Raw genomic sequence first — 57,498 nt, 5'->3', positions numbered from 1 at the left:
GGCCGCCGGACAGCTCCCCCGGCCGCTGCGCGGCGTGCTCGGCCAGCCCCACCAGGCCCAGCAGCAGCGCGACCCGCTCCTCGCGCTCGCGGGCCGGGGTCCTGCGCAGCCGCATCGGCACCCCGACGTTCTCGGCCGCGGTCAGGATCGGGATCAGCCCGAAGGACTGGAAGACGAAGCCGATCCGGTCGCGGCGCAGCGCCAACAGCTCGTCGTCGCCGAGCCCGGCCAGGTCCGTGCCGTCGACGGTGATCCGCCCGCCGTCGGGGGTGTCCAGGCCGCCGACCAGGTTGAGGATCGTGGTCTTGCCGGACCCGGAACGGCCCTTGAGCGCGACCAGTTCACCGCGCGGCACCCGGAAGGACACCCCGCGCAGCGCCGCCACCGCGGTGTCGCCCGAGCCGTAGGTGCGGCGCAGGTCCTCGACGACGACCATGTCGCCGTCGGCCGCCGCCGGCTCCGCCACGGCGACGGCGGACCCCGTCGCGGCTGCTGCCGCCCGGTCGCGGTCGGTGGACTGCTCGCTCATCGGTGCTCCTCCCCCGGTGCCGGCCCGCCCCCTGGTCGCGCCGCGCCACGCTGTGCCGGCAGCCCCCGGCCGCCGCGTATCCCGTACCGTACGCTGCGGTCGGGCCGAATCCAGCCGGGCGGCCGATAACGATCCCGAAGGGTCCGCGGAAACGACGCACCCGGCTGCCGTACGCGACGGCGGCCGGGTGCGCGGGGCTGAGCGCGGCGGTTCAGTGCAGCTCGGTGATCTCCGGACCGCGCCGCATCGGGTCGATGCCGTCGCCGAACTTCGACGGCTCGCCCTGCTCGGCCGCGGCGCCGTCGGGCACCATCTGCGCGTCGTTGGGGAGTTTGAGCACGATCGGGTCGCGGGGCGCCATCGGGGCCTCGCCGCGCAGCACGACGGTGTCGCGGAAGACCGACTCCAGCACGCCCGCCGCGGCCGGCTGCACCGCGCCCTGGCCGGAGATGACACCGCGCAGGAACCAGCGCGGGCCGTCGCAGCCGACGAAGCGCACGAGCTGCACCCCGTTGGTGCCGTCGGGCAGCTGGACCGGCACCTGCGCGCGCAGCTCCCAGCCGAGCGGACCTTCGACCTCGTCGACGACGCCGCCCTGCTGGGTGATGCCCGAGGCGATCTCCTCGCGCACCTCGCCCCAGATGCCCTCGGACTTCGGGGCGGCGAACGCCTGGAGCTGGACGGCGCTGTCGCGCAGGACCACGGTCGCGGCGACGATGGACTCGCCGGCCACCTCGACCCGCAGTTCCATGCCCTCGACGCCGGGCACGAACAGGCCGCCGAGGTCGACCCGGCCCTCGCCGGGCTCCTGGACCTCGCTGATGTCCCAGGGGCCGTCGGGCCGCGGGGCGGGCGGGAGGTTGTACCCGGGCGACTCCTCGGAGTCGTCCGGCTCCGCGGCGTCCTCGGCCGAGTCCTCCGGGCCCTCGGCCTCGTCGAGCTCGTCGATGGCGTCTTCGCGCTCCTTGCGACGACGGAACACGGTCACTGTCCTTCCCGGTCGCTGCCGACCGATGCGTATCCGTTGCTGGACGTGCCCGCCGACGGTGTCTGCACCGCGGCGTGACCCCCCGTGGAGCCGAAGCCCCCCGCGGCCCTGGCAGATCCCGGCAGTTCCGCGACCTCGTGGAAGCGGACCCGTTCGACCTGCTGGACGACCAGTTGGGCGATCCGGTCGCCCGGCTGGAACCTGACGGTCTCGCGCGGGTCGAGATTGACCACGATCACCTTGATCTCCCCACGGTACCCGGCATCGACCGTTCCCGGGGCATTCACCATCGCGACCCCGCAGCGCGCGGCGAGGCCCGAGCGGGGGTGGACGAAGGCCGCGTAGCCGTCCGGCAGTGCGAGGGAGATGCCGGTGGGCAGCACCGCCCGCTCGCCGGGCGCGAGTTCGGCGGCCTCGGTGGTGATCAGGTCGGCGCCGGCGTCTCCGGGGTGCGCGTAGGCGGGGACTGGCACCGACGGGTCGAGCCGGCGCAGCAGCACGTCGACGGGCGGCTTGCTCATGGGTTCACCTCGAAGGCGCGGGCGACCTTGACCTGGTCGGGGTCGGACAGTGCGGCCTGGATCTCGTCGGGGCGGCCGTTGCTGGTGAAGTGGTCGATCTTGACCTCGACGAAGAGCGCGTCGGCGCGGACGGCGACCGGGCCGTCGGGCCCGCCGATCCGGCCGACGGCACTGCTGTAGATCTTGCGGCCGTCCACCGCGGTGCAGCGCGCGGACAGGTGCAGCGTCGCGCCGACCGGGACCGGCCGGACGAAGTCCGACTCCAGCCGCCCGGTCACCGCGATGACCCGGAGTATCCAGCTCAGCGAGCCGAGCGTCTCGTCCAGCGCGGTGGCGAGCACCCCGCCGTGCGCGAGGCCGGGCGCGCCCTGGTGGGCGGGCTGGACGGTGAACTCCGCGGTGACGCTGACGCCTTCGCCGGCCCTGGCCGCCAGGTGCAGCCCGTACGGCTGGCTTTCACCGCAGCCGAAGCAGTGCTCGTAGTGCGCGCCGAGCAGTTCGCCGGGCGCGGGCGCCTCGGGGTGGCGTACGGGCGCGACGGCGCCGGGGGGCGGCACCAGACTCGATCGGCCCGGGTTGGGGGGTGTTGTGGCTGCACTCACGCCGCAGACCTTATCGCGCGAAGGTGTGAGCGCCCCCGGTTCGCTGCGACCCCGCCTCGCCCGTACCCGGGCCCGCGTCCGCGGGCGGGCGTGGGACGCTTGTGCCATGTCCGTTTCGCAGCCTTACGACGAACGCCTCACCGTGCCGCGCTCCTGGTGGTTCATGGCCGTCGGCGCCGGGGTCGGCCTGGCGCTGGTGTTCTTCCCCTTCGGTGTGCTCGCGATGCTCGGCGGGTTGGTGGTGGGCGGCGCGCTGGCGATGATGACGGTCAGCTCGTACGGGTCCGCGCGCATCCGCGTGGTGGCCGGGTCGCTGGTCGCCGGCAAGGCCCGCATCCCGCTGGAGGCGCTGGGCGACGCGCTGGTGCTCGACCCGGCGGAGGCGGTGGCCTGGCGGTCGTACAAGGCGGACCCGCGGGCGTTCATGCTGCTGCGGTCGTACGTGCCGACGGCGGTGAAGGTCGAGGTGACCGATCCGGCGGACCCGACGCCGTACGTCTACTTGTCGACACGTTCGCCGAAGCGGCTCGCGGAGGCGCTGAACAGCCTCAGGACGGCCGGGCGGGCGGTCTAGGCGAGCGGGGCTCGCGGGCGGGCGCCGAGGGGCTCACAGGGCCCTGTGGCGCGCTCGCCGGGGGCGGTCTAGCCGCCGGTGCCGGTGGGCGCGGAGGCGTCCGTGAGCGGCGGCCACGGAAGCTGGTGCGCGCGCAGGTCCTTGCGGACCCGGTGGGCGAGTTTGCGGGTGTCGCGCCGGTTCATCACCGCGCCGACGGCGGCGCCGATCATGAACGGGGTCAGGGCGGGCATGTGCCGCAGGCTGCGGCGCATCAGCCGCTGGCGCATCTCGCGCTTCATGCCGCTGCCGAGGGCCACGTTGAGGGTCGAGGGCCGCAGCGCGTCGATACCGCGCTGCTCGGTCCACGACCACAGGTACGCGGTGGCCCGCTGGCGGACGGTGCCGGGCGCGCGCAGGCCGTAGACCTCGTGCAGCTCGGCGATGAGCTTGTACTCCACGGCGGCCACGCCCAGGGTCTCGGTGGCCAGTTCGGTCGGCATGGCGGGCGGCACCGGCAGCATGGCGGCAGCGCCCACACCGGCGCCCACCGTCATGGTGCCCTTCACCGCGGCCGCGATCAGCCGGTCGGCGATCTCGTCCGGGCCCAGCCCGGGGAACTGGGCGCGCAGGGTGGCCAGTTCGCGCACCGGGATGCGCGGAGCGGTCTCGATGAGCCGCTCGGCGACCGACGTCATCCCGGCCCTGGCCAGCCGGCCGCTCGCGCGTGCTCCACCGCCGACGCCCCGTGTGACCCCGCGGGCGGTCGCGGCCGCGAGCGAGGCCGCACGGCCCCGCTCGACGTTCCCTCTCTTCTCCTCCGGTGTGCCGGTCACGGCGCCGACCGGTCAGGCCGCGCAGTCGCGGCAGATGGGGTTGCCGTTCTTCTCCGCGGCGAGCTGGCTCCGGTGGTGCACCAGGAAGCAGCTCATGCAGGTGAACTCGTCGGCCTGCCGGGGCAGCACGCGGACCGACAGCTCCTCGTTGGAGAGGTCGGCGCCGGGCAGCTCCAGGGACTCGGCCTGGTCGAACTCGTCGACGTCGACCGCGGAGGTCGACTTCTCGTTCCGCCGGGCCTTCAGCTCCTCGATGCTGTCCTCATTGACGTCATCGTCGGTCTTGCGTGGGGTGTCGTAATCCGTAGCCATTTCGCTCTCCCCCTGTGGGTGTCTGTGGTGTCTCCAGCGCACGTAACGCGCGGGAGGCCGGACTTGTGCCCGACCCGAGGCGGAGATTTTGCCTCACATCAAGGCTCGTTACTCAATCGACACCCAATGACGCCCCCGAAGAGGTGATCACCGAGGTGGCCGATCATGGTCCGCGGCGGCCTGAAAGCCCTCCGCCAGGGATGCCTCTCCGTGTACTTCCCGTGATCATGACCTGCGGAAACATGGAATTTGCCGCCGTTTCTCCCAGATCTGTGCTCACCGAGCGTACACACTGTAAGAGATCCGTGTGCAATCGATCACAGGTGCGGCACGGCCGCGCCAGAAGTGTCGATTACTCGCAAAGCGAACAGCGTCCCGGCCGGCCCGGCGTGGCGCTGCCCGCCCGGGCGTGACGCGCTTCACAGCTCACATCGGGATCGCGACCCGCATGACCAGGCCGCCTCCCTCACGCGGCTCGGCGGCGATCACCCCGCCGTGGGCTCTGGCGACCGAGCGGACGATGGACAGCCCCAGCCCGACGCCCTTGTCGCTGCCGGTGCGCTCGGTGCGCAGCCGTCGGAAGGGCTCGAACATGTTGTCCACCTCGTACGCGGGCACCACCGGTCCGGTGTTCGCCACCACCAGCAGCGCCTGGCCGTGCTCCGCGCTGGTGGTCACATCGACCCAGCCGCCCTCGGGCACGTTGTAGCGCACGGCGTTCTGCACCAGGTTCAGCGCGATCCGCTCCAGCAGCACGCCGTTGCCCTGCACGACCGCGGGAGCCAGCGACTCGCGCAGCGCCACGCCCTTGTCCGCGGCCTCCCCGCGGCTTTGCTCCAGCGCTCTGGAGGCCGCCTCGGCCAGGTCGACGGGCTTGCGGTCCACGATCTCGTTCTCGCTGCGGGCCAGCAGCAGCAGTCCCTCGACCAGCTGCTCGCTGCGCTCGTTGGTGGCCAGCAGCGTCTTGCCCAGCTGCTGGAGGTCCGGCGAGGCGTTCGGGTCGGCGAGCTGCACCTCCAGCAGGGTGCGGTTGATCGCCAGCGGGGTGCGCAGCTCGTGCGAGGCGTTGGCGACGAAGCGGCGCTGGGCGGTGAAGGAGCGCTCCAGCCGGTCCAGCATGCCGTCGAAGGTGTCGGCCAGCTCCTTCAGCTCGTCGTCCGGGCCGTCCAGCTCGATGCGGCGCTTGAGGTCGGAGCCGACCACGCCGCGCGCGGTGCGGGTGATCCGGCCGAGCGGCGCCAGCACCCGGCCGGCCATCACGTAGCCGAAGGCGAAGGCGACCACGGCCAGGCCGATCAGGGCCAGCAGCGACCGCTTGAGCAGGGTGCCCAGCGCCTCGTCGCGCTGGTGCTGCATACAGGCGTTGATCGCGTTGATCACCTGGTCGTTGGTGGTCTGCGGGGTGACCTGCACGCAGCTGCCCGCGACCGAGCGGATCTGGATGCCGGCGATCTCGAACGGCAGCTCGGCGCCCTTGTGGATCGCCTGCGCCGCCAGCAGGTAGATGATCCACAGCAGCACGACGCCGGCGATCAGGAACATCCCCCCGTACAGCACGGTGAGGCGTATCCGGATCGTGGGCCGCAGCCAGGGCGGCCGGTTCTCGGCGGGCGCGGGGTCCCAGGTCGGGCGCGGCGGCGCGGACGGCCGGGTCGGCGTCGGCCCCACGGGGCCCGGGGAGGAGGGGTGGGCCATGGCGGATCAGATCCGGTAGCCGGAGCCGGGCACCGTGACGATCACCGGCGGCTCGCCGAGCTTGCGGCGCAGGGTCATCACGGTCACCCGCACCACGTTGGTGAACGGGTCGGTGTTCTCGTCCCACGCCTTCTCCAGCAGCTGCTCGGCGGAGACCACCGAGCCCTCGCTGCGCATCAGGACCTCCAGGACGGCGAACTCCTTGGGCGCGAGGTGGACCTCCCTGCCGTCGCGGAACGCCTCCCGGCGGTTGGGGTCCAGCCGGATGCCGGAGCGCTCCAGCACCGGCGGCAGGGCCGTCGTGGTCCGCCGCCCGAGCGCGCGCACCCGGGCGGTCAGCTCGGTGAAGGCGAACGGCTTGGGCAGGTAGTCGTCGGCGCCCAGCTCCAGGCCCTCGACCCGGTCGCTCACATCGCCCGCCGCGGTGAGCATGAGCACCCGGGTCGGCATGCCGAGGCCGACGATCTGGCGGCACACCTCGTCACCGTGCACCACCGGCAGGTCGCGGTCGAGCACCACCACGTCGTAGTCGTTGACGCCGATCCGCTCCAGGGCGGCACCGCCGTCGTAGACCACGTCGACGGCCATGGCTTCGCGCCGCAGGCCGGTGGCAACCGCATCGGCGAGCAGTTGCTCGTCCTCGACGACCAGTACGCGCAAGGCGCTGTCCTTCCGTGAGCTGTGGGAATCTTCATCCATCCTGCACCGGGCCCCCGTAAATCGGCGGTAAGGGGGAGGGCCCGAGGGCCCGAGGGGTGGGACGCCGCGGACCGGTGGACGGGACACCGCGAAGGGGTGGAAATTCGTTTCCGCGGGTGAGGTTTCCGGGTCCGGCGGGGTGGGGAGGACGGCTTTACACCCACCCACCACGCCTTGCCCCGCGCTTCCCGCGCGAGGGCGACGGGCTTGACACTCGCGTGTCAACGGAGACGACGAGGGGGCGCACCATGGACGCGTTCACGAATGGCATCCTCCAGCGCATACACAGCACGGAGTCCGATCTGCGCCGGGCCCGGGAGACGGGCGACGACTTCCTCGCCGAGGTCGAGCAGGGTGAGCTGGACGACCTGCGCCGCCTGGCCGCCGAGCACGGGGTGGACGTACGGCCCAAGGTCGCCTGAACCTCCGGCTCCCCAAGCCGCACGCCCCGGCCGCCAGGAAGGCGCCGGGGCGTTCGCATGCCCGGCCGGACCCGCCGCGCTCGGCGAACGGGGACGGCGAAGGGCCCGCTCAGGGGCGTACGAGGGGGTCTGTACGCCCGTGTGCGGGCCCGCCGCCCGGTCCGGGTCCGGATCTAGTCGTGCCAGGCGCCCAGCTCGTCCAGGCGGCGCTGGAGCGGCTCGAAGAGCCCGGGCGGGGCGGCCACGGCCAGTTCCCCGGACGGCGGCTCGCCCGGCCGCCCGCCGGTCAGCGCCCCGGCCTCCCGGGCGAAGAGGTCGCCGGCCGCCAGGTCCCAGGGGTTCAGGCCCCGCTCGTAGTACGCGTCCAGGCGGCCGCAGCCGACGTCCGCGAGGTCGATGGCCGCCGAACCGGCCCGGCGGATGTCGCGGACCTGCGGCAGCAGCCCCTTGATCACCTCGGCCATCGCGACCCGGCGCTCGCGCAGGTAGCTGAAGCCGGTGGCGACGAGCGCGTGCTCGAAGTCCGGCGCCGGGCGGCAGTGCGCCCGCACCCCGGCCACGTACGCGCCGCCGCCGCGCACCGCCTGGTAGGTCTCGCGGCGCATCGGCGCCTCCACGACGCCCACGACGGTCTGCCCGTCGCGCTCCGCGGCGATGCTCACCGACCAGGAGGGCAGGCCGTAGAGGTAGTTCACGGTGCCGTCGAGCGGGTCGATCACCCAGCGCACCCCGCTGGTGCCCGGGCTGCTCGCGCCCTCCTCGCCCAGGAAGCCGTCGTCGGGGCGCAGCCGCCCGATGTACGCGGTGATCAGCTTCTCGGCGGCGATGTCCATCTCGGTCACGACGTCGATCGGGCTGGACTTGGTGGCGGCCACGCCCAGGTCCGCGGGGCGGCCGTCCCGCAGCAGCGCGCCGGCCCTGCGGGCCGCCTCCAGCGCGATCGCCAGCAGTTCGGCGTCCTCACCGGTGGCGGCAGGACCGGCGGCGGGCGCGTCCTGCTCCGCCGCGCCGTTGGCAGATGTGCTCATTCCGGTCTCCTCAGTCGGTTCCTGCGGCGGCGGGCCGGCTCGGCCGGCCCCGATCGGCGGCCGGGCAGCAGCCCGCGGGGCACACGTCGTGGCTCGGGCCCAGCCGCCCGAGCGCGCAGCGGACCGGCGCCAGGCCCCGCTCGGTCGCCGCGCGCTCCAGCACCAGCTCGCGCACCGCGGCGGCGAAGCGCGGGTCGGCGCCCACGGTGGCGGCGCGGCTGACCGGCAGCCCGAGCTCGGCTGCCTTGGCCGCGGCCTCGGTGTCGAGGTCGTACTTGACTTCCATGTGGTCCGAGACGAAGCCGATCGGCACCATGACCACCGCGGGCGCGCCGTCGGCGTGCTCGCTCTCCAGGTGGTCGCAGATGTCCGGCTCCAGCCACGGGATGTGCGGGGCGCCGGAGCGCGACTGGTAGACCAGCTGCCAGTCGCGGTCGGCGCCGGTGGCCTGCCGGACGCGGTCGGCGACCAGCCGGGCCGTCTCCAGGTGCTGCGCGACGTACGCGCCGCCGTCGCCGTGGGCGGCGACCGGTCCGGAGGTGTCGGCCGCGGCGGTGGGGATGGAGTGCGTGGTGAAGGCCAGGCGCGCGCGGTCGCGGACGTCGGCGGGCAGCGCGGCGAGCGCGGCGAGGGTGTTGTCGACCATCGGCTCCACGAAGCCCGGGTGGTTGAAGTAGTGCCGCAGCTTGTCCACCCGCAGCGCCGGGCGGCCCTCCTCGGCGAGGACGGCCAGCGAGGCGGCGAGGTTCTCCCGGTACTGGCGGCAGCCGGAGTACGACGCGTAGGCGCTGGTGGCCAGCACCAGCACCCGGCGGTGCCCGGCGTCGGCGATCTCGCGCAGCGCGTCGGTCAGATAGGGCGCCCAGTTCCGGTTGCCCCAGTAGACGGGCAGGTCGACGCCCTGGTCGGAGAACTCCTTGCGGAGCGCGGCCAGCAGCTCGCGGTTCTGCTCGTTGATCGGGCTGACCCCGCCGAACAGGAAGTAGTGCTTGCCGACCTCCTTCAACCGCTCGCGCGGGATGCCGCGCCCCCGGGTGACGTTCTCCAGGAACGGCACCACGTCGTCCGGGCCCTCCGGCCCGCCGAAGGAGAGCAGCAGCAGGGCGTCGTAGGGGCCGGTGTCCGGTCCGTTCGGCGCCGCGGGTCGGTCCGGCGCGGCGTTCGGGTCACGCTGATCAGGCATGCCTCCGATCCTGCCACCTCGCCCCGCCCCGCCCGGCGCCCGGGCTCCGTGGAACTCCTCCGAACTCCTCAGACACTCCGCAGAAAAACGACTTGCCGCGCTCCGTAAGCTGTACTCGCCAGCTCTGTTCCTTACGCGGGACCCCCTACCGTCCTGCCTGTCCCGACGGCGACGACGCCGGGGAGCGCCACGTGACCAGCCCCTACCGCGCGATCTACCGGACCCCGGGCGCCATGGCGTTCAGTGTGGCCGGGCTGGTCGGCCGGATGCCCCTGTCGATGCTCGGCATCGGCATCGTGACGATGGTCTCCCAGGTGACCGGGCGGTACGGCCTGGCCGGCGCGCTGTCGGCCACCCTGGCGCTGTCCGGCGCCGTGACCGGGCCGCGCATCTCCCGGCTGGTCGACCGCCACGGGCAGCGGAGGGTGCTGCGCCCGGTCTGCGCGGTGACGGTGGTGTCGGTGGCCGGGCTGCTGGCCTGCACCTGGGCGGGCGCACCGGACTGGGCGTACTTCGTGTGCGTGCTGGGCGCCGGGACCACCCCGAGCACCGGCGCGATGGTGCGGGCCCGCTGGTCGGAGCTGCTGCGCGACACCCCGGAGCAGCTGCACACCGCGTACTCGGTCGAGGCGGTCGTCGACGAGATCGTCTTCATCGTCGGCCCGATCCTGTCGGTGGGCCTGAGCACCGGCTGGTTCGCCGAGGCCGGGCCGCTGCTGGCGGCGGTGTTCCTGGCCGCGGGGGTGCTGGCGCTGACCGCGCTGCGCGGCACCGAGCCGGTGCCGCACCCCGACGCGCACCGGGCGGGCGGCTCAGTGCTGGCCGCGCCGGGGCTCGCGGTGCTGGTCGGGGTCTTCGTCGGCACCGGCGCGATGTTCGGCGCGGTGGAGGTGGTCACCGTCGCGTTCGCCGACGAGCGCGGCCACAAGGCGCTGGCGAGCGTGGTGCTGGCCACCTACGCGCTCGGTTCGTGCGTCGCGGGGCTGGTGTTCGGGCTGAGCCGGCCGCGCGGGACCGTCGCCGGCCGGTTCCGGGCGGGCATCGCGCTGATGGCGGTGAGTATGATCCCGCCACTACTGGTCGGGAGTCTCCACTTCCTGGCCTTGGCGCTGTTCGTCTCCGGCCTGACCATCGCCCCCACGATGGTGAACGCGATGGGCCTGGTCGAACAGCTGGTACCCCGGGGGCGGTTGACCGAGGGCATCACGTGGACCAGCACGGGTCTCGCGGTCGGCGTCGCCGCGGGCGCCGCGCTCGCCGGTCGGGTGATCGACACGCACGGTGCCTCGGCCGCCTACTGGGTGAGCACCTCCGCCGCGGTCTTCGCGGCGGCGGTGGCGTTCCTCGGCTACCGCCGGCTGCGGCCGGCACCGGATCGGGAGGAGCACGACCACGATGGGCCGGACCGCAAGCGCACTGAGGACCAGCGACGGCAGGACGGCGCCCGCGAGGGCGAGGGAGTGGCGTAACTGGGCGGGCAACGTCCGCGCGCGCCCCGGGCGGGTCGCCGCGCCCGCCTCCGTCGACGAACTCGCCGCGGCCGTGCGGAAGGCCGCCGCCGACGGGCTGCGGGTGAAGGCGGTCGGCTCCGGCCACTCCTTCACCGCGGCCGCGGCCACCGACGGGCTGCTGGTGCGGCCCGAATGCCTGACCGCGATCCGGTCGATCGACGCCGCGGCCGGCACCGTGACGGTGGAGTCGGGGGTGCAGTTGCGGCAGCTCAACGCGGCGCTGGCCGGCGCCGGGCTGTCGCTGCGGAACATGGGCGACATCATGGCGCAGACGGTGGCCGGCGCCACCAGCACCGGCACCCACGGCACCGGCCGCGACTCCGGCTCGATCGCCGCGCAGCTGACCGCGCTGGAACTGGTCACCGCCGACGGGTCGGTGCTGCGCTGCTCGCCCGGCCAGCACCCGGAGGTCTTCACCGCCGCCCGGGTCGGGCTGGGCGCGCTCGGCGTGGTCAGCGCCCTCACCTTCGCCGTCGAGCCGCTGTTCCTCCTCACCGCCCGCGAGGAGCCAATGACCTTCGACCGGGTCACCGCGGACTTCGACCGGCTCGTCGCGGAGAACGAGCACTTCGAGTTCTACTGGTTCCCGCACACCGAGGGCTGCACCACCAAGCGCAACAACCGCACCGCCGGCCCGGCCGCCCCGGTGCCCGCGCTGCGCGGCTGGATCGACGACGAACTGCTGTCCAACGGCGTGTTCCAGGCCGCCTGCGCGCTGGGGCGGGTCGCCCCCGCGGCGATCCCCGGGATCGCGAGGCTCTCCAGCCGCGCGCTGTCCGCCCGGACGTACACCGACATCCCCTACAAGGTCTTCACCAGCCCGCGCCGGGTGCGGTTCGTGGAGATGGAGTACGCGGTGCCGCGCGAGGCCGCGGTGCCGGTGCTGCGGGAGTTGAAGGCCATGGTGGAGCGCTCGGACCTGCGGGTCAGCTTCCCGGTGGAGGTGCGGGTGGCGCCGGCCGACGACATCGCGCTGTCCACCGCGTCCGGCCGGGACAGCGCCTATGTCGCGGTGCACATGTACCGCGGCAGCCGCTACCAGGAGTACTTCACCGCGGTCGAGCGGATCATGGTCGCGGCCGGCGGGCGGCCGCACTGGGGCAAGCTGCACACCCGGGACGCGGCGTACCTGCGCGCGGCCTACCCGCGGTTCGACGAGTTCACCGCGCTGCGCGACCGGCTCGACCCGGAGGGGGTCTTCGACAACGACTACCTGCGCCGGGTGCTGGGGCCCCGTACGTGACGGGTGACGGCGACTTCGCGCCGTACGTCCCCTTTTGGGTGATGAACGACGCGCTCCGGTGTGAGACGGGTCACCCAACTCCCGCTCCCCGCACGACATTCGCTGGCGCGGCAGCCGCCCCGCGGTGGCCCGAATGGAGTACCGTGACGAATCCTGGCTGCCGGTGCCCGGCCGGCGCCCAGGACGCGTGGCGGGGAGTCGGGAGCACTCGTCCCGGGGTGCCATCATTGGTCACACACGGTGGCCAACTGACCACCGTCCCATGACGGCGTGTCACCATCTCGTCCCGACACGCCGGATAACTCGGCAAGGTTGTGGCACGCTGCACCCGGGCAGGCCACACTCGTTCAACGGGAGCAGCGACGCACGTGACGTCGGCAGGCACCACCCGGGAGGTAACCGTGCCCGAACTGCGGGTCGTGGCCGTCAGCAACGACGGCACCCGACTGGTGCTCAAAGCTGCCGACAGCACGGAGTACACCCTCCCGATCGACGAGCGGCTGCGCGCCGCCGTGCGCAACGACCGCGCGCGGCTCGGGCAGATCGAGATCGAGGTCGAGAGCCATCTGCGGCCGCGGGACATCCAGGCCCGGATACGAGCCGGCGCTTCGGCCGAGGAGGTCGCCCAGCTCGGCGGCATCCCGGTGGAGCGGGTGCGGCGGTTCGAGGGGCCGGTGCTGGCGGAGCGGGCCTTCATGGCCGAGCGCGCCAGGAAGACCCCGGTCCGCCGCCAGGGCGAGACCACCGGGCCGCAGTTGGGCGAGGCGGTCGCCGAACGCCTGCTGCTGCGCGGCGCGGAGAAGGACACCGTGCTGTGGGACTCCTGGCGCCGCGACGACGGCACCTGGGAGGTCCTGCTCGTCTACCAGGTCGCCGGCGAACCGCACTCGGCGTGCTGGACGTACGACCCGCCGCGCCGCCTGGTGCAGGCGGTCGACGACGAGGCACGGGCGCTGATCGGCGAGACCGCGCAGACCCAGGGCCAGGAGCCGAGCTTCCCGTTCGTGCCCCGGATCGCCCGGCTGCCCAGGGACCGCCCGCTGGACCGCCCCGGCCAGGAACGGCCCGAGCGGCCCGAGCGGATCGAACGCGACCGGCAGGACCGCGAGGCGCGCGCCGAGGAGCAGCCGGAGGAGCGCGACTCGCTGACCAGCCTGCTCGAAGCGGTGCCGAGCTTCCGCGGCGACATGGTGGTGCCGGCTCCCCCGGTGCCGCCGGACGCCGCTCCGGCGGTGGAGGTGCCGCAGGAGGAGTCGGAGGAGGCTGCTCCGGCGGCCAGCGCCGGCGCGGGGTCGGCGTATGCGGACGTGCTGATGCCGCGCACCGTGGCGGGCCACCGGGACCGCCTCAAGGGCACCACCGACCGCCAGGCCGAGGCGGACGGTGTCCGGCCGGGCCGGCGCGCCACGGTGCCGAGTTGGGACGAGATCGTCTTCGGCAGCCGCCGCAAGAAGCAGGAGTAGACCGGCTCCTTGCGGGGAATCGGGACACCAGACCGGGAGCCGACGGCCGTAAGGGGCAGCCACCATGGTGGCTGCCCCTTACGCGTACGGTCCCGGCGCGTATGCGCGGCTCAGCCCGGCTGGTCGCCCGTGGCCACCGGGCGGGACGGGTCGGCGCCCCACTCGCTCCAGGAGCCGACGTACAGCGCCGCGGGGACGCCCGCCACGGCCAGCGCGAGGATCTCGTGCGCGGCGGAGACGCCCGAGCCGCAGTAGACGCCCACCTCCGCGCCGGGGGTCGCGCCCAGGGTGCGGAAGCGCGCCGCGAGTTCGGCCGCGGTGCGGAAGCGGCCGTCCTCGGTGACGTTCTGCGTTGTGGGGGCGCTCACCGCGCCCGGGATGTGGCCGGCGACGGGGTCGATCGGCTCGCTCTCGCCGCGGTACCGCTCCCCCGCCCGGGCGTCCAGCAGCAGCCCGCGGCGGGCGAGTTCGGCGGCGCCGGCCGCGTCGAGCACCGGCAGCGCGCCGGGCCGCGGCACGAAGTCCCCGTCGCCCGGCGGCGGTTCCTCGGTGCTCAGCGGCAGCCCCGCCGCCTTCCACGCCGCCAGCCCGCCGTCCAGCACCCGCACCCGCTCGTGGCCCGCCCAGCGCAGCAGCCACCACGCGCGGGCCGGCCCCCAGCCGTTCCAGTCGTCGTAGAGCACCACGTCGGTGTCCGCGCCGACGCCCGCCGCGCGCATCGCCGCGCCGAACACCTCGACGTCCGGCAGCGGGTGGCGGCCGCGCGGGCCGGGCGCCGCGGCGAGGGCGGCGTCCAGGTCGACGTACCGGGCGCCGGGGATGTGGCCGGCCGCGTACTCGCCGTGCCCGGGCGGCCCGCCCATCCGGTAGCGGACGTCGAGCACGGCGGTGGCGGCGGGCGCCGCGGCCAGTTCTGCCGCGGTGATGATGGGTTCCATGCCCCCATTGTGGGCGGCGGCCGGGGCCCGCGCCGCGGTCCGGGCGCGGCAGCCCGGCGGTCCGGCGGTTCAGCCCGGGTGGTTGACCGGCAGCACGTCCGGCGAGAGCGTGCCTGCCGCGGCCGACGCGCTCGTCATCCGGCGCCGGTGGTGGCGGCGGCAGAGCACTTCGTAGCCGACCTCGGCGGCGCGGTCCACGTCGCCGATCACCACCTGGGCGCCCTCGACCACCATGACGCCGCCGATCGTGCGCGCGTTGTGGGTGGCGCGGGCTCCGCACCAGCACAGCGCCTCCACCTGGAGCGTCTCTATCCGGTCGGCCAGTTCCATCAGCCGCCGCGAACCGGGGAAGAGCCGGGTGCGGAAGTCGGTGGTGATGCCGAACGCGTAGACGTCCAGGTCGAGTTCGTCCACCACCCGGGCCAGCTGGTCGATCTGCTCCGGCGCCAGGAACTGCGCCTCGTCGACGACCGCGTAGTCCACCCGGCCGCCGCGGCTGATCACCCCGACCAGATGGCCGTACAGGTCCATGCCGTCGGCCACCTCCACCGCGTCGGTGACCAGGCCGAGCCGGGAGGAGAGCTTGCCCTGTCCGGCGCGGTCGTCCCGGGTGAAGATCACCGCCTGGAGGCCGCGGGCGGTGCGGTTGTGGACGATCTGCAACGCGAGGGTGCTCTTGCCGCAGTCCATCGTTCCGGAGAAGAAGACCAGCTCGGACATGGGAGGGACGACGGCCTTTCGGTGCGGCGGAGGGGGCGGACGGGACGCGGCGGCAAGGACGGTCAGGGCACGGGCGGGTGGTCAGAGCACGGGCGGGCAGGGCTCAGGCGGGCAGGACACGGACGGCGGCGCGGCGGACGCCCTCAGGAGCGTACTTCGAGCAGCGGCACCAGCTGCTCGACGGGGGCCATGGAGCCGTGCAGGCCCACCATCTTCGACTCCCCGGGTTCGCCGCGGTTCGCCACGATCGCGATGTCGTCGCGCGCCACGGCCACCACGTCCCCGATCCGGCCCAGCACCCGCGGCTCGCACTGCGGCCCGAACCAGCCCGCGGCCACCGCCTCCGCGCGGCCGGCCACCCACATCCGGTCGCCGAGCACCTCGCGCCACACCGCGAGCACATCGGCCTCGGCGCCGGGCACCGCGTACACGTGCCGGGCCCGGCCCTCGCCGCCCAGCACCGCGACCCCCGCGCGCAGCTCCCAGTCCTCGTCGAAGTCGATCCTGGACTCCTCGTCGAACGGGATGTCGATCATGCCGTGGTCGGCGGTGACGTACAGGGCGCTGCGCGGCGGCAGTTGCTCGGCCAGGCGCTGCGCCAGCCGGTCGACCATGGCCAACTGCCCGCGCCAGGCGTCGGAGTCGACGCCGTAGCGGTGGCCCATGCCGTCCAGTTCGCTGTAGTACGTGTAGACCAGCGCGCGGTCGGCGGCGGCGAGCCGGTCGGCGGCCAGGTCCATCCGCTCCTCGCCGGACAGCCGCCCGTGGAAGGTGCCGCCGGACAGCGCGACCTTCGTCAGCGGGGTCTGCGCGAAGGCCGGCGAGGAGACCTGGCAGGTGGCGATGCCGGCCGCGTCGGCGAGCCGGAAGACGGTCGGGTGCGGCTGCCAGGCGCCCGGCGCGGTCCACGGCTGCCAGCGCAGCTGGTTCATCAGCTCGCCGGTGGCGGGGTTGAGCGCGGTGTACCCGGCCAGGCCGTGTGCGCCCGGCGGCAGGCCGGTGCCGACGGAGGCGAGCGAGGTGGCGGTGGTGGACGGGAAGCCGGCGGTGAGCGGGCGGCCGCTGCCGCCGAGCGAGGTGCCCAGCAGCGAGGTGAGGTAGGGCGCCTCGTCGGGGTGGCGCAGGATCAGCTCCCAGCCGAGCCCGTCCACCAGGAACACGCAGACCCGGTCGGCCGGTTCGAGGACCAGTCCGGTGGCCGGCATGCCGGGGACGCCGAACCCGGCGACCGCGGCGGGGATCACGTCGCACAGCGCGGCGGTGCCGTAGGCGGGGACCGGGGCGGTGCGCGGGTCGAGCGGCTCGGGGTCGTGGGTGTCGGGCGGTGCTCCGGCCATCAGTCCGTGGCCGCTGTCGCCTCGGAGAGGGCCTGCGCGAAGGCGAGGGCCTGCCGCACGGTGTCGGGGCCGTCCCCGGCCTCGCTCACCCGCAGCGAGAGGTCGTCCACGGTGGAGGAACCGGTGTAGCCGTGGTCGGCCTCGCAGTTGGGGTCGCCGCAGGCGGCCGGCTCCAGGTCGATCCGGGAGACGGCGCCCCAGCCGATGGTGAGCACCACCTCGCGCGGCAGGGTGCCCGGCTGGCCGGGGGTGCCGGGCGTGTAGGACTCGGGGTTGGCCACCACCCGGCTGACCACCACCGAGGAGATCCGGCCGATCTTCACCGATTCGGTGGAGGTGGTCGCGTACGGGCTCGGCGAGGTGTCGTCGGCGGCCTGCTCGTCGGTGTGGCTGACGATGAAGCGGCTGCCGGTGAGCACCAGCACCGTCACGTGCCGCCGCACCTCATTGGCGTCGAAGGTGGTCTCCTGGTGGACCAGGTACGACGTGACCGGCTCGCGCCCCACGGCCGCCTCTACGGCCTCGGCCACCAGGGCCGGGTAGTAGCCGCTGCGCTCGATGGCCGTGCGCAGTCCCTGCGTCGTCGTACCGGTCTTCGCCATGCCGTCCATCCTATGCGCGCGCCAGGGCGTTCAGTACGTCGTCAGGGCGCGCGGGCCCAGGTCCGTACGGGCCGGCGGGGTTGCCAGCCGGACCCGCGCGCCGAGCACGCTCAGGCCGCGCGGGGCGACCACCACGGGCTCCAGGTCGACCGCGACCACTTCCGGCAGGTCGTCGGCGAGCATCGACACCCGCAGCAGCAGTTCCTCCAGGGCCGCGGTGTCCACCGGTTCGGCGCCGCGCCAGCCGAAGAGCATGGGCGCGGACTTGATGGAGCGCACCAGTTCCGCGGCGTCGCGGTCGGTGGCCGGAACCAGCCGGTGCGCCACGTCGCCCAGCAGTTCGGAGGGTGCCCCGGCCAGCCCGAAGGAGAGCACCGCCCCGGCCGCGGGGTCCACCCCGGCCCGTACCACCGTGTCGACCCCGCGCGGGGCCATCGCCTGGACCACCGGGCGCAGTTCGGCGGGGCCGCCCAGCCGCGTGGTCAGCTCACCGTAGGCCCGCCGCAGGTCGTCCTCGTCGGCGAGGTCGAGCCGTACGCCGCCGAGGTCGGCCCGGTGGCGCAGGTGGGGCGCGGTGGTCTTCAGCGCCACCGGGTAGCCGAGCGCGGCGGCGGCCTCGGCTGCGGCGTCCGGGTCGGGCGCGGGCCGGGCCAGCCGGACCTCGATGCCGTAGCGGCCGAGCAGGGCCGCGGTGTCGGCGTCGGTGAGGGTGACGCCCTCGTCGGGGGGCGTGCCCGGGGGCAGCAGCCGGCGGACGTCGGCGGCCGCGCCGTCCTCGTCGATGCCGTCCAGCTCCGGCACGCGGCCGGGGTCGGCCTCGCCGGCGCGCCAGGCGGCGTAGGCGGTGGCCTCGGCGAGCGAGCGGACGGCGCGGTCCGGGGCGCGGTAGGCGGGGATGCGGGCGGCGGGCGGGCCGCTGCCGTCGGCGGGGGCGCCGAGCCGGTCGGCCATGGCGTCCAGGGCGAGGTGGACCACGACGACGGGCTTGGCCGCGCCGGCGGCGGCGGCGCGCAGGGCGGCGGCCAGTTCCGGGTCGTCGCCGGCCTCGGGGTCGGATGCGGGGCCGGGTACGGGGTCAGGACCGGGTCCGGTGGCCGGGGCGGCGCCCGGATCGGGGGTGCCGGCCGGGGTGGCGCCCGCCTCGCGCGCGGGGCTCGGCGGGGTGGGGAGCGTGGCCGCGTCACTGGGGTCACTCGGGTCGGCGGTCAGCAGGTCGGTGCCGACCCGCGGGATCGCGGTGACCACCACCGCGTCGCTGCCGGGGTCGGCGAGGGCGGCGGTGAGCGCGGCGGCGAAGTCGTCCGGGCCGGCCGCGGTGGTGAGGTCGGCCGGGGCGGCGGGGCGCAGCCCGGCGGTGAGCGCCGAGTCGTAGGTGAGCAGGCCCAGTGACTCGGAGTTGCCGAGGATGGCGACGCGGTCGCCGGCCGGGAGCGGCTGGAGGGCCAGGAACAGCCCGGCGTCCAGGAGTTCGGTGACGGTGTCCACCCGCATCACCCCGGCCTGCCGGAACAGCGCGGACACCGTGGAGTCCGGGATGCGGGGGGACGGCACCTCGTGTCCTGCGGGCACCGCGCCGGAGTGCAGGGCGCCCTTCACCACGACCACGGGCTTGTCGGCGGCGGCGCGGCGGGCGAGCCGGGTGAACTTGCGCGGGTTGCCGAACGACTCCAGGTACATCAGCACCGCGCTGGTGTCCGGGTCGTCCTGCCAGTACTGGAGCATGTCGTTGCCGGAGACGTCGGCGCGGTTGCCCGCCGAGACGAAGGCGGACGGGCCCAGCCCGCGGCGGTGCAGCCCGGACAGCAGGGCGATGCCGATGGAGCCGGACTGGGTGAACAGCCCGAGCTTGCCGCGGCGCGGCATGTCGGGCGACAGCGAGGCGTTCAGCCGGGAGTCGGGCGCGGTGTTGATCACCCCGAACGCGTTCGGCCCGATCACCCGCATGCCGTGGGAGCGGGCCTGCCGGACCAGTTCGCGCTGCCGGGCCCGGCCCTCGGGGCCGGTCTCGGAGTAGCCCGCGCTGACCACGACCAGGCCCCGTACCCCGGCGGCGCCGCAGTCGGCGACGGCCTCGGGCACCCGCTGGGCGGGCACCGCCACCACCGCGAGGTCGACGCTCGCACCGCTGTCCGCGATCCGACGGACCGAGCGGTGCCCGGGCACCCCGCCGAGGTCGGTGCCGCCCTCGGGGAAGGCGTGGTTGACCGCGTAGAGCCGCCCGGTGAAGCCGCCGGCCGCGATGTTGCGCAGCAGCGTGCGGCCGATGCCGCCCGGGCGGCGTCCGGTGCCGACCACCGCGACGGACTCCGGCCGCAGCAGCCGCTGGACCGAGCGGGCCTCTGCGCGGTGCTCGCGGGCGCGCATCACGCGTACCGACTCGTCGGTGGGTTCCAGGTCGAGGTCGAGGTGGACCACGCCGTCGGCGAAGCTGCGCTGCTGGGTGTAGCCGGCGTCGGTGAAGACCTTGACCATCTTGCGGTTGGCGGGCAGGACTTCGGCGGTGAAGTGCAGGATGCCGCGCTCCCGGGCGACCGCGGCGATGTGTTCGAGCAGCGCGGAGGCGACGCCGCGGCCCTGGTGCGCGTCCTGGACGAGGAAGGCGACCTCGGCGCGGGTGGCGGCCGGGCCGGAGGCGGCGCGCCCCTGGTCGTCGGTGCGGTCGTAGCGGACGGTGGCGATGAACTCGCCCCCGACGGTGGCGGCCAGGCCGACCCGGTCGTTGTAGTCGTGGTGGGTGAAGCGGTGCACGTCCCGGTCGGACAGCCGCGGGTAGGGCGCGAAGAACCGGTAGTACTTCGACTCGTCGGAGACCTGTTCGTAGAAGTGGACCAGCCGTCCGGCGTCCTCCGGGCCGATCGGCCGGATGCGGGCGATGCTGCCGTCGCGCAGCACCACGTCGGCCTCCCAGTGGACGGGGTACGGCTGGTCGCTCATGTCCCCAGCGTATGCGCCGGAGCGCGTGGGGTGTCTGCTCGCGCCGCCGACGCGCAGGGGGCAGTCTGGGGGAGGCCGTTTCCCGCGCGGGCCGGCCGGCGCACGCAGCGCCGGGGGCCTGCCGGGGCGGCCGGGACCTGCTGGACCACCTGTGCGGACCGCACCGACCCGAAGGGCTTCACCATGGCTGAGCGGCACGTCAACGTCGGCTGGGCGGACGGCCTGCACGCCCGCCCCGCTTCCATCTTCGTGCGCGCGGCGACGGCCGCCGGGGTGCCGGTGACGATCGCCCGGGCCGGCGGCGAACCGGTCAACGCCCGCTCGATGCTGGCGGTGCTGGGCCTGGGGGTGCAGGGCGGCGAGGAGGTCGTGCTCGACTCGCCGGCCGAGGGCGCCGAGGCGGCGCTGGACCGGCTGGTGAAGCTCGTCGCCGAGGGCCTGGAGGAGCTGCCCGAGACGGTCTGAGCGCCCCGCTCCCCGGGCGGGCCGCGGCCGGGCCGCGGGCGCACGGAATTCCCCCGGCGCGGCGGAATTCACCGGCCCTCGCATATCCGGTCGGAAAGAGCGCCCGCAATCCGCACCCGGCCACCGCCCGAAAAACACCGGGGTGCCGACCGGCCCGGTTTTCCGGCACGACCGGGGAGAGCAATTCACGTTCTTGTATACGGCGCCATTGTTAAGCGCGGCGGCGCCCCACGTGTACGGCGTGTTTCGGGGTTCTCACCGCGGTGGCGCGCTCCACATGCAGCGCGGCCAGCCGGCGGGCCCGCTCGGCGTCGCCGCGGGCCACCGCGTCCACGATCGCCGCGTGCTCCTCCCACGCCTGCGCGGCGCGGTCGGCACTGCCCCCGCCGTACACCCAGGCGATCTTGTGCCGCAGCTGAGTGAGCAGCGCGGCCAGCGTGGGGCTGCCGGACGCCTGCGCCAGTGTCTCGTGGAACCAGCCGCCGAGGGCCGGCAGGTCCGACAGCTGGCCCTGCACCGCCCGCTCCTGGCCCAGTCTGACCAGGCCGCGCAGCACCTTCAGGTGCGCCTCGCCGCGCCGCTGCGCCGCTCTCGCCGCGCCCAGCGGCTCCAGCAGGCCACGCAGCTCCAGCAGGTCCGCGGCCTCCTGCTCGGTCGGCTCGGCCACCGACGCGCCGGCGTGCCGCCGGGTGCGGACGAAGCCCTCGGACTCCAGGGTGCGCAGCGCCTCGCGCACCGGCACCCGCGAAACCCCGTACCGCTGCGCGAGCAGTTCCTCGGTCAGGCGGCTGCCGGGCGGGAAGAATCCGCCCACGATGTCGTCGCGGATCGCCGTACACACCACCTGGGCCGAGATACGCCGATCGGTGCCCCCCGCGCCGTTCACATCCGTTTCCGCATCACACGAACTCCGCTCTCTCCCCGTAAGCGTTCTGCCGCGACTCTATTGCAGCAGGGGGCGGTTGGGAAAGCAGCCCCCGAATTACCGGAAAGTCCGGTTCGTTTTCGGACAGCGGGGGCGTGAAGGCGCAAAGGCGGTGACGCCGGAACCCCGGCGCGCCGGGGTGGGCGGGCCGGGGTTCCGGTGGGGCGTGCGTGCGGCGGCGGGCGCCGTTCACGACACGGCGGCCGAACGGCGGCCGAACGGCGATCGGACAGCAGTCGGACAGCGGTCAGGAGACGACGGTCACCGGGCCGATGCCCAGCTCCCGTACCAGCTCCGTGATCGCGGCCGCGTCGCCGACCAGGACCACCACGAGGCGGTCGAGCGGGAAGGCGTTGACGACCGCGGCCGTCGCCTCCACAGTGCCGGTCTCGGCCAGCCGGGCGTACAGCGCGGCCTGGAAGTCGTCGGGCAGCTCCTGCTCGACCTGGTCGGCGAAGGTGTCCGCCACCGCGGCGGCGGTCTCGTAGCGCAGCGGCGCCACCCCGACGAGGTTCTGCACGGCCACGTCGCGCTCGGCGTCGGTCAGCCCGCCCTCGCCCAGCTCGCGGATCACCCGCCAGGTGTCGGCCAGCGCCGGGCCGGTCACCTCGGTGGCGACCGAGCCGCTGATGGCCAGCATCGCGGCGCCCGTGCCGTCCGCGGAGGAGAGCAGCACCTGGGCGGAGGCGCGCACCCCGTAGGTGTAGCCCTTCTCCTCGCGCAGCACCCGGTCCAGCCGGGAGGTGAGGGTGCCGCCGAGGCAGTAGGTGCCGAGCACCTGCGCGGCCCACACCGGGTCCTGGCGGTCCGGTCCGGTCCGGCCGATGAGCATCTGGGTCTGCACCGAGCCGGGCCGGTCCACGATCACCACGCGGGCGGTGTCGTCGGCGGTGATCGCCGGGCGGGCCGGCGGATCGGCCTTGGTGCCGGTCCAGCGGCCCAGGGTGCTCTCCAGCAGCGCGGGCAGCGCGATCCCGGTCAGGTCGCCGACCACCACGACGGTGGCCGTGACCGGCCGCACGTGCGCGGTGTAGAAGGCGCGCACGGCGGCCGCGTCGATCCGCCGCACGGTCTCCTCGGTGCCCTGCCGGGGCCGGGAGTTGCGCGCCTCGGGCGGGAACAGCTCCTTGGACAGCGCCATCGCGGCCCGGCGGCCGGGGTTGGCCAGCTCGTGCGGGATCTCGTCGAGCCGGTTGGCGACCAGCCGCTTGACCTCGTCGTCCGCGAAGGCCGGGGCCCGCAGCGCCTCGGCGAGCAGGTCGAGCGCCTTGTCCAGCCGGGACGCGGGCACTTCGAGGGAGACCCGCACCCCCGGGTGGTCCGCGTGCGCGCCCAGCGTCGCGCCGCAGCGCTCCAGTTCGGCGGCGAACTCCTCCGCGGAGTGCTGGTCGGTACCCTCCGACAGCGCCCTGGCCATGATGGTGCCGACCCCGTCCAGGCCCTCGGGTTCGGCGGCCAGCGGGGCGGCGAGCAGCACCTCGACCGCGACGACCTGCTGGCCGGGGCGGTGGCTGGTGAGCACCGTCAGGCCGTTGGCCAGGGTGCTGCGCTCGGGGGCGGGAAAGGCCCACGGCCTGGGCTCGCCGGCCTGCGGCTGCGGGTGGAACGTCATGGTGGCGGCGGTGTCGCTCATGCCTCGGCACCCTCTCCCTGCTCGTCCTGGTCGTCCTGTTGCTCGGCGCTGCCCGCGGTGGGCTCGTAGACGAGGACGGCCCGGTTGTCGGGGCGCAGCCGCGCGGCGGCGACCGCCCTGACCTCATCGGCCGTCACGTCCAGCACCCGCTGCACCGCGGTGAGGGCGAGCTGCGGGTCGCCGAACAGCACGGCGAACCGGCACAGTTCGTCGGCGCGGCCGGCCACCGTGGCCAGCCGGTCCAGCCACTCGCGCTCCAGCTGGGCCTGCGCGCGCTCCATCTCCTCGGCGGTGGGCCCCTCTTCGGCGAAGCGGGCCAGCTCCTCGTCGACGGCCGCCTCGATGACGGGCAGTTCGACGCCGCTGGACGCCTTGACGTCCAGCCAGCCGAGCGAGGGCGCCCCGGCCAGCCGGAGCAGGCCGAACCCGGCGGTGACCGCGGAGCGGTCCCGGCGTACCAGCCGGTTGTGCAGGCGGGAGGACTCGCCGCCGCCCAGCACCGTCAACGCCAGGTCGGCGGCGTCACTCTCCCGGGTGCCGTCGTGCGGCAGCCGGTAGACGGCCATCAGGGCGCGCGAGGGGACGTCCTCCTCGACGACCTCGCGGACGCCCTCGCCGACCAGGTCGGGCAGCGAGCCGTCGCGCGGCGCGGGCTTGCCGTCGTGCGCCGGGATGGTGCCGAAGTACTTCTCGATCCAGGCGAGCGTCTGCTCCGGGTCGATGTCGCCGACCACCGACAGCACCGCGTTGCCGGGCGCGTAGTACGTGCGGAAGAAGGCGCGGGCGTCCTCCAGCGAGGCCGCGTCGAGGTCGGCCATCGAGCCGATCGGCGTGTGGTGGTAGGGGTGCCCGTCCGGGAAGGAGAGCGCGCTGAGGCGTTCGAAGGCGGTGCCGTAGGGCACGTTGTCGTACCGCTGGCGGCGCTCGTTCTTCACCACGTCCCGCTGGTTGTCCAGGCTCTCCTGGTCCAGCGCGGTCAGCAGGCTGCCCATGCGGTCTGCCTCCAGCCACAGGGCGAGTTCGAGCTGGTGGGCGGGCATCGTCTCGAAGTAGTTGGTGCGCTCGAAGCTGGTGGTGCCGTTGAGCGAACCGCCCGCGCCCTGGACGAGCTCGAAGTGCCCGTTCCCCTTGACGTTGGCCGAGCCCTGGAACATCAGGTGCTCGAAGAGGTGGGCGAGGCCGGTGCGGCCCTTGACCTCATGGCGCGAACCGACGTCGTACCAGAGGCATACCGCGGCGACCGGGGTGAGGTGGTCCTCGGAGAGCACCACGCGCAGGCCGTTCGCCAGGCGGTGCTCGGTGGCTGTCAGGCCGCTGGAGTGTGCCTCCGGGGTGGCCGTGTGACCCATGGGCAAGCTGTCCTTCCGGTCGCTGCTGCGTGACTGCGTAGAGTGCTGCCACTCTAGGCAAGCGTGCCCGCGCTGCGCGAAGTTCCCGCTCGGAACGTCCTCCGTGCCGGGTCGCGGTCCGCGCTGTCGGTGCCGCGGTCCACAATGGACCGCGCCGCACCGCGGCGTACGCCTGCCGCAGCACCCGAACGAAGTACCGCCCGCACCAGCACCACGCACCCTGTAGGCACCACGCAAGGCAAAGGAGCGCCGCCGAGATGGCCCGCCGCACGACGAAGAGCCCGGCTCCGGACGACGACTTCGAGGAGCGCATCCTCGACATCGACGTCGTGGACGAGATGAAGGGCTCCTACCTTGAGTACGCCTACTCGGTGATCTACGCCCGCGCGCTGCCCGACGCCCGTGACGGCATGAAGCCGGTGCACCGCCGCATCGTCTACCAGATGAACGAGATGGGCCTGCGCCCCGAGCGCGGCTTCGTCAAGTGCGCCCGCGTGGTCGGCGAGGTGATGGGCAAGCTGCACCCGCACGGCGACGCGTCGATCTACGACGCGATGGTGCGGATGGCGCAGCCCTTCTCCCAGCGGCTGCCGCTGGTCGACGGGCACGGCAACTTCGGTTCGCTCGACGACCTGCCCGCCGCGATGCGCTACACCGAGGCCCGCATGTCGGGCCCGGCCCAGCTCATGGTCGAGTCGATCGACGAGGACACCGTCGACTTCGCGCCCAACTACGACGGCCAGGAGCAGGAGCCCGAGGTCCTGCCGGCCGCCTACCCGAACCTGCTGGTCAACGGCTCGTCCGGGATCGCGGTCGGCATGGCCACGAACATGCCGCCGCACAACCTGGGCGAGGTCGTCGCCGCCGCCCGGCACCTGATCCGCCACCCGAACGCCGACCTCGACGCGCTGATGCGCCACGTCCCCGGGCCCGACCTGCCCACCGGCGGCCGGATCATCGGGCTGTCCGGTATCCGCGACGCGTACGAGAGCGGCCGCGGCACCTTCAAGATCCGCGCCACCGTGGCCGTCGAGGACGTCACCCCGCGCCGCAAGGGCCTGGTCGTCACCGAACTGCCCTTCACCGTCGGGCCCGAGAAGGTCATCGCCAAGATCAAGGACATGGTCGGCGCCAAGAAGCTCCAGGGCATCGCCGACGTCAAGGACCTCACCGACCGCGAGCACGGGCTGCGGCTGGTCATCGAGATCAAGAACGGCTTCAACCCCGAGGCCGTCCTCGAACAGCTCTACAAGCTGACGCCGATGGAGGACTCCTTCGGCATCAACAACGTGGCCCTGGTGGACGGCCAGCCGCTCACGCTGGGCCTCAAGGAGCTGCTGGAGGTCTACGTCGACCACCGCTTCACCGTGGTCCGGCGCCGCTGCGAGTTCCGCCGCACCAAGCGCCGCGACCGGCTGCACCTGGTGGACGGCCTGCTGGTGGCGCTCGTCGACATCGACGAGGTCATCTCCATCATCCGCTCCAGCGAGAACGCGGCGCAGGCCAAGGAACGGCTGATGGCGCGGTTCGGCCTGTCCGACATCCAGACGCAGTACATCCTCGACACCCCGCTGCGCCGGCTGACCCGCTTCGACCGGATCGAGCTGGAGGCCGAACGCGACCGGCTCAACGAGGAGATCGCCGAGCTGACCCGCATCCTGGAGTCGGACGCCGAGCTGCGCAAGCTGGTCTCGGCGGAGCTGGCCGCGGTCGCGAAGAAGTACGGCACCGAGCGGCGCACCGTGCTGCTGGAGTCGGCGGGCACGCCGGCCGCCGCGGTACCGCTGGAGGTCGCCGACGACCCGTGCCGGGTGCTGCTGTCCTCCACCGGCCTGCTGGCGCGCACCGCGGCCGGCGGACCGGACCAGGACACCTCGGCCAAGCGCGCCAAGCACGACGTGATCCTGTCCGCGGTGTCGACCACCGCGCGCTCCGACCTCGGCGTGGTGACCTCGACCGGCCGGCTGCTGCGGCTGACCGTCATCGACCTGCCGATGCTGCCGGACACCGCGGGCGCGCCCTCGCTGGCCGGCGGGGCGCCGCTGTCGGAGTTCGTGGCCTTGGACGACGGGGAACGGGCGCTGTGCCTGACCACGCTCGACGAGTCCTCCCCCGGGCTGGCGCTCGGCACCGCGCAGGGCGTGGTCAAGCGGGTCGTGCCGGACTATCCGGCGAACAAGGACGACCTGGAGGTCATCACCCTCAAGGAGGGCGACACCCTCGTGGGCGCGGTGGAACTGCGCACCGGTGAGGAGGACCTGGTCTTCATCACCGACGACGCCCAACTGCTGCGCTACCCGGCCGGGCAGGTCCGGCCGCAGGGCCGCCCGGCGGGCGGTATGGCGGGCATCAAACTCGCCGACGGCGCCCGGGCGATCTCCTTCACGGCGGTCGATCCGGCCGTGGAGGCGGTCGTGTTCACCGTGGCCCGTTCCGAGGGCACCCTCGACGGCGGGGGCGAGGGCACCGCGAAACTGACGCCCTTCGACCAGTACCCGCGCAAGGGGCGGGCCACCGGCGGAGTGCGCTGCCAGCGGTTCCTGCGCGGCGAGAACGGGTTGCTGCTGGCCTGGGCCGGTCCCGCGCCCGCCCGCGCGGCGACCTCCACGGGGGCGCCCGCCGAACTGCCCCCGAAGGACCCGCGCCGCGACGGCTCCGGGGTGCCCCTGGCGAAGCCGGTGGCGGCGGTCGCAGGCCCGGCGTGATCCGGACCCTGTGCCCGGGGCCGAGCCAACCCCGGGCACAGGGAGCCGCACGGGCGCGGCGGCGGCGCCCACTAGGCTCGGCCGGGTGAGTCTTTGCACCAGTGCCTCGATCGAACTGGCCGAACCGACGGCCGCCACCGCGGCAACCGCACGGACCTGGCTGCTGATCGAGCAGCCGGGGCCCTGGGGCGCCAAGGCACTCCGGGCCAGTCACCTCGACCCGGCACTGGGCCGCGAGCTGGAGCGGCTCGCCGACGGCACCGGGGTCCGGCTCGGCCTCATCCGCCGTCCCGGCCGGCACGCCGACACCCGCCGGCCGCGCCACCGGGTCGTCGCCGCGCACACCGCGCCCGGGCGCTCCTGGGTACGCAGCACCGAAGTGGCCGACCCCGCCGACCTGGCCGCCCTGGACTTCCAGGCGCTCGGCGCGGGCCTGCCCGCCGGCTTCGGCGCCCCCGCCGACGGTCCCGGGCACCCGCCGATCGCCCTCGTCTGCACCAACGGCACCCGCGACCGCTGCTGCGCCGTCCAGGGCCGCCCGCTCGCCGCCGAACTCGCCGCCGACAGCAGCCTCGACGTGTGGGAGACCACCCATCTCGGCGGCCACCGCTTCGCCCCGACCATGCTGGTCCTCCCGCACGGCTATGCCTATGGCCGCCTGGACGCCGCCACCGCCAAGGCCGCGCTGACCGCCGCGCACTCCGGCCGTATCGCCCTCGAAGGGTGCCGAGGCCGCTCCAGCTGGTCCCGGCCGGGGCAGGCCGCTGACCTGGCGGTGCGCGCGCTCATCGGCGAGGACGGCGCGGACGCGCTGGCGGTGCACTCCGCCGATCCGGTCCCCGCTGTCCGCCCGGACAACCCGGGCAACCCGGCAGCGGAGTCCGCCGCCTGGTCGGTGCACGTACGGCACACCGACGGACGGGAGTGGCGGGCGCTGGTCGCCCAGCACGCCGCCACTCCCCCGCGCCCCGAAAGCTGCGGGGCCGCCCTCGGCACGCCCGCCCGGATGGACGTCGAGTCCATCGAGCAGACCGCCCCGGGAACGCCGGCCCCGTAACCCCGTGGGCGCCCTACACCGCGCCCGCTCCCGTCAGCGACCGCACCTCGGTCTCCGCGAACGCGGCCTCGTCCGCCGGCTCCCGGGTCAGCACCGTGCCCAGCCAGCCGGCGAAGAACCCGAGCGGGATCGACACCAACCCGGGGTTCTCCAGCGGGAAGAGGTGGAAGTCCACCCCCGGGAAGAGCGAGTCGGCCCGTCCGGACGTCACCGGCGACAGCACCACCAAGGTCAGCGCCGGAAGCAGCCCACCGTAGATCGACCACACGGCGCCCTTGGTGGTGAACCGCCGCCAGAACAGCGAGTAGAGCAACGACGGCAGGTTCGCCGACGCCGCCACCGCGAACGCCAACCCCACCAGGAACGCGATGTTCTGATCCTGCGCCAGCAGGCTCAGCGCGATCGCCACCGCACCGATGCCGACCGCCGAGAACCGCGCCACCCGTACCTCGTCCTCCTCCATCCGGCCGCCCGGGTTCCCGGCGTCGCCCCGGGCCGCGGCATGGCGCGGCGCGCGCCGCACCGTCGCATACAGGTCGTGCGCCACCGAGGCGGAGGACGCGAGGGTGATCCCCGCCACCACCGCCAGGATCGTCGCGAACGCCACCGACCCGACCACCGCGAAGAGCACCGCGCCGCCGGTCGTGCCCGACCCACCGCCCAGGGCCTCCGCCAGCAGCGGCACCGCGGTGTTGCCCGCCTCGTTCGACGCCCGCACGGTGTCCGAACCGACCATCGCCGCCGCCCCGAAGCCCAGCACGATCGTCATCAGGTAGAACGCCCCGATCAGCCCGATCGCCCACACCACCGACCGCCGCGCCGAACGCGCCGTCGGCACCGTGTAGAACCGCGACAGAATGTGCGGCAGCCCGGCCGTGCCCAGCACCAGCGCCAGTCCCAGGCTGATGAAGTCCAGCCGCGACGTCCCGCTGATCCCGTACTTCAGCCCCGGCGCCAGGAACGCGTCGCCCTGCCCGCTCCCCGTCACCGCCGAGCGCAGCAACCCGTCCACGTTGCCGTGGTACTTGACCAGCACCATCACCGTCAGCGCCACCGTCCCGCCCATCAGCAGCACGGTCTTGACGATCTGGATCCATGTGGTCGCCCGCATCCCGCCGAACGACACGTAGACCACCATCAGCGCCCCGACCCCGATGACCGTCCAGGTCCTGGCCGCCCCGGTACCGCCGAGCAGCAGCCCGACCAGGCTGCCCGCCCCGACCATCTGCGCCACCAGGTACAGGATCGACACCGTCACCGACGCCGTCCCCGCCGCGATCCGCACCGGCCGGTGCCGCAGCCGCGCCGACAGCACATCGGCCAGCGTGTACCGGCCGACGTTCCGCACCAGTTCGGCGACGAGCATCAGCACGATCAGCCACGCCACGAAGAACCCGACCGAGTACAGCAGCCCGTCATAGCCGAACAGCGCGATCAGCCCGGAGATCCCGAGGAACGACGCCGCCGACATGTAGTCCCCGGCGATCGCGAACCCGTTCTCCGCCGGGGTGAACAGCCGCCCGCCGGCGAAGAACTCCTCCGACGAACTGCGCCGCCGCCCGGCCCACGCCGTGATCGCCAGCGTCACCGACACGAACACCGTGAACAGGACGATCGCCAGCCCCTGGTGGTCCCCGGTCGTATCGGCCAGGTACGCCACCTCGGCCCGCTGCCCCGCCAACTGCCCTGTCACCGCACCCGCTCCTGCCCGGTCCTGGTGGCCAGCGTCCACCGAAGGTCAAGCGCCGCCTGGTCCCGCCGCAGCCGCGCATGCCGCGCATACGCCCAGGTCAGCAGGAAGGTCGTCGCGAACTGCGCCAGCCCCGCAACCAGCGCCACGTTCAACTCGCCCACCACCCGGCGGGCCATCACACCCGGTGCGGTGGTTGCTGCCACCACGTAGACCAGGTACCAGGTGACGAACGCCGCCGCCGCCGGAAACGCGAACCCCCGGTAGCGGTCCCGCACCTGGCTGAACGCCGCGCTGTGCTGCACCTCGAGGTACACCGCCGCCCGCGCGTCCGCCTCGTCCGCCGAGCGCGCCCTCGGCAGCACCACAGGCGGTGTCACCTGCTCTCTGACCGCGCCCGACCCCGCATCCGTATCCGGCACCGGCGTCCACTGCCGTGCCACCGCGGCCTGTCGCCACGGGCTGTCCACCCCCAGCGTCCCCGGGTCTCCCCCGCCGTGCTCGTCCACCGAAATCTCCTCGATCCGCCGACCGGTCGGTCGTGCGGCCCATCATGGGCAGACCGGGAAGATCCAGAACCAACATGCCCAAACCTTCACACCATCAGGTGATCCCGTGCCGGTAGGCGTATCCCACGGCCTGAGCCCGATCGCGTGCCCCGGTCTTGGCAAACAGGTTGTTGATGTGCGTCTTCACGGTGGCCATGCTGACGTGCAACCGCTCGGCGATCTCCGCGTTGGACAGCCCCTCGGCAACCAGCGCCAACACCTCTGCCTCCCGTATCGTCAGCCCGTCAGGCAACTCCTCTCCCTCACGCCGCACCAGCCTCGCCGCCGCGGGCTCACCCTGTGCGAGCACATCCAGCACCCGGCGCTGCACCGACGACGACAATCCCGCCCGCCCTGCCGTCACATCGGCAATCACCCTCGCGATCTCCTCACCGCCCGCATCCTTCGTCAGATAGCCCCGTGCTCCGGCCCGCAGCGCCGGGAACAACGAGTCGTCGTCCGCGTACGTCGTCAGCACCACCACCTGCGTGCCCGGATACCCGACCCGAATCCTCCGGGTCGCCTCGACTCCGTCGCACCGCGGCATCCGCAGATCCATCAGCACCACGTCCGGATGCTGCTGCGCCACCAGCCGCACCGCCTCCTCCCCGTCGCCCGCCGCTCCCACCACCTCGATCCCGGGCAGCAGCCCCAGCAGCATCACGATCCCCTCACGCACCACCGTCTGGTCGTCCGCGACCACCACCCGCGTCATGCGGGCACCCGCAAGCGCACCACGAAGCCCTCCTCCACCGGTCCGGCATCCAGCGCGCCGCCCAGCAGTTCGGCGCGCTCCCTCATTCCACGAAGACCGTAGCCCGATCCGGAAACGCCCAGAGAGTTATCCACAGGCGATCTGCCGCCGAAGTCCCGGAACTCCAACTCCACCTCGTCCGGCCGGTACTCCAGCCGCAGCACGACGTCCGCACCCGGCGCGTGCTTCCGCACGTTCGTCATCGCCTCCTGGGCGACCCGCCGCACCGTCAGCCCCGCCTCGGCCGGCAGCCGCCGCGGCTGCCCGTCCACCTCCAACCGCGCTCCCTCCGACGCCACCAACTCCCGCAGGAACTCCTCCACCGGCGCCATCTCCCCGCGCAGCGCGGACAGTGCCTGCCGGGTCTCCGCCAGCCCCTCCCGGGCCATCCGCCGGGCCGCCACCACCCGCTCCAGCACCACCTCCCGGTCCTCGCCCCGCTCGATCAGCAGCCGGGTCGCCTCCAGATGGACGGTCTGCGCGGACAGGCTGTGTGCGAGCACGTCGTGGATCTCCCGGGCGATCCTGGCCCGTTCGGCGAGCGCGGCCGTCTCCGCCTCGGCTTTCCGCGCGGCCCGCTCCTGGGCCAGCAGCCGCTGGGTGTGCCCCCGTGCTTCCGCGTCCAGCCGCACGGTGTAGCCCACGAGTGCCACCCCGAGCGCGGTCAGCATCGTCACCAACCAGCTGTCCGCCCGGTCGAGCACCACGAACAGGGTGAGCGAGGCCGCTGCCACCGGTATCCCCGCTGCCAGGGGCAGCCGCTCCAGTGCCAGCACCGCGGACCCGCACCACAGCAGCACCGCGGGCAGCGGCGCGTCCACCGCCGTCGCGATGGCGCCCCCCGCGAGCAGCAGCGCGGCCATACCGAGCGCGGGCCACAGCCGGTGCCGCAGCGTGGTCCGGAAGTAGGCCCACACCACCCCGTACAGCACCAGCAAACCGAGGCACGCGCCCACGGCGGCCCACGGGCGCAGCCCGCCTTTGGCGACCACGGCCCACAGCGCCGCGGCCATCAGCGCGACCCTGATGCCCCGACCGACCTGCCGCCGCGCCTGCGGCCGCAGGTCGCGGGAGAGCGCCTCGCGTGACGGCCAGGCCGTCCAGGTGCTCATGAGACCGTGCACCGCAACGGTGTGCGGGGCCGGTCCCGCCCGAAGAGCGCCCGCCCGCTTATCGGGGACATCGCGGGGCCGGCGACGGACGCGACAGACGCGACGGCTGCGACAACCACCAACGCATGGACCGGACCGGACATGGCACGTGCCTCCGTAGACGATTCGACGATGTTGCTATGTCTCGAATCTACGGAAAATCGCTGGTCAATTGATCAAGCCAGGGGTGGAAAAACGCTCTCCACCCGGGGGTGGAGAGCGTTTCGGCCCGTTCGAGACGGGCGGAGACCGGCGAAGCCGGGTTGAGTCGGGTACAGCTGGTGGCCGGCCGCCGGTCAGACGTCGATCCGCGCGCGGTCCAGGGTGGAGGCGGAGCTGGAGATGAACTCCTTGCGCGGCGCCACCTCGTTGCCCATCAGGAGGTCGAACGCCTGCTCCGCGGCTTCGAGGTCGCTGATGTTGATCCGTCGCAGGGTGCGGTGGCGCGGGTCCATGGTCGTCTCGGCCAGTTGGTTGGCGTCCATCTCGCCGAGGCCCTTGTACCGCTGGATGCTGTCCTTGTAGCGGACGTTGCGCCGGTTGAGGTCCTGGAGGGTCTGGCGCAGCTCGGCGTCGGAGTAGGTGTACAGGTACTTGTCCTGGCCCTTCTTGGGCTGGACGAGCTCGATCCGGTGCAGCGGCGGGACCGCGGAGAAGACCCGGCCCTCCTCGACCATGGCGCGCATGTAGCGCTGGAAGAGGGTCAGCAGGAGGCAGCGGATGTGGGCGCCGTCGACATCGGCGTCGGCGAGGAAGATCACCTTGCCGTAGCGCGCCTGGTCGATGTCGAAGGTGCGCCCGGAGCCGGCCCCTATGACCTGGATGATCGCACCGCACTCGGCGTTCTTGAGCATGTCCGAGACGGAGGACTTCTGCACGTTGAGGATCTTGCCGCGGATCGGCAGCAGGGCCTGGAACTCGGAGTTGCGGGCCAGCTTGGCGGTGCCGAGCGCCGAGTCGCCCTCGACGATGAACAGTTCGCTGCGCTCCACGTTGTCGCTGCGGCAGTCGGCGAGCTTCGCGGGCAGCGAGGAGGTCTCCAGCGCGGTCTTCCTGCGCTGGGCCTCTTTGTGCTGCCGGGCGGCGATCCGGGTCCTGGCGGCCGCGACGGCCTTCTCCAGGACCGCCCGGGCCTGGCCCTTGGTGTCCCGCCGGGTGGAGGTCAGGAACTCCTTGAGCTCCTTGGCCACCACGGCGGCCACGATCCGGTTGGCGGCGGAGGTGCCCAGCACCTCCTTGGTCTGCCCCTCGAACTGCGGCTCGGCCAGCCGGACGGTGACCACCGCCGTCAGCCCCTCCATCGCGTCGTCCTTGACGATGTCGTCCTCGGCGACGCGCAGCAACTTGGTGGCGCGCAGCACCTCGTTGACCGTCTTGGCGACCGACCGCTCGAAGCCGGTCACATGGGTGCCGCCCTTGGGCGTGGCGATGATGTTGACGAAGGACTTGAGCGTCGTGTCGTATCCGGTGCCCCAGCGCAGCGCGATGTCGACGCCGAGTTCGCGGGTGACCTCGGTGGGGGTCATGTGGCCGCGGTCGTCGAGTACGGGGACGGTCTCCTTGAAGGTGCCGCTGCCGGTGAGCCGCTGCACGTCGCTGATCGGCTTGTCGGGGGCGAGGTACTCGCAGAACTCGCTGATCCCGCCGTCGAAGTGGAAGACGTCCTCGACCGGCTTGTCCTCCTCGATGCCGCGCTCGTCGCGCACCACGATGGTGAGGCCGGGGACGAGGAACGCGGTCTGCCGGGCACGCTGGTGGAGGGTGTCCAGGGAGAGCTTGGCGTCCTTGAGGAAGATCTGCCGGTCCGCCCAGTACCGCACGCGGGTGCCGGTGCGGGTGCGGGGGATCTTCTTGGTGCGGATTACGCCGCTGGCCGGCTCGAAGGGAGCGTCGGGGCCGGACTCGGTGAAGATCCCGGGCACACCGCGGCGGAAGCTGATGGTGTGCGTGTGGCCGCCGCGGTCCACCTCGACGTCAAGGCGCGAGGAGAGGGCGTTGACCACCGAGGCGCCGACGCCGTGCAGACCGCCGGAGGCGGCATAGGAGCCGCCGCCGAACTTGCCGCCGGCGTGCAGCTTCGTCATGACGACCTCGACGCCGGACAGGCCCGTCTTCGGCTCCACGTCCACCGGGATGCCGCGGGCGTTGTCGCGGACCTCGATGGACCCGTCGGCGCCGAGGACCACCTCGATCCGGTCGCCGTGGCCGGCCAGCGCCTCATCGACGGCGTTGTCGATGATCTCCCAGATGCAGTGCATCAGGCCGCGGCTGTCCGTGGACCCGATGTACATACCGGGCCGCTTGCGAACCGCTTCGAGGCCTTCGAGGACGAGGAGGTGCCGCGCGGTGTAGTTGGAACCGTCACGATCTGCGCCCGTCAGCATCGAGGCGGGCGGCACGGAGGTTTCGGCGGTCACGCGGGCAGCTCCTCGGTCAAGATATTCAGGCGTGTCGGTGAGAGGGTACCGATGCGGGGTGGGCGGGCACCGACGCGACCCGGTATCCGGATGATCCATCTTAGCCGTTTTCGATCGCGCGTTCGATAACCCGCACGAGTGATACACATGTCACGTTCCCAAAGAGGCATGAACCATTTAGGCTCCGGGCACGTCCTCTCCAACAACCCGGTTGCCAGCCGGGGGACGACCCGGACAACAGCTCCACACCCGACATCCGACGCAACTGACTCCTATTCGCCGCCAATCGGTAACACCCGGTCACACCGAGGACGGTTCCGAGAAAATGCCGTCAGCGGGAACGTTTTCGGCCTGGTTGGATGTTGACCCTGGTACGACAGCTCGTCGAGCTAGAGAAGAGGCGACGTGACTACTGTTCTGACCCCCGCGAGTCCGCTGACAGCGGGCGACCGCTGCGACCGCTGCGGCGCTCAGGCCTACCTGCGCGTCACACTCATCAGCGGTGGAGAGCTGCTCTTCTGCGCCCATCACGGCCGCAAGTTCGAGCCTGAACTGAAGAAGATCGCAGCCGAGATACAGGACGAGACCGGTCGGCTGACCGAGAACCCGGCGTCATCGGGAGACGACGAGCGCTGAGCCTTCGCACCAGCGACGAATCGGAGCCGCGGGCGGACAGACCCCTTGAGGGGGTGTCCGCCCGCGGGTTTTCACCGATCTCCAGGCCGCGTCGGCCGTTCTGTACCATCGCTCCCCCGCGCCGGCCGCCCCACCAGGCCGACGGTGCCCTGCACTGCGGCCCGTGACAGCAGCTCGCGCCTGCCGTGGATCACTCCACGTCACGACTCACATGTGCTGCGCGATCAGCGCTTCCATCGCGGAGACCCGCGTGTACACGCCCGGGTAGTTCGCCAGCGCGCAGCCGTTCCCCCACGACACCAGGCCGACCAGGCGGCCGGCGACCACCAGCGGTCCACCGCTGTCGCCCTGGCAGGCGTCCCGCCCGCCCTGCTTCTCCCCCGCGCACATCATCGACGCGGGCACATAGGTGCCGACGCTCCCACCGGGATACGCCTGTTCGCACGCCGAGTCGTCAAGGACCGAGATGTCGGCGGTACGCAGTGTGGTCGCGTAGTCGCCGCCTCCGGTGGTGTCGCCCCAGCCATAGACCTCGGCCTGGGTGCCGGGGCGGTAGGAATCCGTGTCGGAGGAATCCGCCATCGGGATGGCCGCCCCGCTCGGCAGTGGCTCGGCCAGGGTGATCACCGCGACGTCGTTGGCGTTGGTGGCCTGGTCGAAGTCCGGGTTCACCCACACCTTGGACAGCTGTAGCTCCTCGCCACTGTCGCTGGTCAGATCGGTGCGGTCCGCGATGACCCGGAGGTCCGGCAGTTGCTGCCAGTCGGACACGCCGAGCGCTTCCTCGCCGAAGCAGTGGGCGGCGGTCACCACGGTGCGTGGGCCGACCGCGACGCCGCCGCAGAACTGGCCGGAACGGTCACTGCCGAAGCGCGAACGGCTGGACAGCGCGACCACCCAGGGCTCCTGCTGGGTCGTGGTCGGAGTACCGCCCACGACGACTTCATGGGCCGCCGCCGACGTGGCGGGCAGTGCGAGGGGCACCGCCAGAGCCGGCAGCAGCGCGACTATCGACGCGATGACGGTACGAACACGGAAACGCATACGGCCTCCTGACGCTGTGACTCACTCTGCACACCCAGAGTCATGGACAGGTCGGGAGGCCGCATCCGCAGAGAACAGCCGCGGGGGCGGGCCGAAGGTCGGCTCGCCCCCGCGGCTGGGTGGTGATGTGGCGATCAGTCCAGGTAGTCGCGCAGCACCTGCGAGCGCGACGGGTGGCGCAGCTTGGACATCGTCTTCGACTCGATCTGGCGGATGCGCTCACGCGTCACCCCGTAGACCTTGCCGATCTCGTCCAGCGTCTTGGGCTGCCCGTCGGTGAGGCCGAAGCGCATGGAGACCACGCCCGCCTCGCGCTCCGACAGGGTGTCCAGGACGGAGTGGAGCTGCTCCTGGAGGAGGGTGAAGCTCACCGCGTCGGCCGGCACGACCGCCTCGGAGTCCTCGATCAGGTCACCGAACTCGCTGTCGCCGTCCTCGCCGAGCGGGGTGTGCAGCGAGATGGGCTCACGGCCGTACTTCTGGACCTCGATGACCTTCTCGGGGGTCATGTCGAGTTCCTTGGCCAGTTCCTCCGGGGTGGGCTCGCGGCCCAGGTCCTGGAGCATCTGGCGCTGGACGCGGGCCAGCTTGTTGATGACCTCGACCATGTGCACCGGGATGCGGATGGTGCGGGCCTGGTCGGCCATGGCGCGGGTGATCGCCTGCCGGATCCACCAGGTCGCGTACGTGGAGAACTTGAAGCCCTTGGTGTAGTCGAACTTCTCGACCGCCCGGATCAGACCGAGGTTGCCCTCCTGGATCAGGTCGAGGAAGAGCATGCCGCGGCCGGTGTAGCGCTTGGCCAGCGAGACCACGAGGCGGAGGTTGGCCTCCAGCAGGTGGTTCTTCGCCCAGCGGCCGTCCTCGGCGATGATCTCCAGCTCGCGCTTGAGCTTGGGCGCGAGCTTGTCGGCGGCCGCGAGCTTGTCCTCGGCGAAGAGGCCGGCCTCGATCCGCTTGGCGAGCTCGACCTCCTGCTCGGCGTTGAGCAGCGGGACCTTGCCGATCTGCTTCAGGTAGTCCTTGACCGGGTCGGCGGTGGCGCCGGCGACCGCGACCTGCTGGGCAGGCGCGTCGTCCTCGTCGTCGTCGGAGAGCACGAAGCTCTCGGACTCCGGCTTCTCGGCGTCCTCGTCGCCCTTGCCGGGCGCGACGTCCTCGAGTGCCTCGTCCGGCTCGACCGCCTCGTCACCGGACCCGGCGGACTTCTTCGCCGTCGCCTTCTTGGCCGGTGCCTTCTTGGCAGCCGTCTTCTTCGCCGCGGTCTTCTTCGCGGGCGCCTTCTTGGCTGGGTTCTCCGCCTCCACCGATGGCTCCACCGTGGTCTCGGCCTCGGTCACCGCCTCCGGGGCGGGGGCCTTGGGCGCTACGGTCTTCTTGACAGGGGCCGCCGTCTTGGTGGCGACCGTCTTGGTGGCAGTACGCTTCGCCGGACTCTTGGCTGCGACGCTCTTGCGGGTGCGCTTGGGCGCCTCTGCCGCGGTCACCATGAGCGTCACCCCCTCCTCGTCGAGGACCTGGTTGAGGCTGCGCAGAACGTTCTTCCACTGGGTTGCCGGAATCTGGTCCGCTTCGAACGCCCGACGCACATCGTCGCCGGCGATCTGGCCCTGGGCCTTACCCTGCTCGATGAGCGCCATCAGAGACTCGGATTCGGCGATCTCGGACGGGAGCGTACGGGATGTGCTGGCCGACACGAACAACCTCTCGGAACGATGGGAACGACTGAGTGGTACCGCACAGCGACTCGGCGTCAGTCCTGATGCCGAATATTCGGTTGAACATTGCGTGTGCGGCGGCCACCTCTTAAGTCATCGCACTGCCTCGCCAAGCGTTACGCCAAGCTTACGTGGCCCGAGTCACACCCCATAACACGCTTATACATACCAGAGTGGGACATCACATACACGTGGAGCCGCCGCCGACTCCCGGATCGGGGTCCGCGGCGGCGCCAGATGCAGGTCAGTTCTTCTCTCGCGGCGCCGGGACGACATGGTCGGCGGCGGGCGCCGGGACCGGCTCGGCCGAGGCGGCCAGCAGTTCGCGCATCGCCGCCTCGGCGGTGCCCCCGTCGCCCTCCGCGAGCGCCTCGACGATCCGCTGGTGCAGACCGACCGAGGTGTCCCCCGGACGCTCGCACCCGGTGGCGAGGCCGCCGGAGACGTGCAGGGCGGCCGACACGATGCCGGACAGGTGCTCCAGCATCCGGTTGCCGGCCACCTGGAGCACCAGGGTGTGGAACTCGGCGTCGGCACGGGAGAAGGTGAGAGCGTCACCCTGGGAGCTGGCGTGCGCCATGATCTCGGCCATGTCGGCGAGCCGCTGCTGCACGTCCTCCCGGCCGTGGCCGGCCGCGAGCCGGGCGGCGACCGGCTCGATGGTCGCGCGCAGTTCGAGCAGTTCGCGGCGCTGGTCGTCCCGATGGGGTCCGAAGGCGCGCCATTCGATGATGTCGGGGTCGAGCAGGTTCCAGTCGCTGACCGGACGGACCCGGGTGCCGACGTTCGGCCGGGCGCTGACCAGGCCCTTGGCCTCCAGCACGCGCAAGGACTCGCGCACCACGGTGCGGGAGACCTCGAAACGCTGGCCGATCTCCTCGGGGACCAGCGGGCGATCGGCGCCCAGGTCACCGGAGACGATCATCTGACCGAGCTGCTGGACGAGTTGGCCGTGCAGACCCCGGCCGCGGCTGCCTCCGGCACGGCGGCCGACCCGGCCCATGTCGGGCTCGACCCCTTCCCAGGCGTTGAGCCCGGGACGGTCTCCACCGGGGGCTTCGGGGTACGGATAGCGATCGAGCTCGCCCGAACCGGCAATGCCGGAGTCGGCAGAACGGGCCGCGGTCATCATGGAATGCGCAAGGGTACTCACGCATCCTTTGTCGGCGATGCCGAACCCGGCCTTGAGGGCTTTGCTGAAAAGCACACGAAAGGGTGAGCACTCATCACCTGATCATTGACGTCTTTTCTGGAGGAATCACCCCTCGTCCCCGGGAAGCGGCGCACTTCCTCCGGTGGGCACCGCAGTTGACCGCCGCCCTTGCCGCCGCCCGCGCAACGCGCTTGCCGCGAAGGCCGCAACAAGCACAACCAGCAGCAACACCAGCCCCAGGAAGAGGGGTTGCCCGGCGAAGCGCAGCGCCTTGGCCACGCCCCCGCCGCCGCCCTGCGACACTCCGCACACCACCGACCACAACGCCCCGCCGGCGTCGCCGAGTTCCTTCAGCTGCGGCCCACCGAGCAGTGCTCGTACGGCCGGTACGGCGAGCAGCGGCACCGCGAGCACCGCGGACACACCGAGCGCGGTGGTACGGAAGACCGCAGCGGCCAGCACACCGGCCCAGCAGCACCCGACCGCCAGCGCGGCGCTCCCGGCCAGCGCGGCGGGATGGGCCCAGGGGTCGGGCACGCGGCCGCGGGCGGTGAGCAGCCTCAGTACGCCGACGTCGACGGCCGTGGCCGCGGCGGTGAGCAGCAGGGCGGACACCGCCCCTACGACAAGTTTGGCGCCGAGCAGCCGGGAACTGCGCGGCTCGGGACCATGACCGGGCGCGAGAGCGGGATAGCGGAACTCCTGGCCGTAGCTGAGCGCACCGAGCAGTCCGGACCCGATCGCCGCGGCAGGCAGCGGCAGTTCGGGGGCCCAGCCCGACAGCACCCGCAGCACCGAGGTGTGCGCCACACCGGCCCGGGCGATCAGCACGCCGGCGAGCGCCGAGCACAGCAGTGCGCCGAACACGGTGGGCCAGGGCGTGCGCACCCCGAACGCGCGCCGGAGCTCGTAGCGGATCGGCCGGACCGGACCCGGGCGGCGCCCGACCCGCCGGGGCCTGCGGCGCTCGCCGCGCTGCCGCGGCAGGGCGGACTGCGGCACCGCGGGCTGCGGCGGCTCGGCCTCGGCCCGGGTCCGGTCGAGCCGGTCCGCCGAGGTGTCGGCCAACTCGTGCAGCAGGATGCCGTGCCGGTAGGCGGTCTCGCCCACCGCCGCGGAGGTCGTGCCGTACACGGCGATACGGCTGCCGCTCGCGCTGACCACTTCGGCGCCGTCGTCGCTGAGCAGTGCCGCCAGCCGCTGGGCGTACGGCGACCGGACCGCCACGTACGGCCGCATGCGGCTGCGCGCGAACTGCGCCGCCGCCTCGTCGGCGACGAGCCGGCCGCCGTCCAGCGCGAGTACGCGGTCCGCTGTGCGGGCCAGCGCGCCCGCGTCCCGGCCCGCGAGCAGCACGGCGCCGCCTTCGGCCGCGTGCCCGCGCACCAGTTGGTGGACCCAGGCGGCCTCGCGCGGCGGCAACTCGTGCGCGGGGTCGTCCAGGATCAGGGCCCTCGGGCGGGAGAGCAGCGCGACGGCGAAGCCGAGCCGGCGGTCCATGGCGAGCGAGTGCGTGTCGAGCCGTTCGTCCGCGACCGCGTCCAACCCGACCAGTTCCAGGACCTCGTCGGCGCGCGAGAGCGGCAGCCCGTAGGCGGAGCAGAGCATGCGCAGATGTCCGCGGGCGCTGCGGCGGGGGTGGCCGGGGACGTCCCCCAGCACCGCGCCGATCTCGTCGGTGGGGCGGGCCAGTTCGTGCAGGGGGCGGCCGTCGACGAGGGTGGCGCCACGGCCCTGCTGCACCCCGAGTAGGAGCCGGAGCGCGGTGGACTTGCCCGCACCGGCCGGTCCGAGCAGGCCGGTCACCTCGCCCTCCCGCACCTCGAAGGTCAGGTCGGCGACGGCGGGCGGGGTGTTGCGGCGGGACAAGCTGGTCAGTCCGATGGCCTGGATCACCCCAGCACCATAACGCCGAAATGACCAGCAAAATGGACAAAACCCCCGAAACTACACCTCTGGTCGGAGCATCGGCGGATTCAGCAGCGCGGCGCCACCAGCCCTGAACAGCTGCGCCGGGCGCCCACCCTGACGTGTCGTCGTGCCCCCGGTCGGCACCAGGAACCCGACCGTCCCCGTCACCTTCCGGTGGAAGTTGCGCGGGTCGAGCGCCACGCCCCAGACCGCCTCGTAGACCCGCCGCAGCTCGCCGACGGTGAACTCCGGCGGGCAGAACGCCGTGGCCAGCGAGGAGTACTCGATCTTCGACCGGGCCCGTTCCACCCCGTCGGCGAGGATGCGCCCATGGTCGAAAGCGAGCGGCGCCGCCTCTCCCAGGTCCTGGCCGTTGTCCGTCAGGAGCGTGTCGACCGGCGCCCAGCGGGCGCTGCGCGCGTCGCCACCGGCACGGGGCGCCGGCAGGTCCGGGGCCAGCACCAGATGCGCGACGCTGACCACCCGCATCCGCGGGTCGCGCTGCGGATCGCCGTACGTGGCGAGTTGCTCCAGGTGGGCACCGCTTTGAGCCCGCAGACCCGTCTCCTCGGCCAACTCGCGGGCCGCCGCCTGCGAGAGGTCCTCCTCGTCGCGGACGAAACCACCCGGCAGCGCCCATCGGCCCTGGAACGGAGCCTCTCCCCTGCGCACCGTGAGCGCGCACAGCGCGTGATGCCGAACCGTGAGCACCACCAGGTCGACGGTGACGGCAAAGGGCGGGAAGGCCGACGGGTCGTAGGGCGACATGACGCGATCCTAGTCGTCTCCCTGACGATAAACAGCCGGATCGGCGATCTTGACAGCCGGCCGGCGGAGATTCCCGTCCGCCGCCCGTCGCGCCTCCCCCGCTCCGCCCGCCGCCGCCTGCGCCCGACGGCTTCCCGGTGGCGTGCGGCGCGGTGTCCGCGCGCCGCGGGCCCGCCGGAAGCACACGCGCTGTGCGGCTGTTCACCGGCGGGTCCTGCTGCGGCGGCCCTTGGGCGCGCGGTGGGCGGGGCCGCGGCCGGCCGGACCGATCGGGCCGCGGTGCAGCGCGGCCCTTCCGAGCACCCGTTTGCGCCGCTCCTGGCGCATGCTGCGCCGCAGCAGCTCGGGGTCCAGGCCCTCGTTGACGGAGGTGTGCAGCAGCCGGGCGAAGGTGTAGTCCGGGTCGAGGTCCAGCGCCATCCGCAGGGCGACCCGGGCCTCGGTCTCGTCCCCGGTGGACCAGGCGACCCAGCCGGCGAGGGTGAGCGGAGTGGCCGCATGGTCCTGGTAGGGGCCGACACAGCGCCGGGCCAGCGCACGCCACAGCCGCACCGCCGCGTCGGCCTGCCCGGGCTCCGCCCACTCCGCGGCGCGGTCGCGGACGGCCTTGTCCTGGAGGCCGAGGATCATGACCGCCGCCTCGTCCTCATCGAGGAGAGCGTCGTCCTGCTCGTCGGCCCGGGCCGGTTCGTCGAGCCGCGGCGCGGCCCGGAACCTCTCCAGCGCCGCACGGGTCAGCCCGAGTGTGCGGCGGCGGGCTTCCTCGACGCGGTCGCCGGTCAGCATCCGCGGCAGCAGTTCGGCGCACGCGATGTCGAGCGCGACCTCCTGCTTGTGGTGGTCGTCGGCCGCCGACGGCCGCAGCCGCGCCTCGATGTCCCGCAGCGGGCCGGGCACCGGCAGCCCGACGGACGCGGCGGTGACGGCCATTTCGGTGCTGCCCGGCGGCGGGAGGGCGGTGCCCTCGGCGGGCGACGGCGTGCGGTCCGGCAGGCAGTAGGACCACCAGCGGCCGGCCGACACGCACAGCGCCTCGATCACCGGCACGTCCAGTTCCCCGCAGGCGACCCGCAGCCGCTGGGCGAGCGGGCGCAGCCGCTCCACCACGTCCGACGGCCGCTCGCCCTCGGCCGGGTCCTGGCAGAGGAAGACCACGGCCGCGTCGGGGCGCCCGGTCCGGCGGGTGCTGTTCCGCACCAGGCACTCGGCGAGGCGGCCGGCGCAGACCGGCCACTCCTCCGGGCTCTCGGGCAGGGCCACCCGCAGCCTCCCGCCGAAGCGGCCGTGCTCGCCGTGCAGGGCCACGAGGACCAGGCTGTCGGTCGGTTGGAAACCGAGCAGATAGGGCAGCGCGTCCGCCAGTTCTCCGGGGCCGCGCAGCGTGACCTTGACCTCCGTCGGGCGATCCGATGACTCTCCGTGCTGAAATTGGTCGCTCTGTGTCATGACTCGACGATGACGCATCGCCCGGCCTTCCCGCGGGCGACCACCCGTTCGGCTGTGGACAACTTCCGGGCAGGACGTCCGCACGGCGCCCGGACCGTGTCCTTCGGGCCCGGGGCGATCAGCCCGCCGCGGCGAGGACCAGCGGAAGGACCGGCCCGCTGCCCGCCTGCCGCAGCAGCCGCGCGCAGACCGCGAGGGTCCACCCGGAGTCGGTCGAGTCGTCCACCAGCAGGACGGAACCCGGCGACGACGCCAAGGCGCCCGCCAACTCCTCGGAGACCGTGAACGCTCCGGACAGTGCCTTCAGCCGCTGCGCGGAGTTGCTCCGGCGTGCGGCGTGCGCCCCGTTCCCGCCGGTGTACGTCAGGCTGCCCAGGAACGGCATGCGGCCGACCGACGCGATCCCCTGAGCCAGTGAACCGACCAGCTGGGGGCGGGTGAGGGACGGAACGGCGACGACGCCGACCGGCCGCGCCGGGGCGTCCGGCGCACCGGATGACCATCCCCCGGCGGAGCGGGCCCAGTCGGCCAGCACCGCCACGGCGGCACGCAGGACCTCGTCGGGCACCGCGCCGTCGGGCGCGTCCTCGGCCAGCAGCGGCCGCAGCCGGTTGCCCCACCCGATGTCCGACAGCCTGCCCAGGGCCCGCCCCGTCGAACACTGCTCCTGGGCCGGAATGCGGCCCTTGAGGTCGACGCCGAGCGCGGCCATCCCGGTGGGCCACATCCGCCGCGGCTCGACCTCCACTCCGGGCCGGTCCAGTTCCTTGGCCGCACCGGTCAACGCGCCCGCCGAGACGGCCGACTCGATCCACGCGCCCGCGCAGTTGTCGCAGCGGCCGCAGGGAACCGCGCCCTCGTCGTCGAGCTGCTGCCGCAGGAACTCCATCCGGCACTGGGTGGTGCCGACGTAGTCGCGCATGGCCTGCTGCTCGGCCGCGCGCTGCCGGGCCACCCAGGCGTAGCGCTCCGCGTCGTAGACCCACTCGGCCCCGGTGGACGCCCAGCCGCCCTTCACGCGCCGGACCGCGCCGTCGACGTCCAGCACCTTCAGCATCGTCTCCAGCCGGCCGCGCCGGAGGTCCACCGCCGCCTCCAGAGCAGGTACGGACAGCGGCCGGCCCGCGTCGGCGAGGGTCGCGAGGGTCTGCCGGACCTGTCCCTCGGGCGGGAAGGCGGTGTCAGCGAAGTAGCGCCAGATCGCCTCGTCCTCCCTGCCGGGCAGCAGCAGCACGTCGGCGTGCGCGACACCGCGCCCGGCACGGCCCACCTGCTGGTAGTAGGCGATCGGCGAGGACGGAGAGCCGAGGTGGACCACGAAGCCCAGGTCCGGCTTGTCGTACCCCATGCCCAGTGCCGATGTCGCGACCAGCGCCTTGACCCGGTTCTCCTGCAGGTCCATCTCGGCCTGCAGCCGCTCGGCGTTCTCCGTCTTCCCGGTGTACGAGGCCACCTCGAAACCGCGCTGGCGCAGGAACGCGGTCGCCTCCTCGGCCGCGGCGACCGTGAGGGTGTAGACGATCCCGGAGCCCGGCAGCTCCTCGAGGTGCTCCGCGAGCCAGGCCAGGCGGTGCGCGGCGTCGGGGAGCCGGATCACGCCCAGCCGCAGGCTCTCCCGTTCGAGCGTGCCCCTGAGCACCAGCGCCTCGCCGGCGCCGGTGCCCAGTTGCTCGGCCACGTCGGCGGTGACGCGCGCGTTGGCGGTCGCGGTGGTGGCCAGCACCGGTACGCCGGTCGGCAGCTCGGCGAGCATCGCCCGCAGCCGGCGGTAGTCGGGCCGGAAGTCGTGGCCCCAGTCGGAGATGCAGTGCGCCTCGTCGACCACCAGCAGACCGGTCGTGGCCGCGAGCTCGGGCAGCACCTGGTCGCGGAAGTCGACGGAGTTGAGGCGTTCGGGGCTGACCAGCAGCACGTCCGTCTCCCCCCGCTCCACCTCCCCGTAGATCGTCTCCCACTCCTCCGGGTTGGCAGAGTTGATCGTCCGCGCCCGGATGCCGGCGCGGGCCGCCGCCTCGACCTGGTTGCGCATCAGAGCCAGCAGCGGGGAGATGATCACCGTGGGACCGGCGCCGCGTCGCCGCAGCAGCGCCGTGGCGACGAAGTACACCGCCGACTTGCCCCAGCCGGTGCGCTGGACCACGAGCGCGCGCCGGCGCTCCTGCACCAGCGCGGCCACCGCCTGCCACTGGTCCTCCCGCAGCCGCGCGGCGCCCTCCGCGGCGCCCACCAGCTCGGCAAGGATCAGATCGGCCTCCGCGCGCAGCTCCTGGTTGCTCATGCCCCCATGCAACCCCACAGCACTGTCATCGTCCCAATCCCCACCCCCAGGGACGGACCGTCCGACACCGCGGGTCCGGAGGCAGCCACGGCGGGCGACGGGGGTGCCGCCCCCGGTTTCCACCGCGTTCCCGCTGGTCCCGGCAGTGCGCGGCCGAGTCGATCATCCGGGTGGGATCTATCCGGCGGACGTTGCCATACCGGTCGTTGCCGCCAATTGCCCGTTGCCGCACGGCAGTACGAGAGGAAGAATTGGCCGTGGATTCCCGATCGGCTCTCCGAGCCCCTTGACCGGCGTGCGCCCGCGCCCGGTCCACGGGTGCATCCGCGAAGGGAGGACCGTGACCATCGGGTTCGTTCCTGAGACCTCGTCCGCCGGTTCCCCCCGGGTGTCGCGCAGCATGGAGCCGGCCGAGTGGGCCGGCAGCGGTGTGCCGATGCTGGCGAGCCCGCGCGATGTCATCAAGGACCTGCACGCCAGACACCTGCCCACCCCGTCGACCGCGGTCGTCGCGGTCTACGACCCGGACGGCAGGATCAGGGCCAGCGCCTCGTTCACCGGCCGCGACGGGGTGCTCGACGGGTGGGAGCGCCGCAACGCCCTGCTCTCCCACCTGCGCCGGGTCATCCCGCACGACCTGCGGCTCCGCCACCCCGTACGGGTCGCGGTCCTCATGGTGTGCCGGGAGGGCGGTCCCGGGTGGACCGCGGAGGACGGCGCCTGGATGTGGGGGCTGCGCGACGCCTGCACGCTGCACGGGCTGCGCTGCGGGTCGTACGTCACCCTCACCGACGACGGCTGGAACGTCATCGGCGAGAGCCGCGCCGGCCGTACCCCCAACGCCCACTCCGCACCCGCCCGGTCGGCGAACCCGCCGGCGCACGCCCCGCTGCCGCAGGACGCCCCGATGGCCGGGCGCCGGGCGGCCGTGCGCTGAGCCCGGCGGAAAGCTCCCGCGACAGGGCGAGACCGCGGCAGGGACCCGGCCGGAAAGGCGCGGGGCCTTCCTACCGCGGCCCGGCCGAGCGCCCGTTCAGGCGCTGGCGCCGAGCAGTCCGTTGATCCGGGCCGGGTCGCCGCACACGATCAGCAGCACACCGGCACGGGCCAGTGCCCCCGCCAGCGCACGCGACATGCCCTCGTCGTCACCGCCGTTGAGCGCGACGACCACGACGGGGCGACCGGTGGCCCGGTCGGCGCGGATGTCGGCGTAGAACACGTCGTCGGCTGCTTCGTGCTGCGCCCAGTAGGACGCCTCGCCGAAGGACAGCTCGTGCGCGGCCCACGGGTGCTGCTCGCCCGCGGTCAGCACCAGGATCTCGCCGGGCGGACGCCCGGTGTCCAGCAGCAGGTCAACCGTTTCGTCGGCCGCGTCGACCGCACCGGACTCCGGCGCGGGGATGAGCTGGATCTGGGCGGACGCGCTCTTGGCGGCGGGCTGTTGTGCGGAGGGGGCGGCGGGCGGCGCGGCCGGGGTCACCGGTCCGCTCTTGCCCGCGGGCCGGTTGGGTCCGGGACGGCCCGGACCGACACCCGCGGCCGCGGATTCCCTGGACGGCGTGGGGCGCGGAGCCGCGGGTCGCGGCGGGCCGGGGACTGGACGGGGGGTCGACGCACTCCGGCCGGCGGCCGGAGCAGTGCGGGGACCCGGGACGCTCTCGTGAATCTGAGGCTCCTCGGGGGTGAGAGGCATGAGTTGATGTCTATCAAACGCGCTGTGGATGCGCAGCGGGGGGTGGCGCCCGAATCAGAAATCGAAACCGAGTTGTTCCCCTGTGTCGGCGTCGTTCCGCACCTTCTTGAGGTGCTGCCAGCGCGGCATCGTGTCCAGGTACGACCAGGACAGCCGGTGCTGGGAGGTCGGGCCCAGTTCCTCCAGTGCCGCACGGTGCACCGGTGACGGATAACCGGCGTTGTCCGCGAACGCGAACGGGGTGTATTCCACGCCGAGTTCGGCCATCGCGGTGTCACGCCGCACCTTGGCGATCACGGACGCGGCCGCCACCGCGACACATGACTGGTCGCCTTTGATGACGGTCCGCACCTTCCAGGACCCGCCCAGGTAGTTGTGCTTGCCGTCCAGGATGACCGCCTCCGGCCGCTCGGGCAGCGCCTCCAGGGCGCGTTCCGCCGCCAGCCGCAGTGCCGCCGTCATCCCGAGGCCGTCGATCTCCTCGGGGGACGCGTGGCCGAGCGCGTAGGACGTCACCCAGTCGGCGAGCAGAGCCGCGAGCTTGGTCCGGCGCTTGGGCGTGATCAGCTTGGAGTCGGTCAGCCCCTCGGGCGGCCGCCGCAGTCCGGTGACCGCCGCGCACACGGTGACGGGTCCGGCCCAGGCGCCGCGGCCCACCTCGTCCACACCTGCGACGGTGCGTACGCCGAGGGTGGCGCGCATCGAACGCTCGACGGTGTGGGTGGGTGGTACGTACGGCATGACGCAGTCAGCGTACCTCTCGGCAACGTCCCGCCCATAGAGGGGTGATCGGCCGGCAATGAACGCCTGGTCCCACGTATCCCTCAGGACACTCCGGCCCACTGCGGTAGCGGTTCGGTACGCCGTGTCCAGGTCGCGGGCGGCGCACCACCGGGGCGGGCGGCGACGATGCCGCCGACGATCGCGCAGTTGGTGTCCACGTCGCCGCCCACCCGCGCGGTGGTCCAGAACGCCCGCTCGTAGTCGTCGAAATGGCGCGCGGCGGCCCACAGGGCGAAGGGCACCGTGTCGGGGGCGCTGGTGCGGCGGCCGCAGCCGAGGACCGCGGCGACGGTCGCCGCGTCGTCGTAGTCCAGCATGCTGCGGGCGCGTTCCACCCCTGCGCGCACGGCGCTGCGGGGCAGCAGGTCGAGCACCGAGCCCAGGAACGCGTCCGGGGTGCCGGGACCCGCCGGTCCCGCGGCCAGTGCGGCGGCGACGGCCACGGCCACGGCGCCGGCCACGGCCTCCTGGTGCCGATGGGTGGTGACGGCGGAGGCCGCGGCCTGCCGGGCCGCCTGCTCGGGGTCGTCGGCGTACCAGGCGCCCAGGGGCGCTATCCGCATCGCCGCTCCGTTTCCCCAGGAGCCCTGCCCGTCGAACAGCCCGGCGGCGAGTTCGCGCCAGTCGCCGTTCTCCTGCCGGATCAGCCGCAGCATCCGGTTCACGGCCGGGCCGTAGCCCCGGTCGAAGTCGTGGTGCTCGGCGAAGGACCGGGCGAGCGCGTCCTGGTCGATCCGGCCGTGCGCCATGAGCACGGCCAGCACCGAGCAGGCCATCTCGGTGTCGTCCGTCCATGCCCAGGGTCCGGGTGGCAGTTCGCCGCTTTGGAGGGCGGGGCGGTTGGCCGGTACGAAGAACTGCGAGCCGAGCGCGTCGCCGACCGCGAGGCCGCGCAGGCCGGCACTCGCCCGTGCCAGGCGTTCGGCGTCCATGCCCGCGTAGGAGGCGGCAGCCGGGCCGGAATCGGAAGCGGCCGGGTCCTGCTCGGGGGTGGAATCGGGGATCATCGTGCTGGAGCCTTGGGAGTCATCCGAGGCATCGTACTGGTGTGCCCGTCCGACGCCAGGGTGCGGCACGAAGCAGCTCCGGGTGGTGGCGCCCAGGCACACAGGGCGCGGGGTGGAGGCGGTCTTCGCCGCCGCCGTCACTGCAGGCCGCCGCCGGGCGGGCAGGGGGTGCCCCAGCGCTCGAACGGCCGGTCCAGGATGTAGCGGCCCGAGGGCTGCCGCAGGAGCATCCGGGTCTCGGCGTTGGACGGGTTGGACAGGGTCTCGAACTCCTCGACCGTCCAGTGGAACCAGCGCATGCAGAACAGCCGCATCGTCAGCCCGTGCGTGACCAGCAGTACGTTCGGCGGGAAGTCCGGCTTGTCGAAGGCCCGGTAGAGGGTCTCCAGGAACGCTCCCACCCGGTCGTGGACGTCGGCGCCGCTCTCCCCCATCGCGAAACGGTAGAAGAAGTGGCCGTAGGCGTCGCGGGCCTTGCGCTGGCGCTGGATGTCCTCCTGGTCCTGCCAGTTGCCCCAGTCCTGTTCGCGCAGCCGGGGCTCCTCGCGCGCCTGTGCCAGCGCCGGGTCCAGGCCCAGCTCCTCGTAGGTGTGCCAGGTGCGCCGGTACGGGGAGACGAACGCCTGCACCCGCTCCCCGCCGAACACCTCGCGCAGACGGGCGCCGGCCCGCGCGGCCTGCCGTCGGCCGTTGGCGGTCAGCTCCAGGGCGTGGTCGGGCACCCGTTCGTAGATGCTGTCGTCCGCGTTGCCCTGGGACTCTCCGTGCCGGATGAGCACGATGCGTTGAGGACGTCCCATACCGGCCAGCCTATTGCGCCCGCCGGCCCGGCGCCTTTCCGCCCCCCGGACCGCCCGGACCGGTCCGAGCAGGCCCTCGCGCTCAGACCGTCCACTCCGGCACCACGTCCACCACGTCGCCGGCCACGGACAGCACGTCGGCGTCCAGCCCGGCGCGCTCGGACAGCCGCTCGACGGCCCCTTCACGGTACTTGCCGTGCTCCGTGGCCGAATCCCACATCGACAGCACCAGGAAGTCGTCCGACTCCCCCCGGCCGAAGGCGCCGCGCAGCATCCCGGGTGATCCGGCCATGGCCGGGTTCCACACCCGCTCCTGCATCTGCGTGAAGTGCTCGACCCGCTCCGGCCGCACCTTGCACAGCGCGACCCTGAGCAGATCGGTGTCGGCGAAGAGCGGCTCGAAACCGACCTTCACATCCAGCTGGTGTTCGAACAGCCGCACCGCGAGCATTTCGTACGTGCCCTGCTGTCCGGCGACGAAGCCGCCGTGCGGGCCGGCCATGAAGGCGTCGTACGCGCTCCGGCCGTCCCAGAACCCGAAGATGTGCGCCACTCCCGGCTGGGCGCGGCTCCAGCCGCCGCCCTGGCCGAGGAACCCGGGCTGCTGCCGCAGCGCCGCCCACCGCCGTTGCCCCCGGTCGAATCCGGGCCGATCGACGACCCCGCAGCGTATCCACTTGACCAACACCGCGCCATCGTAGTCGCGCCGGGCGCCCCAGCCGTCGTATTCCGGCTGCGCACATGCCGGCGGTGTCCCTGCGGGCCCGCCCCGGGGCCGCGAACGACACGCGAAGGGGCGCCGACGGAATGTCGGCGCCCCTTCGCGCTGCTCTCAGCGCGGCTCAGCCGTCCCTACCGGAGGTCACGGCAGATCGGCAGATCCGCCTTCCAGCTCAGCTGCAGCCGCTGGTGGAGCCGCAGCCCTCGCAGAGGTAGCAGCTGCCGGCGCGGCGCATCTTGGTGCCGCAGGAGAAGCACAGCGGCGCGTCGGCGTTCAGACCGAGCTGGATCTCCAGCAGCTCCGTGGAGTTGTGCGCCTCCTTGGGCGCCGGGGCCTCCGCGGGAGCCGCGGGCTTGGCCGCCGACAAGGGCTTGGGGGCCTCCACGTGGCGCGGCGCGGACTGCGCCAGGCCCTCGACGTCGACGTCGTCCTCACCGGCTTCGTAGGAGCCGGTGTCCAGGTGCCGCTGACGCTCCTCGGCCGAGTGGATGCCGAGCGCCGAGCGGGTCTCGAAGGGCAGGAAGTCCAGCGCCAGGCGGCGGAAGATGTAGTCCACGATGGACTGCGCCATCCGCACGTCCGGGTCGTCGGTCAGGCCGGCCGGCTCGAAGCGCATGTTGGTGAACTTCGAGACGTAGGTCTCCAGCGGGACGCCGTACTGCATGCCGACGGAGACGGCGATGGAGAAGGCGTCCATCATGCCCGCGAGGGTCGAGCCCTGCTTGGACATCTTCAGGAAGACCTCGCCGAGCCCGTCGTCCGGGTAGGAGTTGGCCGTCATGTAACCCTCGGCGCCGCCGACGGTGAAGGAGGTGGTGATCCCCGGGCGGCCCTTGGGCAGGCGCTTGCGGACCGGGCGGTACTCGACGACCTTCTCGACCTGCGCGGGAAGTGCTTCCTCGGTGCCGGCGTCGGCCGTGGTGTCCGGCTTCTTCTTCGCCGACAGCGGCTGGCCGACCTTGCAGTTGTCGCGGTAGATCGCCAGCGCCTTCAGGCCGAGCTTCCAGCCTTCGTAGTAGACCTCCTCGACCTCCTCGACGGTCGCGGACTCCGGCAGGTTGACCGTCTTGGAGATGGCACCCGACAGGAAGGGCTGCGCCGCGGCCATCATCCGGACGTGGCCCATGGCCGAGATCGCGCGGTCGCCCATGGCGCAGTCGAAGACCTCGTAGTGCTCGGTCTTCAGGCCGGGCGCGTCGATCACGTTGCCGTGCTCGGAGATGTGGGCGACGATCGCCTCGATCTGCTCTTCCTGGTACCCCAGGCGCTTGAGCGCGACCGGGACGGTGTTGTTCACGATCTGCATCGAGCCGCCGCCGACCAGCTTCTTGAACTTCACCAGCGCCAGGTCGGGCTCCACGCCCGTGGTGTCGCAGTCCATCATCAGGCCGATGGTGCCGGTGGGGGCGAGCACCGAGGCCTGGGCGTTGCGGAAACCGTTCTTCTCGCCGAGGCGGATGACGTCCTGCCACGCCTCGGTCGCCGCGGCCCACACCGGGGTGTCGAGGTCGTCCATGCGCTTGGCGACGGAGTTGGCGTCGGAGTGCTGCTTCATGACGCGCTTGTGGGCGTCGGAGTTCCGGGCGTAGCCCTCGTACGGGCCCACGACCGCGGCCAGTTCGGCGGACCGCTTGTAGGAGGTGCCGGTCATCAGCGAGGTGATCGCTCCGGCGAGCGCGCGGCCGCCGTCCGAGTCGTACGCGTGGCCGGTCGCCATGAGCAGCGCGCCCAGGTTCGCGTAGCCGATGCCGAGCTGGCGGAAGGCGCGGGTGGTCTCGCCGATCTTCTCCGTCGGGAAGTCCGCGAAGCAGATCGAGATGTCCATCGCGGTGATGACCAGCTCGACGACCTTGGCGAAGCGCTCCGCGTCGAAGGTCTGGCGGCCCTCGTCGTCGTGGCGCAGGAACTTCAGCAGGTTGAGCGAGGCGAGGTTGCAGCTCGAGTTGTCCAGGTGCATGTACTCGCTGCACGGGTTGGACGCGGTGATGCGGCCGCTCTCGGGCGAGGTGTGCCAGTGGTTGATCGTGTCGTCGTACTGGATGCCGGGGTCGGCACAGGCCCAGGCGGCCTCGGCCATCTTCCGGAACAGCGACTTGGCGTCGACCTGCTCGATGACCTCACCGGTCATCCGGGCGCGCAGGCCGAACTGCCCGCCCTCCTCGACGGCCTTCATGAACTCGTCGTTGACGCGGACGGAGTTGTTCGCGTTCTGGTACTGGACGGAGGTGATGTCGTCCCCGCCGAGGTCCATGTCGAAGCCGGCGTCGCGCAGCGCGCGGATCTTCTGCTCTTCCTTGACCTTGGTCTCGATGAACGCCTCGACGTCGGGGTGGTCGACGTCCAGGACCACCATCTTGGCGGCACGGCGGGTGGCGCCGCCCGACTTGATGGTGCCGGCGGACGCGTCGGCGCCGCGCATGAAGGAGACCGGCCCCGAGGCGTTGCCGCCGGAGGAGAGCAGTTCCTTGGAGGAGCGGATGCGGGAGAGGTTCAGGCCGGCGCCGGAGCCGCCCTTGAAGATCATCCCCTCTTCCTTGTACCAGTCGAGGATCGAGTCCATCGAGTCGTCGACGGACAGGATGAAGCAGGCGGAGACCTGCTGCGGCTGGGCGGTGCCCACGTTGAACCACACCGGGGAGTTGAAGCTGAACACCTGGTGCAGCAGCGCGTACGTCAGTTCGTGCTCGAAGATCTCCGCGTCCGCGGGGCCGGTGAAGTAGCCGTGCTCCTCGCCCGCCTTGCGGTAGGTGAGCACGACCCGGTCGATCAGCTGCTTGAGGCTCTTCTCGCGCTTCGGGCTGCCCACCGCGCCGCGGAAGTACTTGCTCGTCACGATGTTCACCGCGTTCACCGACCAGAAGTCGGGGAACTCGACACCGCGCTGCTCGAAGTTGATCGATCCGTCGCGCCAGTTCGTCATGACGACGTCACGGTGCTCCCACACCACCTCGTCGTACGGGTGCACGCCGGGGGTGGTGTGGATGCGCTCGATACGCAGGCCCTTGCTCGCCTTCGACCCCTTGGTGCGTGAACCGCGTGCCGGGCCGCTCGTCGTCTCTGTCATTCCGCCTCCCAATATGGGCAAACGCCCTGATGTGCGCGGTTCTTCCCCGCAGCACCGTGTGTTGTCTGCCGCCTCGGCGCGCTGGCGGCGCCTCGGCAAATCCGTGTCCCGGCGCCGGTCAGTCGGCGGCCGCGGGCGCGGGGACCCCGAGGTCCTCGTCAAGCCCGCCGGGAGTGGTGGGTGGGAGCTGCTCGCGCAGCTCCGTGATGGCCCGCTCGAAGTCGTCGAGCGAGTCGAAGGCCCGGTAGACGCTCGCGAAGCGCAGGTAGGCGACGAGATCGAGCTCCTGGAGCGGGCCGAGTATGGCCAGTCCCACGTCGTGCGTCGACAGCTCGGCGCTGCCGGTGGCCCGGACCGCCTCCTCGACCCGCTGGCCGAGCAGCGCGAGGGCGTCCTCGGTCACCGGGCGGCCCTGGCATGCCTTGCGCACGCCCGCGATCACCTTGGTGCGACTGAAGGGCTCCGTGACGCCGCTGCGCTTGATCACCATCAGCGAGGCCGACTCGACGGTGGTGAAGCGCCTCCCGCAGTCGGGACACTGACGCCGGCGTCGGATCGCGGCACCGTCATCGGTGGTCCGGCTGTCGACGACGCGGCTGTCGGGGTGTCTGCAGAAGGGGCAGTGCACGGTCTTCCACTCCCTCCCTCACCCGCGGTGAGCGCATGGCGAACAAGCTCCGACGGGTTCCTGCCGGAACCTGCGAGAGCAGCCTCAAGCATAGGCGATGGCGGTGGCATAGGAGCCACGGGGCCTGCTTGGAAACCACAACTTGTGGTGGCCGGGCCCTATCCAACCACTAGATCTGGTGGCGCCGCACCAAGGGGTGCCATCCGCGTGTCGCGCCGGGGCCGGCGGCCACGGAGGGCGTTCGCGGCGCGCCGGAGCGTACGGGGACGAATCCGCGGGGCGCTTTCCAGGACACGGTGCGAGACTGGGCCGGCCGGAATCCGCGGACCCGACCCGATATCGAACGACGTTCGATCGTCGCCTCGGCCAGATCTCGCGAGCCTTCGAGTCGGCATGGCGGCAGCGGAGTCGGATTCGAACTTCCATTCGATCAATACACCCGGTACCTTGATCACGTCAGCGGATTTTTGCTAATTCACTCGAACGTGTGTTTGGCGCAACCTTTCGAAACCCACTACCGTTGTACTAACTGCCCGCACGCGGAGACGGGCCGACCGCAGTCCATGCGGTGGAGAACAACTCGAAAGGGGCCGCCGTGACCACCACCGCAGAGAGCGCCACCGGCACATTGCCCGCCCATGACCGCTCCCCGGACGGAATCGGCCCGTTGGACGTCGCGAACGAAGACAGCAGCCCCAAGCCGGCACGCGCGCTGCCCGGACGGCCCCCGGGAATTCGCGCCGACAGCTCGGGGTTGACCGAGCGTCAGCGCCGCGTCATCGAGGTGATCAGGGACTCGGTGCAGCGCCGCGGTTATCCGCCGTCCATGCGCGAGATCGGCCAGGCCGTCGGCCTGTCGAGCACGTCCTCGGTCGCCCACCAGCTCATGGCGCTGGAGCGCAAGGGCTTCCTGCGCCGCGACCCGCACCGGCCGCGCGCCTACGAGGTCCGCGCGTCCGACGCCGGCCACGCGCAGCCCACCGACACCACCGGCAAGCCGTCCGCGTCCTATGTGCCGCTGGTCGGCCGGATCGCGGCCGGCGGCCCCATCCTCGCCGAGGAGTCGGTCGAGGACGTCTTCCCGCTGCCGCGCCAACTCGTCGGGGACGGCGAGCTGTTCGTGCTCAAGGTGGTCGGCGACTCGATGATCGAGGCGGCGATCTGCGACGGCGACTGGGTCACCGTACGGCGCCAGCCCGTCGCCGAGAACGGCGACATCGTGGCGGCGATGCTGGACGGAGAGGCGACCGTCAAGCGCTTCAAGCGGGACAACGGCCACGTCTGGCTGCTGCCGCACAACGCCGCCTACCAGCCCATCCCCGGCGACGAGGCCACGATCCTCGGCAAGGTCGTCGCCGTGCTGCGCCGGATCTGACGCAGGGTCCCCGACCACGGGGCACGGCCGGACATCGGCCGACCGGGGACGCGACCAAGGCCCGGGAGACCGCCACCGCGGTTCTCCGGGCCTTTCCCACGCCTCGGGCACCTTGCAGCCGCGGCCGCCCGTACGGGCTCCCAGGGCCCGCACACGGCCGTGACGGCCCCGCTACGCGTCTGCTTCGGCCGTCTCGGCCGCCCCGGCGGCCGCGTCGATCGCCGCCAGGGACTTCCGCACCTGGTTGCGGTCGTTGGTGTACCAGAACTCGGGCATCGAGGACCGCAGGAAGCCCCCGTAGCGGGCGGTGGCCAGGCGCGGGTCGAGCACCGCCACGACACCCCGGTCGCCGGTGGCCCGGATCAGCCGCCCGGCACCCTGGGCCATCAGCAGCGCCGCATGGGTGGCGGCCACCGCCATGAAGCCGTTCCCCCCGTGCTCCTCCACCGACTTCTGGCGCGCGCTCATCAGCGGATCGTCCGGCCGGGGGAAGGGGATGCGGTCCATCACCACCAACTGGCAGTTCGCGCCCGGCACATCCACGCCCTGCCACAGCGACAGCGTGCCGAACAGGCAGGTTCTGGCGTCCTCGGAGAAGGTGCGGATCAGCTCGCCCAGCGTCTCCTCGCCCTGGAGCAGCACCGGGTGCTCCAGCCTTCCGCGCAGCGCCTCCGCGGCCGCCTGGGCGCCGCGCATCGACGAGAAGAGCCCGAGGGTGCGCCCGCCGGCTGCTTCGATCAGCTCGGCCAGTTCGTCGAGCATGTCCTCGCGGCCCGAGTCGCGGCCGGGCTGCGCGAGATGGCGGGCGACGTACAGGATGCCCTGGCGGCGGTAGTCGAAGGGCGAGCCGACGTCGACGCCCTTCCACTGCGGCACCTCGTCCTCGCCCTCCGCGGCCGTCACGCCCTCGGGCGACAGGCCCAGGGAGGCGGCGACACCGTTGAAGTCGCCGCCCAGCTTGAGCGTGGCGGAGGTGAGCACCACCGAGCGGTCGGTGAAGAGCTTCTCGCGCAGCAGGCCCGACACGCTCAGCGGCGCGACCCGCAGCGACGCGCCGAACCGGTCGTGCCGCTCGCACCACACCACGTCGTACTCCGAGCCCTGCACCAGGCGTTCGGCGACCTCGTGGACGTGCTCGACGGAGGCGAGGGCCTGCTTGCGGACGACGTCCTCGTCCTGCACGGAGCGGTCGCGGGTCTCGCCGAGCGCGGTGATCACCAGGCGGCAGGCGTCCCGGAGCGCCGCGAGCACGTACGCGAGGTCCTCCGGGATCTCCTCCAGCCGCCCGGGCTGGGCGAGCTCCATCACCCGCTCGAAGCCCTCCCCCGCGCTCATCAGGGCGTCCGCCGCCTTCTCGTTGACGAGTCTGGCGGCGCGCTTGACGGCGCGGTTGACCCCGAGGGGGCTCAGCTCGCCGGTGGCGACACCGGTCACCCGCGAGACCAGTTCGTGCGCCTCGTCGACGATCAGCACCTCATGGCTGGGCAGCACCGGGGCGCCCTCGATGGCGTCGATGGCCAGCAGGGCGTGGTTGGTCACGACGACCTCGGCGACCTTGGCGCGCTCGCGGGCCGCCTCGGCGAAGCACTCGGCACCGTAGGCGCACTTGGAGGCGCCCAGGCACTCGCGGGAGGTGACCGAGACCTGGCTCCAGGCGCGGTCG

48 protein-coding genes and 1 pseudogene (2 of these 49 running past the window's edge) are annotated in these 57,498 nt (G+C 72.8%); 11 read left to right on the top strand and 38 right to left on the bottom strand.

What is annotated here, in order from left to right:
* The 4 genes and pseudogenes from AC3ERT_RS25055 to AC3ERT_RS25040 all read right to left on the bottom strand — a co-directional run.
* Positions 1-529: pseudogene (locus AC3ERT_RS25055) on the bottom strand (ABC transporter ATP-binding protein); its annotated part reaches 227 nt to the left of the window's first position; the annotation flags it as partial.
* 211 nt (positions 530-740) lie between these two features.
* Positions 741-1,511 (bottom strand): DUF3710 domain-containing protein, encoded by a 771-nt coding sequence (locus AC3ERT_RS25050; protein ID WP_335979019.1) that lies wholly within the window; start codon positions 1,509-1,511, stop codon positions 741-743.
* A gap of 2 nt (positions 1,512-1,513) precedes the next feature.
* On the bottom strand, positions 1,514-2,038 hold the full coding sequence (gene dut / locus AC3ERT_RS25045; RefSeq protein WP_335979016.1) for a dUTP diphosphatase: 525 nt from the start codon (positions 2,036-2,038) through the stop codon (positions 1,514-1,516).
* Entirely contained in the window at positions 2,035-2,640 is a 606-nt protein-coding gene (locus tag AC3ERT_RS25040; protein ID WP_335979014.1) for a PaaI family thioesterase, read from the bottom strand. The genes dut and AC3ERT_RS25040 overlap by 4 nt, the downstream gene beginning before the upstream one ends.
* Positions 2,641-2,746: 106 nt before the next feature.
* Here AC3ERT_RS25040 and AC3ERT_RS25035 point away from each other — a divergent pair, with 106 nt between their 5' ends.
* On the top strand, positions 2,747-3,214 hold the full coding sequence (locus AC3ERT_RS25035; protein WP_335979011.1) for a DUF3093 domain-containing protein: 468 nt from the start codon (positions 2,747-2,749) through the stop codon (positions 3,212-3,214).
* Positions 3,215-3,282: 68 nt separating this feature from the next.
* Here the strand turns inward: AC3ERT_RS25035 and AC3ERT_RS25030 are convergent, their stop codons facing one another.
* The 4 genes from AC3ERT_RS25030 to AC3ERT_RS25015 form a co-directional block, all read right to left on the bottom strand.
* A complete protein-coding gene (locus tag AC3ERT_RS25030; RefSeq protein WP_435176917.1) occupies positions 3,283-4,029 on the bottom strand; it encodes a hypothetical protein in 747 nt (248 codons plus the stop codon).
* Positions 4,030-4,041: 12 nt separating this feature from the next.
* Entirely contained in the window at positions 4,042-4,341 is a 300-nt protein-coding gene (locus AC3ERT_RS25025; protein ID WP_103884889.1) for a DUF4193 domain-containing protein, read from the bottom strand.
* 426 nt (positions 4,342-4,767) lie between these two features.
* Complete coding sequence (locus AC3ERT_RS25020; RefSeq protein WP_435130151.1) at positions 4,768-6,036, bottom strand: sensor histidine kinase; 1,269 nt, start codon at positions 6,034-6,036, stop codon at positions 4,768-4,770.
* Between the two features lie 6 nt (positions 6,037-6,042).
* Positions 6,043-6,696, bottom strand: a complete 654-nt coding sequence (locus AC3ERT_RS25015; RefSeq protein WP_335979003.1) for a response regulator transcription factor — start codon at positions 6,694-6,696, stop codon at positions 6,043-6,045.
* Positions 6,697-6,983: 287 nt separating this feature from the next.
* Between AC3ERT_RS25015 and AC3ERT_RS25010 the strand changes: the two genes are divergently transcribed.
* Entirely contained in the window at positions 6,984-7,157 is a 174-nt protein-coding gene (locus tag AC3ERT_RS25010) for a hypothetical protein (RefSeq protein WP_335979001.1), read from the top strand.
* 173 nt (positions 7,158-7,330) lie between these two features.
* Here AC3ERT_RS25010 and AC3ERT_RS25005 read toward each other — a convergent pair whose 3' ends face one another.
* Both AC3ERT_RS25005 and AC3ERT_RS25000 read right to left on the bottom strand, forming a co-directional pair.
* On the bottom strand, positions 7,331-8,185 hold the full coding sequence (locus AC3ERT_RS25005; protein ID WP_335978999.1) for an inositol monophosphatase family protein: 855 nt from the start codon (positions 8,183-8,185) through the stop codon (positions 7,331-7,333).
* A 10-nt stretch (positions 8,186-8,195) separates the two neighbouring features.
* A complete protein-coding gene (locus tag AC3ERT_RS25000) occupies positions 8,196-9,368 on the bottom strand; it encodes a ferrochelatase (protein WP_435130156.1) in 1,173 nt (390 codons plus the stop codon).
* Positions 9,369-9,460: 92 nt separating this feature from the next.
* Between AC3ERT_RS25000 and AC3ERT_RS24995 the strand changes: the two genes are divergently transcribed.
* From AC3ERT_RS24995 to sepH, 3 genes are all read left to right on the top strand, one after another.
* Positions 9,461-10,837, top strand: coding sequence for an MFS transporter (locus AC3ERT_RS24995; protein ID WP_435176915.1), 1,377 nt, complete (start codon positions 9,461-9,463; stop codon positions 10,835-10,837).
* Positions 10,764-12,122, top strand: coding sequence for a D-arabinono-1,4-lactone oxidase (locus tag AC3ERT_RS24990; RefSeq protein ID WP_435176913.1), 1,359 nt, complete (start codon positions 10,764-10,766; stop codon positions 12,120-12,122). The genes AC3ERT_RS24995 and AC3ERT_RS24990 overlap by 74 nt, the downstream gene beginning before the upstream one ends.
* Positions 12,123-12,490: 368 nt before the next feature.
* Complete coding sequence (gene sepH, locus AC3ERT_RS24985; protein ID WP_435176911.1) at positions 12,491-13,585, top strand: septation protein SepH; 1,095 nt, start codon at positions 12,491-12,493, stop codon at positions 13,583-13,585.
* Positions 13,586-13,695: 110 nt separating this feature from the next.
* Here the strand turns inward: sepH and AC3ERT_RS24980 are convergent, their stop codons facing one another.
* The 5 genes from AC3ERT_RS24980 to AC3ERT_RS24960 form a co-directional block, all read right to left on the bottom strand.
* On the bottom strand, positions 13,696-14,523 hold the full coding sequence (locus AC3ERT_RS24980; RefSeq protein WP_435176909.1) for a sulfurtransferase: 828 nt from the start codon (positions 14,521-14,523) through the stop codon (positions 13,696-13,698).
* A gap of 69 nt (positions 14,524-14,592) precedes the next feature.
* Positions 14,593-15,243, bottom strand: coding sequence for a thymidine kinase (locus AC3ERT_RS24975; protein WP_335978986.1), 651 nt, complete (start codon positions 15,241-15,243; stop codon positions 14,593-14,595).
* 143 nt (positions 15,244-15,386) lie between these two features.
* On the bottom strand, positions 15,387-16,580 hold the full coding sequence (locus AC3ERT_RS24970; RefSeq protein ID WP_435176906.1) for an alkaline phosphatase family protein: 1,194 nt from the start codon (positions 16,578-16,580) through the stop codon (positions 15,387-15,389).
* On the bottom strand, positions 16,580-17,182 hold the full coding sequence (locus AC3ERT_RS24965; protein ID WP_335978983.1) for a DUF5998 family protein: 603 nt from the start codon (positions 17,180-17,182) through the stop codon (positions 16,580-16,582). The genes AC3ERT_RS24970 and AC3ERT_RS24965 overlap by 1 nt, the downstream gene beginning before the upstream one ends.
* Positions 17,183-17,212: 30 nt before the next feature.
* Positions 17,213-20,116 (bottom strand): bifunctional acetate--CoA ligase family protein/GNAT family N-acetyltransferase, encoded by a 2,904-nt coding sequence (locus tag AC3ERT_RS24960; RefSeq protein ID WP_435176904.1) that lies wholly within the window; start codon positions 20,114-20,116, stop codon positions 17,213-17,215.
* Between the two features lie 183 nt (positions 20,117-20,299).
* On the opposite strand from AC3ERT_RS24960, the gene AC3ERT_RS24955 reads away from it, so the two are divergent.
* A complete protein-coding gene (locus tag AC3ERT_RS24955; RefSeq protein ID WP_335978977.1) occupies positions 20,300-20,581 on the top strand; it encodes an HPr family phosphocarrier protein in 282 nt (93 codons plus the stop codon).
* 211 nt (positions 20,582-20,792) lie between these two features.
* Here the strand turns inward: AC3ERT_RS24955 and AC3ERT_RS24950 are convergent, their stop codons facing one another.
* The 3 genes from AC3ERT_RS24950 to AC3ERT_RS24940 form a co-directional block, all read right to left on the bottom strand.
* Entirely contained in the window at positions 20,793-21,467 is a 675-nt protein-coding gene (locus AC3ERT_RS24950; protein WP_435130182.1) for a GntR family transcriptional regulator, read from the bottom strand.
* A gap of 286 nt (positions 21,468-21,753) precedes the next feature.
* Positions 21,754-23,139 (bottom strand): M16 family metallopeptidase, encoded by a 1,386-nt coding sequence (locus AC3ERT_RS24945; protein WP_435176902.1) that lies wholly within the window; start codon positions 23,137-23,139, stop codon positions 21,754-21,756.
* Positions 23,136-24,488, bottom strand: coding sequence for a M16 family metallopeptidase (locus tag AC3ERT_RS24940; protein WP_335978972.1), 1,353 nt, complete (start codon positions 24,486-24,488; stop codon positions 23,136-23,138). Before AC3ERT_RS24940 ends, AC3ERT_RS24945 begins: the two co-directional genes overlap by 4 nt.
* A gap of 257 nt (positions 24,489-24,745) precedes the next feature.
* Here AC3ERT_RS24940 and AC3ERT_RS24935 point away from each other — a divergent pair, with 257 nt between their 5' ends.
* Together AC3ERT_RS24935 and AC3ERT_RS24930 are read left to right on the top strand one after the other, a co-directional pair.
* Positions 24,746-27,193, top strand: a complete 2,448-nt coding sequence (locus AC3ERT_RS24935; protein ID WP_435176899.1) for a DNA gyrase/topoisomerase IV subunit A — start codon at positions 24,746-24,748, stop codon at positions 27,191-27,193.
* Positions 27,194-27,278: 85 nt separating this feature from the next.
* Positions 27,279-28,250, top strand: a complete 972-nt coding sequence (locus tag AC3ERT_RS24930) for a ferredoxin family protein (RefSeq protein ID WP_435176897.1) — start codon at positions 27,279-27,281, stop codon at positions 28,248-28,250.
* A 13-nt stretch (positions 28,251-28,263) separates the two neighbouring features.
* On the opposite strand, the gene AC3ERT_RS24925 is transcribed toward AC3ERT_RS24930, so the two are convergent.
* From AC3ERT_RS24925 to AC3ERT_RS24905, 5 genes are all read right to left on the bottom strand, one after another.
* A complete protein-coding gene (locus AC3ERT_RS24925) occupies positions 28,264-29,901 on the bottom strand; it encodes a solute symporter family protein (protein ID WP_435130244.1) in 1,638 nt (545 codons plus the stop codon).
* A 38-nt stretch (positions 29,902-29,939) separates the two neighbouring features.
* On the bottom strand, positions 29,940-30,449 hold the full coding sequence (locus AC3ERT_RS24920; protein ID WP_435130197.1) for a DUF485 domain-containing protein: 510 nt from the start codon (positions 30,447-30,449) through the stop codon (positions 29,940-29,942).
* A gap of 94 nt (positions 30,450-30,543) precedes the next feature.
* Positions 30,544-31,203 (bottom strand): response regulator transcription factor, encoded by a 660-nt coding sequence (locus AC3ERT_RS24915; protein WP_335978963.1) that lies wholly within the window; start codon positions 31,201-31,203, stop codon positions 30,544-30,546.
* Positions 31,200-32,354, bottom strand: a complete 1,155-nt coding sequence (locus AC3ERT_RS24910) for a sensor histidine kinase (RefSeq protein WP_335978961.1) — start codon at positions 32,352-32,354, stop codon at positions 31,200-31,202. Before AC3ERT_RS24910 ends, AC3ERT_RS24915 begins: the two co-directional genes overlap by 4 nt.
* A gap of 335 nt (positions 32,355-32,689) precedes the next feature.
* Complete coding sequence (locus tag AC3ERT_RS24905; RefSeq protein ID WP_435176895.1) at positions 32,690-34,810, bottom strand: DNA gyrase/topoisomerase IV subunit B; 2,121 nt, start codon at positions 34,808-34,810, stop codon at positions 32,690-32,692.
* 405 nt (positions 34,811-35,215) lie between these two features.
* Between AC3ERT_RS24905 and AC3ERT_RS24900 the strand changes: the two genes are divergently transcribed.
* Entirely contained in the window at positions 35,216-35,446 is a 231-nt protein-coding gene (locus AC3ERT_RS24900; protein WP_435130205.1) for a DUF7455 domain-containing protein, read from the top strand.
* 207 nt (positions 35,447-35,653) lie between these two features.
* Here the strand turns inward: AC3ERT_RS24900 and AC3ERT_RS24895 are convergent, their stop codons facing one another.
* The 7 genes from AC3ERT_RS24895 to AC3ERT_RS24865 all read right to left on the bottom strand — a co-directional run bounded on the left by AC3ERT_RS24895 (position 35,654) and on the right by AC3ERT_RS24865 (position 45,764).
* Positions 35,654-36,490 carry a S1 family peptidase gene (locus AC3ERT_RS24895; RefSeq protein ID WP_435130208.1) on the bottom strand — a complete coding sequence of 279 codons (837 nt, stop codon included), beginning with the start codon at positions 36,488-36,490 and terminating at the stop codon, positions 35,654-35,656.
* Positions 36,491-36,624: 134 nt separating this feature from the next.
* The gene (locus AC3ERT_RS24890; RefSeq protein WP_335978954.1) at positions 36,625-38,187 is read right to left on the bottom strand and encodes an RNA polymerase sigma factor; all 1,563 of its coding nucleotides are present in this window, start codon (positions 38,185-38,187) and stop codon (positions 36,625-36,627) included.
* A gap of 265 nt (positions 38,188-38,452) precedes the next feature.
* On the bottom strand, positions 38,453-39,361 hold the full coding sequence (locus tag AC3ERT_RS24885; RefSeq protein ID WP_435130211.1) for a FadR/GntR family transcriptional regulator: 909 nt from the start codon (positions 39,359-39,361) through the stop codon (positions 38,453-38,455).
* A 105-nt stretch (positions 39,362-39,466) separates the two neighbouring features.
* The gene (locus tag AC3ERT_RS24880; protein WP_435176892.1) at positions 39,467-41,257 is read right to left on the bottom strand and encodes an ATP-binding cassette domain-containing protein; all 1,791 of its coding nucleotides are present in this window, start codon (positions 41,255-41,257) and stop codon (positions 39,467-39,469) included.
* A gap of 51 nt (positions 41,258-41,308) precedes the next feature.
* On the bottom strand, positions 41,309-42,040 hold the full coding sequence (locus AC3ERT_RS24875) for an NUDIX hydrolase (RefSeq protein WP_335978950.1): 732 nt from the start codon (positions 42,038-42,040) through the stop codon (positions 41,309-41,311).
* Positions 42,041-42,241: 201 nt separating this feature from the next.
* Positions 42,242-43,486 (bottom strand): DUF4192 domain-containing protein, encoded by a 1,245-nt coding sequence (locus tag AC3ERT_RS24870; RefSeq protein ID WP_435176890.1) that lies wholly within the window; start codon positions 43,484-43,486, stop codon positions 42,242-42,244.
* A 118-nt stretch (positions 43,487-43,604) separates the two neighbouring features.
* Complete coding sequence (locus AC3ERT_RS24865; protein ID WP_435176888.1) at positions 43,605-45,764, bottom strand: RecQ family ATP-dependent DNA helicase; 2,160 nt, start codon at positions 45,762-45,764, stop codon at positions 43,605-43,607.
* A gap of 340 nt (positions 45,765-46,104) precedes the next feature.
* Here AC3ERT_RS24865 and AC3ERT_RS24860 point away from each other — a divergent pair, with 340 nt between their 5' ends.
* A complete protein-coding gene (locus AC3ERT_RS24860) occupies positions 46,105-46,701 on the top strand; it encodes a hypothetical protein (RefSeq protein WP_435130226.1) in 597 nt (198 codons plus the stop codon).
* 96 nt (positions 46,702-46,797) lie between these two features.
* Here the strand turns inward: AC3ERT_RS24860 and AC3ERT_RS24855 are convergent, their stop codons facing one another.
* The 7 genes from AC3ERT_RS24855 to nrdR all read right to left on the bottom strand — a co-directional run bounded on the left by AC3ERT_RS24855 (position 46,798) and on the right by nrdR (position 54,460).
* Positions 46,798-47,457, bottom strand: coding sequence for a hypothetical protein (locus AC3ERT_RS24855; protein WP_335978944.1), 660 nt, complete (start codon positions 47,455-47,457; stop codon positions 46,798-46,800).
* 54 nt (positions 47,458-47,511) lie between these two features.
* Positions 47,512-48,198 (bottom strand): ribonuclease HII, encoded by a 687-nt coding sequence (rnhB, locus tag AC3ERT_RS24850; RefSeq protein WP_435176886.1) that lies wholly within the window; start codon positions 48,196-48,198, stop codon positions 47,512-47,514.
* 83 nt (positions 48,199-48,281) lie between these two features.
* Complete coding sequence (locus AC3ERT_RS24845; protein ID WP_435130247.1) at positions 48,282-49,172, bottom strand: ADP-ribosylglycohydrolase family protein; 891 nt, start codon at positions 49,170-49,172, stop codon at positions 48,282-48,284.
* 212 nt (positions 49,173-49,384) lie between these two features.
* Complete coding sequence (locus AC3ERT_RS24840) at positions 49,385-50,047, bottom strand: phosphoglycerate mutase family protein (RefSeq protein WP_335978941.1); 663 nt, start codon at positions 50,045-50,047, stop codon at positions 49,385-49,387.
* A gap of 82 nt (positions 50,048-50,129) precedes the next feature.
* Positions 50,130-50,735: a YdbC family protein gene (locus AC3ERT_RS24835; RefSeq protein ID WP_335978939.1), complete on the bottom strand. Its 606-nt coding sequence runs from the start codon at positions 50,733-50,735 to the stop codon at positions 50,130-50,132.
* A 205-nt stretch (positions 50,736-50,940) separates the two neighbouring features.
* Positions 50,941-53,832 (bottom strand): vitamin B12-dependent ribonucleotide reductase, encoded by a 2,892-nt coding sequence (locus AC3ERT_RS24830; protein WP_435176884.1) that lies wholly within the window; start codon positions 53,830-53,832, stop codon positions 50,941-50,943.
* A gap of 118 nt (positions 53,833-53,950) precedes the next feature.
* The gene (nrdR, locus tag AC3ERT_RS24825; RefSeq protein WP_335978935.1) at positions 53,951-54,460 is read right to left on the bottom strand and encodes a transcriptional regulator NrdR; all 510 of its coding nucleotides are present in this window, start codon (positions 54,458-54,460) and stop codon (positions 53,951-53,953) included.
* Between the two features lie 595 nt (positions 54,461-55,055).
* On the opposite strand from nrdR, the gene lexA reads away from it, so the two are divergent.
* Entirely contained in the window at positions 55,056-55,835 is a 780-nt protein-coding gene (lexA, locus tag AC3ERT_RS24820) for a transcriptional repressor LexA (protein WP_335978934.1), read from the top strand.
* 171 nt (positions 55,836-56,006) lie between these two features.
* Here the strand turns inward: lexA and AC3ERT_RS24815 are convergent, their stop codons facing one another.
* Positions 56,007-57,498, bottom strand: the 3' portion of a protein-coding gene (locus tag AC3ERT_RS24815; protein WP_435176882.1) for an ATP-dependent DNA helicase. It continues 515 nt past the right edge of the window; 1,492 of the gene's 2,007 nt are visible here — the last part of the coding sequence; its start codon lies off the right edge, out of view; the stop codon is at positions 56,007-56,009.

Source organism: Actinacidiphila sp. bgisy145, assembly GCF_057708125.1.
This window is presented reverse-complemented; position numbering and strand designations above follow the sequence as displayed.

Bases quoted from the DNA above. Each gene is read 5' to 3' on its own strand.
- AC3ERT_RS25000 (WP_435130156.1), bottom strand. From the start codon at position 9,368: ATGCCTGATCAGCGTGACCCGAACGCCGCGCCGGACCGACCCGCGGCG.
- AC3ERT_RS25025 (WP_103884889.1), bottom strand. From the start codon at position 4,341: ATGGCTACGGATTACGACACCCCACGCAAGACCGACGATGACGTCAAT.
- AC3ERT_RS24830 (WP_435176884.1), bottom strand. From the start codon at position 53,832: ATGACAGAGACGACGAGCGGCCCGGCACGCGGTTCACGCACCAAGGGG.
- AC3ERT_RS24975 (WP_335978986.1), bottom strand. From the start codon at position 15,243: ATGTCCGAGCTGGTCTTCTTCTCCGGAACGATGGACTGCGGCAAGAGC.
- AC3ERT_RS24840 (WP_335978941.1), bottom strand. From the start codon at position 50,047: ATGGGACGTCCTCAACGCATCGTGCTCATCCGGCACGGAGAGTCCCAG.
- AC3ERT_RS24955 (WP_335978977.1), top strand. From the start codon at position 20,300: ATGGCTGAGCGGCACGTCAACGTCGGCTGGGCGGACGGCCTGCACGCC.
- AC3ERT_RS25005 (WP_335978999.1), bottom strand. From the start codon at position 8,185: ATGAGCACATCTGCCAACGGCGCGGCGGAGCAGGACGCGCCCGCCGCC.
- AC3ERT_RS24895 (WP_435130208.1), bottom strand. From the start codon at position 36,490: ATGCGTTTCCGTGTTCGTACCGTCATCGCGTCGATAGTCGCGCTGCTG.
- rnhB (WP_435176886.1), bottom strand. From the start codon at position 48,198: ATGCCGTACGTACCACCCACCCACACCGTCGAGCGTTCGATGCGCGCC.
- AC3ERT_RS24870 (WP_435176890.1), bottom strand. From the start codon at position 43,486: ATGACACAGAGCGACCAATTTCAGCACGGAGAGTCATCGGATCGCCCG.
- AC3ERT_RS24915 (WP_335978963.1), bottom strand. From the start codon at position 31,203: ATGACGCGGGTGGTGGTCGCGGACGACCAGACGGTGGTGCGTGAGGGG.
- AC3ERT_RS24940 (WP_335978972.1), bottom strand. From the start codon at position 24,488: ATGGGTCACACGGCCACCCCGGAGGCACACTCCAGCGGCCTGACAGCC.
- AC3ERT_RS24945 (WP_435176902.1), bottom strand. From the start codon at position 23,139: ATGAGCGACACCGCCGCCACCATGACGTTCCACCCGCAGCCGCAGGCC.
- AC3ERT_RS25020 (WP_435130151.1), bottom strand. From the start codon at position 6,036: ATGGCCCACCCCTCCTCCCCGGGCCCCGTGGGGCCGACGCCGACCCGG.
- AC3ERT_RS24960 (WP_435176904.1), bottom strand. From the start codon at position 20,116: ATGAGCGACCAGCCGTACCCCGTCCACTGGGAGGCCGACGTGGTGCTG.
- AC3ERT_RS24935 (WP_435176899.1), top strand. From the start codon at position 24,746: ATGGCCCGCCGCACGACGAAGAGCCCGGCTCCGGACGACGACTTCGAG.
- AC3ERT_RS24855 (WP_335978944.1), bottom strand. From the start codon at position 47,457: ATGCCTCTCACCCCCGAGGAGCCTCAGATTCACGAGAGCGTCCCGGGT.
- AC3ERT_RS24980 (WP_435176909.1), bottom strand. From the start codon at position 14,523: ATGGAACCCATCATCACCGCGGCAGAACTGGCCGCGGCGCCCGCCGCC.
- dut (WP_335979016.1), bottom strand. From the start codon at position 2,038: ATGAGCAAGCCGCCCGTCGACGTGCTGCTGCGCCGGCTCGACCCGTCG.
- AC3ERT_RS24965 (WP_335978983.1), bottom strand. From the start codon at position 17,182: ATGGCGAAGACCGGTACGACGACGCAGGGACTGCGCACGGCCATCGAG.
- AC3ERT_RS24970 (WP_435176906.1), bottom strand. From the start codon at position 16,580: ATGGCCGGAGCACCGCCCGACACCCACGACCCCGAGCCGCTCGACCCG.
- AC3ERT_RS24990 (WP_435176913.1), top strand. From the start codon at position 10,764: ATGGGCCGGACCGCAAGCGCACTGAGGACCAGCGACGGCAGGACGGCG.
- AC3ERT_RS25010 (WP_335979001.1), top strand. From the start codon at position 6,984: ATGGACGCGTTCACGAATGGCATCCTCCAGCGCATACACAGCACGGAG.
- AC3ERT_RS24875 (WP_335978950.1), bottom strand. From the start codon at position 42,040: ATGTCGCCCTACGACCCGTCGGCCTTCCCGCCCTTTGCCGTCACCGTC.
- AC3ERT_RS25035 (WP_335979011.1), top strand. From the start codon at position 2,747: ATGTCCGTTTCGCAGCCTTACGACGAACGCCTCACCGTGCCGCGCTCC.
- AC3ERT_RS24845 (WP_435130247.1), bottom strand. From the start codon at position 49,172: ATGGACGCCGAACGCCTGGCACGGGCGAGTGCCGGCCTGCGCGGCCTC.
- AC3ERT_RS24865 (WP_435176888.1), bottom strand. From the start codon at position 45,764: ATGAGCAACCAGGAGCTGCGCGCGGAGGCCGATCTGATCCTTGCCGAG.
- AC3ERT_RS24910 (WP_335978961.1), bottom strand. From the start codon at position 32,354: ATGAGCACCTGGACGGCCTGGCCGTCACGCGAGGCGCTCTCCCGCGAC.